Consider the following 57,671-nt stretch of genomic DNA (forward strand, 5'->3'; position numbering starts at 1 on the left):
AGGAGGAGTATATAACGACGTAAGAACATAGTAATTATGGATTGTTAATTATTAATTGTTTTGACTTCTATTTTCTCAGTAGGGGTAGGTGAATTGTCTTTTAAAATGACTTTAAAAAGGTAGAGATAAGTGTTATCAGGTTGTATATCGGAATCTTCAACCGAGGTAACAGGCGTAGTAAGGCTGCGCCACAACATAGGTTTATCTCCATTGATAGCCTTGTAAATTATCATTTCATTAAAGCCATCTTTTATAGGTAACCACTGCAAAGTAACTTTTCCTTTTTTAACACGACTTTGAAGTCCTCGTAATACCCTATCATCGGTTTTAGGTTTGTGATTGATTTGTATTACAGGCGAGTAGTCCGAAAAATTATTGCTATGGTCTTTTGCACGTACGGTATACTCATAAACCCCTGATACATTAGGAGGAACCGTATAAGTATAGGATTCTTTTTTGCTATTATTTTCAGAGTGAATAAGTTTCCAATCGGTAGTACCCTTTTCTCTTTGGTAGAGCAAATATTGGGTTACATCGTCACTAAAGCTCTTACGCCAAGTAAGTTTCCAGCCATTTTTGTCATCGACATACTGAGTAAAAATAGGGGTGGTAGGAGGGACTTTATCGGGTTTGGTGAGTTCTAACAATACGGAGGGAGTGGACTCATTCTTACGAAAATCGATGGCAGTTACCCAATAATATACTTTAGCGTTCAAACTTTTGAGAACTACGGTATCTTTAAGGGAGGTATCGGTGATATGAGAGCCTGTGATACGCATCATCTCTTCACCTTTTTGGTTACCTCTAAAAACATAATAGCCCATTAGGTCGGCATCGGTATTGGCTTTCCATTGCAAAGTTACGACCCCTAAAGTATCTATAGTCCCTGTGAGTTGTTGTACCCTTTCAGGAGGAGTTTCGTCATCGGGCTGTACTAACATTGCAAATGAATCGAAAGTAGTACCATTTTTGGCATACGTGCGCACTTTATAGTAATTAGAGGGCATTGTAGGGGTTATAAGTATTTGTCTATCACTTACAGCAATAGGAGTTTTTATCTCTTTATAAGCCTTGTCGTCAGGCGAATGCAAGAGAGAAAAGTGTGTAATCTCATTCTCGTTTTCCTTAGAGAAATCCCAACGCAAACGGTATTGCTTTTCGTCTATAGGAACTACCTCAGTAAGTTGTGCTATTTGCGTAATAGCCTTAATACCTTTGCCTTTTATCTCTTGAGAATACGGACTATAAGTTCCAAAGATTGTTTTTCCTTTTAGGCGATAGCGGTACTCCTTATCATTTTGAGCTAATGAATCTACATAAATCATCGCTGTGGAACGACTATTTTGATTCATATTTACCACGGGATGTTCGGTTATTGGAGCAAAAGGAGCATCTCCTTCAGCCTTTTCAATAAAATAATAACTATAGAGTTGGCTAAGGGTTTGATAGTCCCACGTGAGAGTTACTTTTCTATCTTCAAAATGTCCTCTAAAATCAAAAGGAGCTGGTAATTCTTGGAAATCTCTAAGCCCAGCCACTACAACTCCTTCTTTTATATTGAGCTTATCATTAGGCAAAAGTTTTACTTTATAAAGATAATTTTCATTGGGTAATACCTCGTTGTCTACATATCCCCATCCTGCAAAGCAAGCTACAGAGAAGTCTAAATCGGCTGCCATTAGAGCAAAAGAAAAACGGTCGTCTATTTCGCGTGCTTTATTGGCAATTCCTTCTATAGGGTTTTGGTTATTAGAAATCTCAGTTTCAAAAGTTTCACCATAGATAGCTTGTGCGACAATAGCGGCATTGTCGTTCTTTTCAACCCATTCTTTCCACTTTTCTAAAGGAGGGGTTTTGAAGATGCCTAACAATTTGGTTTCGCGGGTAGTGAGCAGTTTCCCATTGCGAAGGTATGTAGTCCGTTCTAACAGAAATCCTATGTTATTGGCTTTCTGCCACGCTACGGGGGCATCTACTGCCCATCGCAAAGCAATACTGTTTTTTCGTACCTCTTTACTTATTTGCACAGAAGGGTTTTCTTGTGAAAAGGCAAGAAAAGTAAAAGTATATATAACTATAAATAAAGCTTGTTTCATTTTCTCTTAAAACTTATATTTGTAAGGTGTTTCGGAAGTGATTTTTCCGTTAGGTAATTGGTATTTTAACACAGCTTTGTAGTTTTTAGAAGGAAGCACAGGGAAATAGAGTTCCATAAACTCTATGTACAAAGGATTTTGCATTAGTTCACTCAAGTGATTAGCAAAGTAAGTGTGCTGATCATCCCAGTCTTTTTGATAATACATAAATACATCATATCGATAAGGGAATACCCGTTTTACATCGTAACTACTCCATTTAAGTTCCTCAGGATAAAATGGGAAAACAGTGACAGCCTCTTTAGGAGGATAGCCTACAGTGTTAGTATCTCTGCTAAACCAAGGCTGTCCTTGAGGGTTGTTGTATAAATATTTAGTAAATAAAGCGTCAAACTTATCATCTAATACAGCTTCAGCTTTTATGAGAGGAATTCCTGAATAAGTGGTTCCTATGAGTTCAGCTTCTTCAAAAGGTTCATCAGTATTCATATCGTTCTGTAGCAAGGCAACTGCCGAGTTATATTTTATCCACAAATGTTTCGTATTGAACTTCTTCATCTTGTCACTCAGACGCTCGTATTTACTAGTGTTAAATTGGTATGACAAACGTTCAAAGCCTCCTCTATCTACATTAGCTTGTGCTTTTTTGTCCTCAAAGGTGTAAGAAGTTTCGTCTTCTCCTTTGTCAAATTTTCCCTCAGAAATTTTGGGGTCATTTTTCTTTCGTTGTGACTTTTCAGCACTTACTTTTGCACCTTGCTTGCTATAGCTCACAATAGAAAGCCCATATTTAGTAGCTTTGGAGAGTTTAGGCATAGTGAAGGAAATTTTGTTCTCTGCTTTTAAGTAAGTAGGAGTAAGCTCAAGGGCTTTACCACCTCCTTCGGGCTCTATAAATAATCGAGTATTCCAATGTGCATCTTCAAACAAATAAGGCTGACCTTGTTCTAATTGTACAAAGCCTTCATCACTTTCACCTATGAAATAGTTCTTTTGGTCTAATACAGGATAGGCGTATTTTATATTCCTATTAGGGATATAATCAGGAGCTTCACCTGTGGTAAATGTACGCTCTTCGGTTTCTACAGCTTTTTTACCATCTACCATCACAGTATAGTAACTTCCTCCTTTAAGTTCTTTAAAGCTTACACTTACTACTGCTTTTAGTTTTTGATGAGGAGGAAGCACCTCTCTTGGAGTAAAGTTAAGTTCATCCTGACTCTTGCCATAAGTTAGTTTTCCTTCTATGGTATTTCCTTGAGCATCGAGTACTTCAAATTTTTCTAAGTTCACGATATAAGTATGGTCATGGTCATCTTCTGGGATAACAATAGGTTTTTCTAATTCTAAGTTGAAAGTAGCTTGAGGAGAGAGGAATACATCTACATTTTCACTACGGTCAGAAGGGGATACGTCCGAGATAATTTTCATACCTCCTAACACTTGATCGCTTGCCAATTCACATTGTTCTCCAAATTCCATTTTTAAACGGAAGCGACCTTTTACCAATCCGCCGAGTACATTGTAGTAGCCACCTAAATAACCTCGTGCCCAGAAAGGATTAGGTCCTGACCCTTGTAGTAAAGCTGCTACCCCTGCACTAAGTATTGGGATGCGTTTGCGAATAAAGAACAGTTTTATTTTAATACCTAATTCGCCTTGCAGATATACATACGTTTGTCCGTTAGCATACCATCCGTTGATCCCTAGTTCTCCACTTCTGCCTTTGCAATGGGCATTGCCATAATTTTTTAACATCAAATCTGAACCAAAGCCAGCGGCAAAACTCGCGTAGAGAAAACCTACATCAAATTTAGTATCAAAGTTTAAATGTGCACCAAAAGCAAATCCTTTTCCTTCTTTTATCTGGTTAAGGCTTTTCATATAACCGATCTCGTCAGGATTGAGTTTTAGTATTTCGGCTACTTTTGCAGGAGGTTGTGGAGCTTCCCCTATTTTAGTACCTATCATAAGGTAGGTTTGAGCTTTGAGATTTAGAAAATCGCCAAATCCTACTTGCAATCCCATCATCTCACGAGTTGTACCTAGATGATAATACCAATCTTGAGGGTCTACGTGTAATACCGCACGTCCTGCCAAGTTACCATTACCAGTACCTCTTATCACTCCTCCAGCTACATTCACATATACTTCCATATTAGAGTGATAAGCTTTTGAAGCAAAATCATAACTCACATTTAATTGAGCGAAAATAGGTGCTTTTTGGGTTTCATTGCTTTTATCTATAACAAAATCATCGGGGATGTCAGCTTTTCCTGAATTGTCCAAGTATTTATACTTTTCATTTTTAGCTAACTCTTCCATTTTTACAACATTTTGTACATTGTCAGCAAAACTTTTTTGTACGGTAGCAAAAGGATTGGATAGTTTATCTTGGAAGGCATACATTACAGCAGCATTACCATAAAATCCGATTTTTGAGAGTCCTCCTCCTTTATAAGTTTGTATATCTAACAAGGCTAAAAAGGATAGTACTTTTTTGTCTTGAAAAGCTCCTAATACCCCAGCTTTGAGTCCTAATCCTATTTTTTCATCAGGCACAAGAGAGAGTTCTTCTAATTCCTTTTTTTCTTTAGGGTTGCCTAGAGGGCGCATTTGATAATACGCCCCTCCTACAAAACCTGTTATTTTCACGTATTGGGTGTTGATATTTAGTCCGTCTACCATAGCTTCAAAGCCCCAATAGCGGAAATCTTTACTACCAAATACAGCATTAGCCTTAACATCTACATCAATTTTAGTGATTTTAGCGGCAAGTTTGGCTTTGAAACCATTGCCGTACACAGGGTCGTTTTTCATTAGATTCAACTCTCCACTCACTTTAGCTACTGCTATATCTACTTCTTTTAATTTGAGTTTAGTAATTTCGAATCGGTCGTAATCCCAATGTTCATCAGTGTTTTTAGCGTAGATATTGAAATCACCTTCGGCAGAAAACTTATCTTTTTGTAAGCCTACCCGTATACCAAAATGTAATTGAGCACGTTCTTCTCTAAAAGCTACACTTACATCTTTGATACTCACAGGGAAGCCTGCTATTTTCTGTTCTCCTTCACAGCCAAAATACTCAGCTGATATGTAAGGAGCTTGTGTTTGTAAGGTGAATTTTTGAAATTTAACTCCTTCTAATCGATAAAGATTTTCATTATCTTTAGGGGCGTCTAAAATCATTGACCCATCCAATACTACTTTTGGGAGAAATTCTTTGTTTTTTACTTGCAATTCAACATAAGAAGAAGGCAGGATAACAGCTTTTGCTTTCCACATATCAAAGGAAATAGACTCTAATGAGGAAACACGGAGCATATAGTTATCCTCGGAAAAACTACCCTCAAAATGAATTCCACGAGAATCTTCTTTTTCTATAGGAATACGGAAAGCACCAGAAAGGGCACCTCCGGTGAGTTTAGAAGCTACAAAATCAGCTTGTATGTGGTCTATGGCGTATTGCCATCCTTTCTTTTTATCCTCAGAAGTACGTCCTTCTTTAAAGCTAATGAGATTCTCTGCTGACAAACTTCCTGAAAAACCATAAGCATCCAAAAGGAAGTTAGTTGCTTTTAAACTTACTCTCCCTCCTGTTTTTTTGAACTCCTCAGGTAAGGTAACCGTGAGTTCTTGTATATAAAAGCCTCGCCAACTTTCTTGCCCAGCTACTAAATACTCGTCATATCCTTGAGGGAAAACCATTGCTGGGGCATTATTGGTATCACTCATATCCAAGACCATTCGCTCAGGGTGAAATATAAAAGCTCCTTTATCTTTATTTTGTATCTGCCTTGTAAGAGCAAAAGCAGGTAGTTTAAGTTCTACTAGCAAGTTGTTAAAATCTTCAGCTTCTATAGCTACCTCACTTTCTACATAGCCATTGGCTATAGGTTGTAACTTATTGTCAACTGGTACTATAAGTTCATTAGAGATGCGTATCATCCCTTTTAAAGCAATTTTTTTCAATCCGTTACAATCTACTTCAATATATGTTTGGTCGTCTACAGTTTTTCCTTTTACATTTTTACCTCCTTTGAGCAAAAACGACCAGTTTTTAGTATTACTAATAGTCACATCACCTAATAATGACAAATGTACATCGCCTACTAACTGACCTTCATACGAAAAAGGAATTTCAGTAGCTCCAAAGTAGAGTTCGCGTTTACCTGAAGGATTTTGTGTGTCGGGGAAGGTAATGCGGGCATAGATATTTACAGTAGTTTCGTTAGGAGAAAAAGTAGCATTGGTAATCATCATAGCATACTCTACGCCATTCTTATTCTCTCTAATTCCTACAGGGAGTTCAGTAATATCTTGAATTTGGTTTACCCAATGGGTTTTCTTTTCTAATGAAGTAAAATTTTCTTGCTCTTGCGCTTTCAAACTACTATAGCACAACAGCAAAAGTAGCAAATAGATGCTTTTTATTCTCATAGCGGAAGTGTATTTTTTTAACGCTACAAAAGTAAAAAAATATTTTGAAATAACAATTATATTCGCATTAAAACTAAAAATGTATTTACATTTTTTATTCGATACGTTGTTAATCAGTGAGATGTATTATATGTTTTTAGTTATTTCTCTCTAAGAATTCCTATAAGTATGCTTTTCTAGAGCTTTTTTGATGATATTTTTTTATTTATATATTTGTAGAATTTATAAATATCTGTATTTTTGTACATAAATTGAATCTTTGTAACACAGATATTTCCGTGTATTAATTAACACTAAAATAGAGTATATAACCGAGTATTTTTATTAGGTTTTTGGGTGTTTTTTGAACCTAAAAAGCATTGATAATCAACATATTTTTAAATCAATGTAAAATTGTGGTTCCGAAGGTCGTGGGTTCGAGCCCCATATTCCACCCCAAAGGGGAAACCTAATTAAAATACGCCTTAGAGCGTATTTTTTTATGTCTACACTTTATGAACTTATACAAAGCGAGTATAAAACCGAGTATATTTCCGAGTATACAAAATTGAAAGAACTTATAGAGAAGAAGAAATATTGAAATTCAAGTATAAATCATAAATAACGTCAGTTCGATATAAAAGATTATTGATTTACAGCTTTGTAACATAATATATTCACAAAATAATTCACCGTCAGGTGAAAATTCGTGAGATAATATAAAATAAGGAGTTTTATGCATTCTCAATTTCGTGAAAATTCGTGTAATTCGTGGGAGATTAAAAATATTTTACTGATTGTTAAATAATTACTTACGCCGAACTCACGTTAATTATATAGAATAGGATTACTCATTTACACTTTATCCGTATTATTAATTTTCATCTTATTAAAAAGAGTGTTATATTTTGTAGTGTCTAAATGTACAAGGAACAAGTAGTAGCAAATGTAAAAAAGGATAGCTCTCCACAGAAAGCTATCCTTTTTTGTTATGAGTTGTTACTCCTTTTAAAACATTGCTGAAAACAACTTAGGATTGATGTTCAAACTGCACCAGAACCAATCTTGGTAACCGCGTTGGTTAGCAGTACCTTTGAGAGCTTTGGTACCATCGTTAGCAAAGTAAGTAGAGTAACCTACTTGTAACCCTATAAAAGGTTGTACTTTTAAGTTGTACACTAAGTCGATTTCACTACCGAGACTACTGTGTTTCTTATCAGTTTCGAACTTAGTTGCGGGTGCAAAGAAGTGATAAGTAGCGCTGAGGTTGCTCTTTTCACCAGTGCGCACATTGGCAGTGAGATAAGGATTGAGCAAACCTACAGAAGGAGTGAAACCTACATAGTAATAATCCATAAAGCCGTAGAACTTGTGGTTGGTACCGCTGAATGGATTAAATACCTTATCTTTACCCGAAGTGTCATCAGAGGCGTTGCCACTGAGGTAATCTACTCCAGCAGTTAGGCCAAAGATAGGAGAGAACTTGTAGCCTGCGTTCACTGCAAACATATAAGCGCTTTTTTCTGTGCCGCCTGCATTTTTACCAGTTTGCAAATAAGCCGAAGCGCCATAGCTCAACTGGTTACTTTTGCCAGTGTAGTGCGCACCGAAAGTTTGCATATTTTGGTCAGCACTATCATCAGTACGGTAACCTAAGTTAGCAAACAAGAGCGACAATTGGTGCGCTTCACTGATGCTATAGTGCGCGTGAAGAGCTTGCAAGTGTTGATAATCCTGACCCAATCCTGGAGTAAAATTCTGTCCGCTCGGAGTATTTACATTTAGAGTAGGGGTCGTGGTACTTCCCGATTGGTTATAAGCAAAGAAACCGCGAAGTGTCAACTTTTCAGAAGGTGTCCAATTGAGGTTCACTGCATCGTGGCTACGTCCGGCAGGATGCCAATCAAGCGACCCAAAAATGCGATCATCATCTAAAACAATCATCTGTCTACCTACTTTTGCACTGAGAGTATTTACAAGCGGAAATTCAGCATAAGCCTCAAAAACCGACATACCGCCTGTTCTATCAACAGCTTGTATTTGTTGCGCTTGCCCCCATACATTCACATTTTGTAGTGATATATATAGGTGTAAACGGTCGGTGTGCTTGTAGTCAAAGTTCAAACGCGTACGGTTGTTTGTGAGAATTGCAGGTGATTCCCCTTCCACTAAAGGACGATATGCTCCATTGCGATACTCAAAACGTGGGCGCAATTGTGCCGATAACGTAAACTCGTTTGGAGGTGGGGGAGGAGCCATTTCATCCATCGGTGGAGGTGTTGGCAACTCTTCTTGTGCACTTGCTAAAGTAGGGCACAAAACGAAAGCAGTGCCCAACGCAAAAATTGATAATAAATGTTTTTTCATCGGTATAATTTTTTTTGAATTATTTACACTTAAAAAATGTTAATGTATTGAAAATGAAACAAAAACAAATTTACCTTATTTAGACTTACAATAAAGTATGCAGTTTTTTTCGTTTTCATTTGCAAATGTATAGAAACTATTTTACATTTGCAACGAAAAACAACGAAAAAACATTTTTTTATATAATGGCGACAACAAATAACAACACCCAATCTACTAAAAAAGGACGATGGTTTCGCTTCTTGATTCCATCATTAGTAGGGATATTGATAGGGCTCGGTGGATATATTTTCTATATATCCAAAGCATATACCTATCTGTCTGACGACCCTAAGGCGTGTGTGAACTGCCATATTATGGAGCCTGAGTACGCTACGTGGATGCACTCCTCTCACGGCCGCAATACCGTGTGTAACGATTGCCACGTGCCTCACGACAACGTTTTTCGCAAATACTATTTCAAAGCGAACGACGGTCTGCGCCACGCCACGATGTTCACTTTCCGATTGGAACCTCAAGTGATTAAAATGCACTCTCCAGGGCAAAGAGTAGTACAAGAAAATTGTATTCGTTGCCACAGCACCCTTGTAAGCGAAGTGCAAGCAGGCAAGGTAACTGCTGAAATGGCACACGCCGATAATGGCAAATTGTGCTGGGATTGCCACCGCGAAGTACCTCACAGTCGTGTGAGAGGGCTTAATGCTGCTCCTCATTCGCCTGTGCCTATTGTGGACAATATGCCGAGCAACACTCCCGATTGGCTTGACAAAATGGTGAAAAACAGAGAAAAATCAAATAATTAAAAAAAAACGAAATATAATTTATACAGCGATGAAAAAGAAACATTGGTTAATTGCAGGTTTATTAGCAGTGGTTACCTTTTTATTAGGTCTATTGGCTAATTCGATAATGAACAGATCAACAGAAGCTCAGTTAATAGCTAAAGGTGGTAATAACCTTAAAGAAGGTGAATGCCGCAACGAGCTTTACGAACCGTTCTATCCTCGTGAATACGCTTCGTGGGCAGCTACTGCCGACACTACTTTCCGCTCTAAGTATATGAGTAGTCAAGATGATGATTTGCTCGCTTTGCGCCCCGAAATGGTAATCCTTTGGGCAGGGTATTCATTCTCTAAGGGATACAACGCTCCACGCGGACATATGCACGCTATTGAAGACGTTACTAAAATCCTCCGTACTGGCGCCCCTACTGATTCAACTCACTCTCCTCAACCAGGTACTTGCTGGACTTGTAAAAGCCCTGATGTGCCTCGCTTAATTAAAGAAGTAGGTGCTGAAACTTATTACAGCGCTCCTTGGGATCAATGGGGTAGCCAAATCGTAAATCCTATCGGTTGCGCTACTTGCCACGATACTAAAACTATGAAATTGCAAGTAAGTCAATTGGCTTTACAAGAAGCCTTCAAACGTCAAGGTCGCGATATCAATAAAGCTACTCATCAAGAGATGCGTTCTCTTGTGTGTGCGCAATGCCACGTAGAGTACTACTTCAAAGGTGATAAAAAATATCTTACTTTCCCTTGGGATAAAGGTATGACTGTTGAAAAGATGGAAGAGTACTACGATGCAGAAGGTTGGACTGACTATGTACACCCACTTAGCCGTACTCCTATCCTCAAAGCACAACACCCCGACTATGAACTTTCTCAACTCGGTATTCACGGACAACGCGGCGTTTCTTGTGCCGATTGCCATATGCCTTACAAAACTGATGGTGCTGTGAAATTCACCGATCACCAAATCAGTAGCCCTTTGCGTAACGTATCTGCAAGCTGTCAAACTTGTCACCGCCAAAGTGAAGAAGAATTGGTGAAAAACGTATACGATCGCCAAGATGCTGTATATGGTATGCGTATGAAACTCGAAAAACAATTAGCAAAAGTACACTTCAAAGCTAAATTCTTGTGGGATAACGGTGCTACTGAAGAACAAATGAAACCTACTTTGGCACTTATCCGCAAATCACAATGGCGTTGGGATATGGTACACTCTTCACACGGTGCCGCTTTCCACGCTCCTATCGAATCTGAACGCCTCCTTAGCGATGGTCTTATCTATGCTTATCAAGCTGAAAATAATTTAGATGTGCTTAAAGAAAAACTAAACATCAAAACAGCTTTCGTAATGCCTGATATCAGCACTAAAGCTAAAGCCCAAAAAGAAATCGGTCTAGATATTCCTAAAGAAGAAGCTGCTAAGAAAAGATTCTTGGAAACTATCGTCCCTAAATGGATTAAAGAAGCTAAAGAAAAAGGACGCTTAGTAACCCAAAAGTAATTTAACGAATTACGAATGACAAATGACGAGTAGGGGCGAATTACATTCGCCCCTATTTCTTACCTCTTATCTCTTACCTAACTATGAAACAATATCCCTTCGCTATTCTCGTAGCGTGCTTATCCCTTATCATAGGGCTGATACTACAACTTACCTTAGGAAGTATCAGCAAAAGCTGGTTTAGCTTTCCTTACAATGTAATAGGAGGCTTTGCCTTTGTGGTACTCACTACAGCTGTATATTTTATTTTTAGAAAAACGAATTTTATCGTGCGCTTTTCATCAGCGCCTTTTGCTATTGTTACGGTCGTAACCCTTGGGGTACTCACCATTGGTTTGGGGAGCATCAACGTAAATCCTCAAGAGGTAGCTCATAGCTTTGTGGGCAAATTGGGCTTAGACGACCTTACCAAAACTTGGTACTTTGGCATTATCTTCGTATTGGCACTGATGAACCTCTGGTTTTCTATCCTAAAACGCTCGATGGTCTACCAACGCAAAAATATACCTTTCCTTCTCAACCACTTTGGCTTATGGCTTACAATGTTCGCTGGTGTATTAGGTCAGGGAGATATTATACGTCTGAAAATGAACCTCTATAAGGATAAGCTCGAATGGCGCGCTACTACTGAAGATAATCAAATGGTAGAACTCCCCATTGCAATGGAACTCAAAGAGTTCAGTATTGATATTTATCCTAACAAACTATTTGTGATTGATAGTACAGGTTCAGCACTACCTCACGAAAAACCTCAAGGCTTTATGCTGGAGAAAGAAGGTGACTATGCAACCCTGCTGAACTGGAAAATCACCCTTCACCAATATCTCGAAAAAGCTATTCCTGATACCGATAGTACCTACATCAATCATACGATGTGGGGTGCGACCAATGCTGCTAAGGTAACCGTAGAAGACCTTCGTACTCATAAAAAGAAAACCGATTGGATTTCTGCCGGAAACTTCCAATTCTCACCCCGTGCCATTCATTTAGACGATGAGCATACCTTGGTAATGGCTCCTGCCGAAGCACGTAAATTCCAATCTGAGGTATTAGTATACCAAAAAGGGAAACAAGAAGTTTTAGAAGAAAAAATAGAGGTGAATCACCCTATCAGTGTAGGCGGTTGGCGTATTTACCAATTGAGTTATGACGAGCGTATGGGACGTTGGTCAGAGCTTAGTGTGGTAGAACTCATTTCCGACCCTTGGTTACCTGTCGTTTATGTAGGAATTTTCTTACTACTTGCTGGCGGTATTGCTCTACTCTTTGAAGTAAAAACTAAAACAGCTAACAAGTAACGGCTAACGCTGTTGTTAATTATTAATTGTCAATTGTTAATTAAAAATGTGGCATTATTTTAATCTTATAACATATATCACAGTAGCTTTGTGGCTACTTTCAGGTACGCTTATCTACAGCAAGAGCAAAGCGCTTAGAGGAGTGAGTATTGTAGCTCACTTAGTAGCTACCTTAACCATAGGAGGTTTTATTGTTGCCTTATGGCAAAACTTAGACCGTCCGCCATTGCGCACACTTGCCGAAACGCGTATTTGGTATGCATTCTTTATGGGGCTCATAGGCTGTGCTATCTATTGGCTCTATCGTCAAAAGTGGATGCTCAGCTATTCGGCTGTAATGGGGATTGTGTTTGTAGTACTTACTTACACTCACCCCGATACAATGAACAAAGCCCTAATGCCTGCCTTGCAGAGTGTGTGGTTCATTCCACACGTAATCGTGTATATATTTGCTTATGCAATGTTAGGAATGGCATCACTCACCGCTTTCTATGGCATTTATCGCTATAAAAAAGGACAAGAAGTACAATCAATTTTCATTGTTATCGATCAACTTGTAAAAATAGGTTATGTATTCCTCACCTTTGGATTGCTTTTTGGAGCCCTTTGGGCAAAAGAAGCGTGGGGACACTATTGGACGTGGGACCCTAAAGAAACTTGGGCATTTATCACTTGGCTCGGCTATTTGGTATATCTCCACCACCACAAGTACAATCACAAAGAAAAGAAACCATACCAGAGTTTCCTTATTGTAGGAATTGCCTTTATACTGCTCCTTGTTTGCTGGTTTGGTGTAAACTACTTACCAACAGCACAAATGAGTGTACATACCTATTCTGGATAAATAATAAAAAAAGTCGCTAAGTACCTCACTAAGCGACTTTTTTTGTTTAATAGGAAAATTATTTATACTTTTGCCTACTGATTATTAAAATGATATTAAGATGATTGAACAACCAGAAGTAAAGATAAAGCAAGCACGCGAAGTAAAAAGAGTTTCTCAAGACTTTGTCGCGGCTCAGTTAGGAATTTCTACACGCGCTTATTCAAAGATTGAATCAGGAGAGACGCAACTTACCATTACGCGCCTCAACGAAATATGTGCTATCCTGCAAGTAGACCCGATGAAAGTTTTAGGTTTCGACGATAAAAAAGTGTTCAACATCAATAATAATTCTTCTGGCACTTGTAATGGAGAATATCATTTGAATCAAATTCCCGAAAAATTAATAGCTCAATACGAAGAAACTATAGCTTCCCTGAAAGAGCAAATAGTAATGCTCAAAGAGATGCTTAATAAATAATAAAAAAAGCTGCCCTAAGGCAGCTTTTTATCGTTTTAGTTGAGTACCAACTTTTCAGTTTTATTATCTCCTTTTTTCAAAGTAATAGAAACTCTTTTAGTTTTACTACTATTGTTAAGTGTATAGTGTGCTGAAAAAGTAAAAGTATTGGTCTCATTATTAACACTTGTGAATTGCGTTCCTTTATCAAGATTGCTAAAGGTAGCGTTACCTGCATCATCAGAAACTACTTGGAAGGTAGCGTGAAATGTTTCGTCGCCCATCATATTCCAAGTATCTTGATCGTAAGCGTATACTCTCACTCCTTTTACAGGTTTACCTAAAAGGTCTACTAATTGAATAGTAGCAGAAGTCGCTTTGTCTTCATCCTTGTCTTTACTACACGCAAATGTGGTGATTGCTGTAAGTAACAATACTGTTGTGTACATTAAAAATTTCTTCATTGCTTTGTGGATTATTGGTTATTACTGTGATTGTGTATTTCAATAGTTGTGTTACCTGCATTCTGAGGTTGAGCTTGTTGAGGAGCATTCTCACGTTTTGCTTTGATTTTGATAGTTTCAGTGGTTACAATACCAGCTGTAATTCCACTAATCAAGAAATCAGCAAGGTTAGTACGAGTAACTACTTGACAGTTACCTGAAGAGGGTGTATTTACTTTAGTCCGTCCTACAGGAAGTAGTCCCCAAAAAAGCCATACTTGTTTACCTTTGGCATACACATAATCTTCGGTAGGGGTTTCGCGAAACTGCCCTACATCTGTTTTAGTGATACGACAAGCACTTAACATTAGCAGTGCTGTACCAAGAATTAAAAATTTCTTCATTGGTTTATGAAAATTAATTAGTTACGAAATTGATTAGGGGAAAGAAACTGTAATTTCTCTGTTGTTTCTACTAAATTCAGCATCGTAAGAGCCTTCAGTAGGATAAAAAGCATAACCTTTGTTTTGTTTCCAACTTACGGTATAAGTTTCTAATGCTACCTCAAAAGTTCTTGTCGTTTTTCCTTCCATTACAAAAGTACTATTTCCTACTTTTACAGTATATGGATTTTTAGAAGTGTTTTTAATGATAAGTGTTCCTTTTGCTTGATTATTACAGTTTTCAGTAGTGTTGAGGGTTACTTGAACCATATTGCTATAAGCATTAGTAGTAAAACTACCTGTTTTAGTATGACCACAAGGGGTAGTAGCAGTATAGCTAAAACTTTTGTTTTGTTCAAGTTCAAAAACTACATAACCTTTAACACTACCTATTGTGTTAGTGCTTTTTGTTTGCCCTTCAATAGTTATTTTTACATTGTTTAGGTATTCATTACTATCTCTTACCAAGAATTCAACGTTTACTTTTCTTGTTTGTGCTTGGCTTCCTGCAAGAGTAATAGTACTTTCTTTAGCAGTACCATCAATAGCGAGTTCTACTTCTTTGTAGTAAGGTGAAGAAGAAGTAACTACAAAAAATGTATATTTTTGATTGTTGTATGTAGGACGGAAGTTGCTGAAAGTAGCTATACCTTGTGCATTGGTAGTAGCATTTTTAGTAGAAGTTAAAAGATTTTCATTGCCATTACTCGTTTTAAGTCCATAACTGAGAGCTTGAAAAGTATAAGAATCAGCAGCATACACCTTTTTACCACTTACAGCAGTACCATTGCTTACTACTTTTATCTTTACAGTATAATTCTTTGCAGTAGCTGTAAGAGCGATGGTATTATCGCCTTCAGCAATTGTTTTTTCTACTTCAGTAGAAAGATATTCATTGTCTTTTTCTACAATGAAATACAGCTTTCTACCTATATATTCTGATACATCAATAGTAGCACTACCATTGCTTACAGTAGCCTCTTTTACAGCTACGTGGCTTGATTTAAAAGTACTATTAGCTACGATTACTTTTACGCCATTAGTAACCCCTGATACAGTGATTTTTGCAGTAGCTTTTTTCGCAGCTGGTGCTGTACTATTAGAAGAGGTTTTAGTAAGGGTGCGTTTAGTAGTTTTACCATCTTCATCTTTTACTGAAACTACGATGTTATCCCCTGCTTTAGTAATATCTAAAAGTTCTTTCTTCCCTTGAACTACAAGATAAACCTTGCCATTTTCTACTGTATAATTAAAAGTGCCTCGATTTTCAGTACAAGTATTGTCATCATCGTCATACTGATTGGTGATAAGAGTAACTTGATTTTTGGTAAAAACAAAAGACCCTTTTTTAACACAATTCCATTCTGTTTGGTGGTTAGCATTGTTAGAGAACTTCACTCCGTCATACTCAAATTCTACGTGTGACCACGTTCCGTTGAGAAAGTCGGGTGTAATAGCTGTTACAGCCTGACCAGTATTGCTGTTGCCATTACCGTTCCCAGTGCCATTACCACTGTTATTGCCGTTGTTGTCGCTCCCTCCATCGTCTTTGGAACAACCGATAATCGTAAGTGCTATAAGTGAAAGCACCGTGAAAATTGTTGATAATCTTTTCATTATTTGAAATTTTATGAATTAAACGGGGCAAAAATACCACGGATAAAAAAGATATACAACACTAATTATTTCTTATTTTGAACTTATATTTCTTATTTTGAACTAAAGAGTGATGATTAAATAAATAGATTATCAGTATAATCAAATTTAGAAAAGTCTTAAGACTTGCCAAAATGTAGCGGCATAAATACAATTTTGAGACTTTTTGAACAGATGAAAGGTTTTGTGACCAATATCATCAAAAAGATAGGTCAAGGTGACTTTGTAGACATCAACAAAGAACAGTATGAAACACATTTTTGATGTGTTTTAGGAATTAATTTTGATAATAAAAAGCTGTTGAGCATCTTGCTTAGTAGCTTTTTTTGTTTAATAGGAAAATTATCTGATACATTAAATGTCTAATGTCTAAAGACTGAATTATAACGTTTTTTAACGTGAAAAATAAAAAATAACAAAAATATAATATATACATAAAAATATTTTTATATTTTTGCAACAGAAATCTGCAAAAACTCCCAATTGAAAAGATTAAAAAGTATACAATCCATTATAAAAAAATATGATACACAGGGTAGTAGCCCCGTTTTGATAATGGCAAATGACCTGAACCAATGGGTGTGTAAGTATAGAGATGTAAACCAACTCTTTAATGAATTATTAGCTTATCAATTTGCTAAAATATGGCAAATAAATATACCAGAGGGGGCTTTTATAGAAATAGACTATGAGAAACATATAAAACCTCTTGAAAACAAACGAGGATTAGAACGAAGATTTTTTGAAAGGGAATGTTTTGGGTCGCTTTTTCTACAGAATGCAATTGAAGTTAATAAAACAATACTTACAGACAAAGATATTATTAGAAGGATTAAAAATAAAAATGATTTGCTCAAAATAGCCCTTTTTGATATTTGGCTATCCAATGAAGATAGAACCTTTAACAACTATAACTTGTTATTACAAGCAATAAAAGGAGGGTTCTCAATTTTGTACATTATTGATAATACAGAGATTTTCAATTCATCAATGGCATATGATCAATCAATGGAACTAATAACACAAGGAGACAGTGTGCTCAATTCTGATTTAGCTACATTTATATTTAAGAATGACACAGAAACAGTGCGAGAAATGAATGATTTATTGAAAGAGTTCCCTATATTTACAAAGAATTGTCAAGACAATTTACAATCTATATTAAATCAAGTTCCTCAAAAATGGCATATAGACTTACAAAGTCACAAAACTAAAATAGACATAATTTTCACAGAAGATTGGCTTAAAATTTGTGAACATACATTTAGAAAATATATACAAACATCAATAATTCATAAACCATAATGGAAACCTTATACTGTCCTATCTACTTATCAACAAATGCTCTATCATCAGATAGATTCAGCGTTGGGCTCATTATGGCAAATAATGACACTTTGTTTTTCAACTATTCCGATGAGAAACTAACAAAAGTTAAACACTTATTCACTAATGAAGCATTTCTTATCGTAAAACAATATCTAAAATCACTATATAAAAGTTTTAATACCGATGAGTCAGACACTTTATTTGCCAGAAAGGAAATGTTAAATAATTGGGTAAATAAACAATACCTATCCTATTTAGGAAAATACTCAAATAATCTCATACAATTTGGAGAGACAACAATTGTCGATATAGAACTTAATGAAGACATCTTTAAAAAATTCTTTGAAATGTATGTATTTCGTTATCCTGTATTGATAGATAAAGAAAAGGATATAGATATATTGAAAAAACCACAAACTATATCTTTTTATGAGGAAGTATCAGAAAGGGTCAATATAGATAGAGAAATTACCAATAAAGATTTAAATACCCTTCTAATTCCTACAAAAGTTGGGTTTATAGGTAAAAATGAAGTCCCCACAGCGGGAGATATACTTAACCTAAAAAGAAACATTCAAACTATAAGTAACAATATAAATAGTTTTATATCTCTAACGAAAGCATTAAACGATAATCAAAATAAGAAAGGGAAATACTATCTTATAGGCGAAGAACCTGACAAAAAACTAAAAGAAAATCATCATCTTTGGAATAACCTGCGTAATACCAAAATAATAGATTATGTAGAACTTCAAGATATAGGAGAAATAACTAGTTATTTTACACAACACCAGGTAACGCCTTTTTTTGCCGACTGATAATCTATCAAAATAGATTTTCCGTCAAAAATATCCTATTTTTTATCCTTTAAAACTGAGATAATTATTCTTTGAAGAGCTTTTTGTGGCTGTTGGCAATAAGTAGCTGATGGAACAAACAATTTGTTTAATAGGAAAATTATTTATACTTTTGCGCTTGTAAATAACACTTAAATTTTTCAACAATGGGAAAAAAGATTACTCCAGAAAACAATCGTGCCAATATGCAAAATCCAAACAAAGGAAGTGATGGCACAAATAAACAATTTGACAAAGCCCAAGGGAATAGAGGCAAACAAATGAATCCTAATAGAGAAAAACAATCTTAATTTTGTTCCCTAAGGTTAGAAACGATTAAAAAATCCCGATTCTAATTTACTAATGCTAATTTTCTAAAAACCAATACAAGGTTAATTCTTAAAAGCAAAAGTAAATATACAAAAAAAAGCTGTCTTTTTAGATAGCTTTTTTTGTATATTAAAATAGCGATAACTGTCCGTTGAAGAGTTCTTTGTGCTTGTTATGGCTATTGGCGATGAGCAAATGGCGGAGTTTTGTGGGCTCCATAGTGCCTGCTAATGGGGTTGCCCCGCTGCAAGTGATGAAGTATTTGGCTCGGCTGAGGGTTACTCCTATCTGTTTGAGACTGTAATAGGTGAGTTTTTGGAAGGTGCGCGCTGTGAGTATCTTCTGCACTGAGCGTACGCCTACCCCTGGGATGCGCAAAAGCATCTCACGAGGTGCGGTGTTTACATCTACCGGAAAGAGGTGTGGGTGGCGCAAAGCCCAAGCGAGTTTGGGGTCTATTTCTAAATCGAGAAAGGGCTGACGTGTATCTAAAATCTCATCGGGAGCAAAGCCGTAGTAACGCATTAACCAATCAGCTTGATAGAGACGATTTTCACGCACTATAGGCACCTGAGAGTGAATAGACGGCAATCGGCTGTCTTGCAATACCGGTACATATCCCGAATAGTACACCCGCTTCATCTCTAACTTCTCATACATATAACTGGCGACTTTTATTATCTTCTGGTCAGTTTCATTGGTAGCGCCTATAATCATTTGTGTAGTTTGTCCGGCGGGAGCAAATTTTGGTGTATGCTTGAATTTCTTCTTTTCAATAGAGTGAATAGCCAGTTCATTTCTCAGCTGCTGCATTGGGGTGATCATCTGCTGGTGATCTTTTTCGGGGGCAAGCAACTTGAGTCCTTCTTTGGTGGGGATTTCGAGATTGATAGAAAGGCGGTCGGCATAGAGTCCTGCCTCGTGAACGAGAGCTTCACTCGCCCCTGGAATCGTTTTTAGGTGGATATAGCCATTGAAACGCTCTTCTAAACGCAACTTTTTAGCCACGCGCACCAATCGTTCCATTGTAGTATCGGGGTCTTTGAAGACTCCTGAACTGAGGAACAAGCCCTCTATATAATTTCGGCGGTAAAAGTTGATAGTAAGGTCTACCACCTCTTGCACGCTAAAAGCAGCGCGCTGTATGTCGTTGCTGCGTCGCGATACGCAGTACACACAATCGTAGATACAATGGTTGGTAAGCAGTATTTTGAGCAGAGAAATACACCTGCCGTCCTCGGTAAACGAGTGGCAGATGCCAAAATTGGCTGCGTTGCCCAATTCACCTTTCACTGCCTTGCGCGAGCTTCCGCTACTGGAGCAAGAAACATCGTATTTGGCAGCATCGGCGAGGATCGCTAATTTTTCTTTAATGCGCTCAAAGTCCATTGTTAGGGGATAGGGGTTAGGAAATAGGGGATAGGGGGTTCCACTGTTCAGGGTATTTTGGATTGATATCCTTGTAAAAATCGTAAATTTCCTGCATAATACTCTCTTGAGAGCGCGTTTGCAGGTCGGTGAGGGAGATGGTTTTGCCTATGTATATTTTCTTTTTCTTAAAATCGCCAGCCCCCAAAACCACAGGCACTTGGGCAGAAAGCGCGATATGGTAGAAGCCCATACGCCATTTGTTCACGCGAGAGCGCGTACCTTCGGGGGTTACCACCAAGCTAAAATCTTCTTCTTTAAAGCGTTGGGTGATAAACTCGATGAGGTGGTTGTGCTGAGAGCGGTTGATGCCTATGCCGCCCAATTTGCGTACCACCCAGCCATACCACGCTTTGGTGTGGGCATCTTTGATAATGAGTTTGATAGGTTTTTCAAACTTCCAATACGCCAAAATACCGAGAACGAATTCCCAATTGGTAGTATGAGGCGCTACTACCAACACACAGCGATTGAGGTTTTTTAGATCGCCTTGTAGTTCTATTTTCCAGCCCATCACCCATAAGGCGAAAGAGCCAATCCATTTTTTAATCATAATCTGTCAATTTGTCGATTTGTTGTACTACAGTCTTTTGTTGTACTACAGTCTATTGTATAATTTCTAACTCCAAAAACCTAACACCTAATCCCTGAAACCTTATTTCACACGTACGCGTGATGAGGCTACTAACGAAGCTAAAACACCTAATATTACTATTGTTGCAAAAACAATTACTATATTTAGCGCTGTAATAGCAACGGGGTAGGGGAGGGTAGGACTTATCTTCACAAACTCAAAATGTTGTTGTAATAGCACAATTGTCGCTCCTAATACAATCCCTAATACGGCACCTAATACCGATGCCATTGTGCCTTGCCAGAAGAATATCTGTCGCATTTGTTTTTCGTTCATTCCGAGGGCATAGAGTGTTTGTAAATCTTCCTTTTTATCCAAAATCATCATAATAATTGCCCCTACAAGATTGAAAAGTGCAATGATAAGCACCAAAATAAAGATGAGATATACCGCTATGTTTTCGGTGTTGAGCATACGGTAAAGCGCATCGTTTAGTTGTACGCGGGTTTTTACAATTATGGGCTCGTGAAAGAGCTGTGGGAGCTGCGCAATTACTTCTTTTTCATTGGCATTAGGGGCTAATTTCACTTCTATAGCCGATACTTGATTTTTGTTTGCTCCCAACAAAAACTGCGCCTCATCTAAGGACGAAAATACGTATTTTTTATCTAAATCTTCCGTAAGTTGGTAGATGCCTTGCACAACCGAAAAGGCTTGTCGGTAAGGCATAGGGTCGTTTAGGATACTTCCTTTTCCTGCTTTTGGGACGACTATTTGCAAGGGAGAAGAGCCATCGGCGAGGTTCAAGCCTAAGTTATTGAAGATGGTGCCTCCTACAATTACACTGGGGGGAGTGAGATCCCAGTTGCCTAATACGAGGATACTATCCACTGCATTTACCAATGGATACTCAGTATCTACCCCTTTGATATAGGCGATATGGTTCTTTTGGTTATGAGTGAGGAAAACCTGTTCTTCTAATACTTTAGTGAAGTGAGCAACCGAGGAGAGTTGGCGTAAGTTTAGAGTGTCTTGTTTGGTAATTGATAGGTATTTGCCCGTTTTGGGGAATATTTTCAGGTCGGGGTCGAAGGTAGAGGTGAAAGAGAGGGTAAATTCTTTGAGACCGGCAAATCCTGCGAGCACGATAAATAGGGCAGCACCTCCCAGCACCACTACAAAGGCAGTAACCCTATTGATGATGTTGATAACGTTCTGTGAACTTTTGGCGAACATATAACGCCTTGCTATGTAGAGAATGGGAGACATTTTTTAGGTAACAGGTAACAAGTAATAGGTAAAGCCAGCGAGGGTTCACAGCTGGGGTGTGAGTAATAATTGGGGCAAAGGTAGAAATAATTTGCTAATTGGCAAATAGCTAAATCAACTCATTTTTTGTGTTTTAATAATTTAGTTGTGTTCTTTTCTAATGCTTTTAAACTCTCTAAGTATGATTCTTCAATAGGAGAAAGAGTTCTGGCTTCATAAGCGCGGTATTCTTGAGTTGCTTTTTTCTCGGCTTCGTCGTGACTAATAGTGCCTGCTCCTTGTAATACACCTTTGCCATAATTGGCTGAAAATTTATCTAGTTCTTCAATCCAATCCTGCATATACATAGGGCTTTGTGTTTGAGCTTTGAGTTCTGCTAAGTCAAAAAAAGCTGAAACAAGACGGTTTAGGCGGAATAATTCTTCTTCGGTGAGATAGTTTTTAGCAATTTTAGCTTCATTTAAGGTGGGTAAAGCGCCTTTGAAAGTAGTGAGTCCCATAAAGTCTTTGGTGCTATCAGCTCTGTGATAAATAAGTTCAGCTGATGTTTGCTGACTGCTAGCGTAATGTAGTTTATTTTGTACTATTTTGAAGAAAGTGAGGGTTGTTTCACTTTTAGGGTCGTAATCTCTACTGGTAGCATACAAATCGAGTACTTGGCGGTATAGAGCTTTTTCACTTGAACGAATATCGCGAATTCTGTTGAGCAGTTCTTTCCAATAATCACCTCCTCCGTTGCCTTTGAGGCGCTCATCGTCCATTGTAAAGCCTTTTACGATATATTCTTTTAGTCGTTGTGTTGCCCATTGGCGAAAGCGCGTTCCTTGTACTGACCGAACACGATAGCCAACTGAAATAATAACATCTAAATTGTAATGTTTTACTTCTCTTTCTTGAGTTTTTCCTTCTATAGCACCGTGTTGAGTGGTTTGTCGGAATTTCCGACATACCTCTTTTTCATCTAATTCTCCTTCCTCAAAAATATGAGAAATATGTTCAGTGATTGTAGTACGTCCTTTGCCAAATAATAGCGACATCTGTTCTTGCGTGAGCCATACTGTATCCCCTTCAACCCTTACATTGAGTTGGGCTGAACCATCTTCACGCTGATAAAGTATGATTTCTCCTTTTTGTATTTCCATTTTTAGTTTAGGTAATTAATTAAACTCTGAAATATTCCATTACTGCCTTGTATTCATCTTGTGCTGTGAGACAAGTGTCGAGTAAATAACCTTCTATTTGTTGCCAATTTTGCAAACCGCGATAGTAGAACAAACGCAGATTTTCAGTAATGATAAAAGGGGTTATATTGTTGGCTAAGCATTCTTTGAAGAGGAGTAATCGCCCTACACGTCCGTTGCCGTCTTGAAAGGGGTGAATATTTTCAAATTGCCAATGAAAATCTATCAAATCACGAAAAGTTTTCGTTGGTTTTTGGTGATAATTGCTTAGTAGGAGCGTCATTTCTTTTTCTACATTTTCAGGTAGTGTGGTAGCATTGCCCCCTACTTCGTTAGGTAGTTTTTTATAATCACCTACTGCAAACCAATCTTTTCTACTATTGGAAGTACCTGCTTTAAGAATGCTGTGAAATGATTTAATCATTGTTTGAGAGAGAGGTTCAGAAGCTGAGTGTAACATTATATCAAAAGCTCTAAAATGGTTGATAGCCTCTACGATGTCGTCTACTTTTACAGCTTGCTGGGTAATGCCAATAGTATTAGTTTCAAAGATATAACGCGTTTGTTCGCGAGTGAGTTGGCTACCTTCTATATGATTAGAATTATAGCAAAAATCTATTTGAGTGCGGTGGTAGATACCGCCCTTCAATTGAGATGTTTGTTCTTGTAATAAGCGTTCTAAAAGCATATTATTCATAATATGTCAATACACGAGTCTCTATTCTAAAAGGTTTTTTTATTCCTTCATAGTCAGTTAAATATATAATGCGCTTTGTCCAATTCTTATGTGTGTCAAAAGAAATGTATTGGTATTGTGTGGTCTCTATCAAATCACCATCTTCATAGAGTATTTCTTTTTCTAAATGTCCCTCTTTGTTATAAGTGTATTTAGTAATCCGCTGTCCTCCTGATAAATTAGCGACAATCAATCTTCTTGAAGAATCGTATTTCAGACTAACGCTATAATCGATATCTTGCTTGCATTCCCCCACTCCTATAGATTTTTTCTCGATAGGGTCTCCTTGTGCGTTGTATTTGTAAGTATCAATACAACAGAGGTCTCCCAAATATATTTTTTCAATATATTTCCCTTGTGTATAACTATACTCGGAAGCGAGCGTTAACATTCCACCATTATTAGACTCTTGTTTTTTTAATTTCCTACCTTTTTCGTCGTAGAGGTATTTTTCTAAAGAAATAATATTAGCTATTTCTTTAAAAGTCAGTAGGTTACCATCTTTGTTGTAGAAAGCCTCCTCTTTTGAGGAATTGTTTTTAGAATTGTTATCAAGCACTACTTTTCCATTTTTATAAATAACCTTATAGTAGGTAGTAACTGTTGTTTTTACCTTTCCTTTTAAATTTTCTTCTTGAAGATCAGTTCTCATTTTCTGTCCGAAAACAGTAAAAGGCACTAAAAATAAGCAAAATAGAAGTGTTCTCATAGTAATCTCTTGATTTTGATAGCTGTTTCTAACTGATATATGTAAAAAGGCTTCTTTTCCTTTCCTAAGCCCAAAAACTTTATAAACCAAAGGTATGGAACCTTTGATTCACTATAAAAATAATCATCAAAAGGGAAGTCGCTGATGTCTACTTCAAAAGCCTCACTGAACGCGACTAATAAATCCTCAGCATCATCACCCTCAATATGCAGCTCTTTATTAAGGGCAGTTTGTGAAGAAAAAGCTTCTTTCCCTATAAACCTTTCAATGAGTTGTTGCAATTCCTCTCTCATAGCTACCCCCTAAGAATTATGTCATTTTTCTCTTGTAGAGCAAAGCTCTGTTCTCAATAGGGTTTTCTTCTTCTTTGAGCGATTGTTCAATGCCCTCGATGTATTGCAATGAATCGTCTATATAGAAGAATAATTCCGGCATACGGCGGAACTGGTGTTTGGTGATTTGCGAGAGTTCGTGTTTGATGAGGGGGGCGTTAGAAGTTACCCCTTTGAGCACCTCGGCAGCTTTTGCCTCAGGGAATACGCTGAGGTATACTTTAGCCACCGATAAATCTACGGTTACATTTACTTTAGTTACCGAAACGAGTAAGTTTTGTTGCCCTGCATCGCGTATGGATTGCTGCAACACTTTGGCTAATTCTTCTTGAATAATGCCTGCTATTTTCTTTTGTCTGTTATTTTCCATTGTATAATTGATAAATAAGTAGTGCAAAGATAGTAATAATTTGTAAATTAGCTGATTTGTGAATTATAAAATTACAATTCACCTCCTACGCCTTTGTACTTTTCTACAAAAGCAGCTATTTTGCGAAAGACAATTTGTTTTTTGGTTCGATATTGTGGGTTTAACGGACTCATTTTAGGCAAAATGCTATTAAGGTCAGTGCCATTTTCGCTAGCATATTCGCGTTTTAGAGAAAGCTGTATATATCGTTTAGCCGCCTCTTCATTTAGGTTTTCTTCCGCGATTAGCTCGGCAGCTTCAGCTTTTTGTCGCTCTTGGGCATAAGTGAAGAACGCTGCTATGATAGTCGGTTTGTCGTCAATAGTATCTAAATTAGTTTCATTGATAAAATCTACTATAAGACTTTCCTTGGCACGGTTACCTATGCTGGCACGGATAATGCGACGCACTTCCTCTACTAAAGCCTCTTTGTTTTTGTTCTTTTTGTGGTGTTCTAAGATGAGTTCGAGGATATAATCGAGGTCTATTTCTTGAGATTTGAGCAAATCTACTTCAAAAACCACCTCTTCCCAATCAATTAACTGTTTTTCTTGCTCTTTGTTCTCGCGTTCCTTGCTCACCCAATCACGTATATCGTTATAAGTAGATTTATAATCTTGCACTAATCGGTCTTTTAGTACCTCTAATTGCACCATAGAAGCGACTTGTTCTTCGGTTAGGAAATGCTCCTCGGCAAAGGTTTTTAACTCTTCAGGGTTATTTTTATCAATCGTTTGTAGCGCTTTGAGATGGGTAAACTCATCGTAGTTTTGCAAGATGTTTTCCACCTGCAAATATTCGCCAAAAAGCTTTACAAAGGCTTTCTTATCGGCAGTAGTGTGAATTTCATCGGGGTCGGGGAATTGTTCTTTTAGTTCTTTTACAATTTCGTTATAGCCTCGGCAAGCTTTACCGGTAATAATATCAGTAAAGCCCTCAAGATACTCTTGGTAGCTTTTTTCGAGGATTACATTCTTGGTGCTCTTATCGCCGAAAAGGGTAATAGCATCGATGGTAGCTTTTTCTAAATCGCGAAAAGTAACGATATTACCAAAGCTCTTAGTGCTGTTGTAGATGCGATTAGTGCGAGAATAAGCCTGCAAAAGTCCGTGATAGCGTAAGTTTTTGTCTACAAACAACGTATTGAGCATAGGGGCATCAAAACCAGTGAGGAACATACCTACTACTATCATCAGGTCGACTTCTTGATTTTTCACACGGTTACTCAAATCGCGATAGTAGTTTTCAAACGATTTGCTTTCTAATGAAAAGCTTGTTTTAAACATCACATTATAGTCGACAATGACTTTTTCTAAAAACTCTTTGGCACTGACATCCATAGCGGAAGGTTCGAAAGTTTCGTCGGTAATGTCGCCTATAGCATTTTGTTCTTCATTGGCAGCATAAGAAAAGATAGTCGCTATCTTGAGCGGTCGGTCGCTATTTTTTTGCAAGGCGTTGAGCTCTTGGTAGTAGCATTTGGCAGCCTCTACACTACTAACGGCAAACATCGCATTGAAGCCCTTATTACTGCCCTCATTCCTGTGGGTTTTGAGGCGGAAATTGCGCAAGATGTACGTAGCTATTTCCCTAATACGTTCGGGGTGTAGCAAGAGGCGTTTGTTTTCGGCAGCACTGAGTTTGGCTTCATCTTGCTCGGTTTCTATCTCCTTAAATTGCGGACGCACATCGTTGTAATCTACTTTGAATTTCAGTACTTTTTCATCGCGAATGGCATCGGTAATTACGTAAGCGTGCAGTTCGCGACCAAACACGCTGGCAGTAGTTTCGCTGCCCAAAGCATTGTCGGGGAAAATAGGGGTGCCTGTAAAACCAAATTGGTAGTACTTTTTGAACTTCTTTTTAAGGTTCTTTTGCGCTTCACCAAATTGGGAACGGTGTGCCTCATCGAAGATGAAGACAACTTGCTGGTCGTATACCGGCAAATGCTCTTCACTCCTCATCAGGTTGTTGAGTTTCTGGATAGTAGTAACAATAATTTTATGGTCGTTCTTGGTTAAATTCTGTTTGAGTCCGGCGGTACTACCCGAACCGTTTACGCTATCGGGCGAAAAGCGTTGGTACTCCTTCATCGTTTGATAATCCAGATCTTTGCGGTCTACCACAAAGAATACTTTATCAATAAAATCGAGCTGGGTAGCCAATTGGGCAGCTTTAAAACTGGTGAGTGTTTTGCCCGATCCTGTAGTATGCCAGATGTAACCTCCCCCCTCGAGAGAACTCCAGTGCTTAGCCTGATAGGCACTTTTAATCTTCCAGAGCAGTCGCTCGGTAGCGGCTATTTGGTAGGGGCGCATCACTAATAGAGTATCGCTTACATCAAGCACCGAATAGGTGAGTAGCACTTGTAACAAGGTATTTTTCTGAAAGAAAGTAGCGGTAAAATCCTTAAGGTCTTTAATGAGGGTATTATCGGCTCTTGCCCAATTCATCGTAAAGTCGAAGCTGTTTTTATTACGCTTTACGGTATTAGCAAAATAGCGGGTGTCGGTACCGTTCGAAATGACAAATAGTTGCAAGTATTTGTACAGTGAACTCTCGCTATTAAAGCTCTCTTTGCTATAGCGGTGCACTTGGTTAAATGCCTCGCGGATAGCCACGCCTCTTTTTTTGAGTTCTATTTGCACTAAGGGCAAGCCATTTACCAAAATTGTTACATCATAACGATTGGCGTGAGAGCCTTTCTGTTCGAACTGGTTGATTACTTGTACCTTATTGCGAATGATATTTTTCTTATCTACCAAATAGATATTTTGTATATGCCCATCGTCGAATACAAAGTCGTAGATATAATCGCGGTGCAGTTTGCGCGATTTTTCTACCAAGTTATCGCTGGGGGCATCTAAATATTCCTCTACAAAACGCTGCCACTCGGCATCGGAGAAGGTTACGCTGTTGAGGTTCTGCAGCTGCGTGCGCACATTTGCCAAGAGTGCTGCGGGGGTAGTAAGCTGCGGCAGGTATTCATAGCCTTGTTCTACCAAATCCTCTATAAATTCGCGCTCTAACGCATTTTCGCTTTGGTAAGTAGCGGGTGCTTCGCTCACTTTAGAGAGCTTTGTATAATTGTCTAAAACGATGTAGTTTTGTGTTTCGGCGATAGTGTTGTAGGTCATAATATGATTATAATTTATTTTATCTTATCTGTAAGGGCAAAGTCAGCGAGCTGGCGCAGCTGAGTATGTGAGGCAATTCGCCTATATTGTTTGAGGGTCAATTACCATTGACCCCTACGGTGTTATGTTTATCATAATGGAAAAACGATTGTAAATTATTCATTAAACATATCTTCTTCCCAGCGTGAGGGATTGGCATTTATATAATTGGCAATACGTTCGTGGTCGTTGTAATCTCTTATAATATGTTCATAATAATTTCGTTGCCATATATGTGGTAAATGATTGATAATCCATTCTTGTAGGGGATAATTGCCATTGGGCGAATTGCCATTGGGTGAATTGCCATTGGGTGAATTGCCATTGGGCGAATTGCCATTTGCCCCTACAGGGGTTATGAAATTCTTTATTCTCTTGGTGGTGGCGATTTTAAAACCTCTTACAATAGCTCCTATTGATTTTGTTGGTGAAACAAATTCACCTATCAGGCATTCATCGTTTTTATTATATGTTATTTCTACAATACCGTGTATATGATTAGGCATCACGATAAAATCGTGGATTATCACATTATCACGAATATTCATAGTATTTACCCATTCATCAGTTACGATTTGTCCTATTTCATTAAGGAACATCCTATTTTCAAAGATAGTACCAAAAATACATTCTCTTTCCTGTACGCATAAGGTTATAAAATACATTCCTTTTTGTGCATAATCATATCCTTGTAGGCGTATAGATCTACGGTGATGTATATCAGGGTTATAATAATAATTATTCATTTTTATTGGTTTATTGAATATTTGGGAATAATTCGCCCCTGAAAGGCGATTCGTTCTCAAATGTTGGGGGCAATTATTTGAGGGTCAATTGCCATTGACCCCTACGGTGCGATGTATATCATAACGGAAAAACAATCCGTAATTTATTACATTATTTACCTCATTACAATATATTGACAATGTTTGTGTCCCATTGTAGGGGCGAATTGTAATTCGCCTTCGAACAACAATCCTTCCTCAATGTTTAGGGTCAATTGCCATTGACCCCTACGAGGGGAACGACAATAATTTCTCCCTATAATACTCATATTGTTTTCTGCACAGGGCAATTTCTTTGGGCAGCCCCTCGCTGATAGAATTGACTAAGGTATCGAATTTATCAAGAATGTTGGCGATACGTTGTTGCTCTTCTAATGGGGGGAGAGGAATTTTTAAACTTTTTACTATTTGAGCATTAATATTTGTTTGAGATCCTGCCCCAAGAGATTTGATGTACTCATATTGATTTAATAAATAATAATATATGTATTTGTAATTTGCTATTTCTTCATTAACTTCAATATTAGCACAAGCTTGATTTGTTGTTAAAGGGATCTTGTTAATTCCCACTCTTCCAACGGTAGCCCCATACATTGCAATAATAACGCAATCCTTAGGAATCCACTTTGCACTTGAATTCTTTATGGCTTCTTCCGTTATTTTTATAGAAGTATCCCAAATCTCTCCATATCCAACTTCTTGTGTTCTTAACCAAGGAATCTCACCATTATAATACTCAGAAACTGTTGTTTTAGGCGTTCCGCCTGATGAAATTTTCTTTGATACTTCTCCCAGCGTTTTCCAAACTATCTTAGTACCCCCTCCTATCTCATTGAAAGTCAATAACTTATTGCGATAGTATTCATACTGCCGCTTGCGGCAGTCCAGCTCCGCCTCCAGCTCCGCCTCCAGCTGGGTGAACTTGTCCAAAATACGAACAATCTCTTGTTGGACAGAAAGAGGGGGAAGGGGGATTTGGAACTTCTCTGTGTCGGGAAGTGCAATTTGTGGCATCTGCATTTTAGATCCTAATTTTTGAAAGTAAGGTTCTTGTTGTTTTAGAAAATAATAGACATACTTAATATTAATATTTTCATTTTCTGAATAGTAAGACCACATTTCATTTTTGTGAGAAAAAGGTTTATCATAATACTCAAATTCGATAATACCACGAGACTTCACAATAATAGAAGGTTTTTGGTTAATATCTTTCTCAGGGATATCTTCAAAATCTACAAAAGCAAATGTTTTTCCTCCTGCAAAAATTTTCACAGGAGCTTTATCCTTATGTATAGCTTTCATCTGCCCTGCCGTTATTTTAGTACCTTTAGTTCGTTTCAGTACCTCTCCTAGCGGTTTCCATACTACTTCAGCGCCTTGCAGGAGGCGTTCTATATAAGGGAATATTTTAGGTTCTTGTGTCATTTGTTGTTATTATTGGTGTTTGAATAAAATAGGTTTTAGATTAAGCAAATTATGCCTAAAAATGATATATATTAACCAACTAAAGGGGTGAACTGTTTCCATTTTGGAAATAGTTACATCATTCTGAGTTTGCCTTATCAGTTGCAGTTGCCGAGATTTTCTCGGTAACTGAATTTTGTCAAGTTTTCCTTCTGCAACTGAAACCGCTTCTTGCGGTGTATTATAAATCAGATATTTTATTTCACTATTCATATCCTACCCCTCTATTTCTCTAATAATTCCCTCAATATCAGCCCTCAGTTCATTAATTCGCACTACGGTTCGCGCTACTTCGACGTTGAGTTGCTGAATATCTATCACCTCACGGGTATCTTTTGCCTCTACGTATGAACTCACAGATAGGTTGTAGTCATTTTCGGCTATCTGCTGGTTGTCTACTTGCACAGCGGTGTGAGGTACCGCCTCTTTGTCGGCAAAAATGCTAACGATACGCGTTATATGGTCATCAGTAAGTACGTTGTTATTGGTTTCTTTCTTAAAAAAGTCCTCACCACTGGCATCGATAAATTGGGTTCGAGTATCGGATTTGTGTTTGGAAAGTACCAATATATTCACGGCAATGCTGGTGCCGTAGAAGAGGTTGGGCGGTAGGGCGATAACGGTTTCTACATAGTTGTTATCAATGAGGTATTTGCGTATTTTCTGCTCGGCGCCTCCACGATAAAAAATACCGGGGAAACACACTATAGCGGCACGCCCTTTAGCCGAAAGGTAGCTGAGGGAATGCAAAACAAAGGCAAAGTCAGCTTTAGATTTTGGTGCTAATACACCTGCTGGCGCAAAACGGTCGTCATTGATAAGGGTAGGGTCGTCGCTACCTATCCAGTTCACCGAATAAGGAGGATTGGAAACGATGGCATCAAAAGGTTTTTCATCACCAAAGCAGGGGTTGATAAGCGTATCGCCTAAGGCAATATTGAATTTATCGTAGTTGATATTGTGCAGGAACATATTCATACGCGCCAAGTTGTAGGTAGTATGATTAATTTCCTGCCCAAAGAAGCCTTCTTCTATCTGGTAGTCTTCAAAGTGTTTTTTAGCTTGTAGTAGCAGAGAGCCCGACCCACAAGCAGGGTCGTAAATCTTGTTTACTGATGATTGCCCCAACAATGCCAACTGCGCAATGAGTTTAGAGACATTCTGAGGGGTAAAGAACTCCCCTCCCGATTTGCCTGCGTTAGCAGCATAGTTAGAGATAAGGAACTCATAAGCATCGCCAAAGAGGTCGATTTGATGGTTTTCAAAATCGCCAAAACTAAGCCCTGCCACTCCATTAATTACCGCGGCGAGGCGTTTGTTTTTTTCCTCAACGGTATTACCAAGGCGGTTGGAGGTAGTGTCGAAGTCGGCAAACAGTCCTTTGATATCTGCTTCAGAGGGGTAGCCATTGGCAGAGCTTTCGATAGCCGAGAAGATAGCGGCTAAATCGGTATTGAGATTGGAATTGGTATTCGCATTTTTAGCTACATTCACAAACAGCTGAGAAGGGTAGATAAAATAACCCTTAGTTTTTGTAGCATCGTCTTTTATTTCATGGTTAATAGCCTCATCGGGCAGCTGAGCGTACTGCACACTCTCATCACCACCTTCGATGAAATTAGTAAAATTCTCGCTGATAAAACGATAGAAAAGGGTGCCTAAAACAAATTGTTTAAAATCCCAACCATCTACAGCGCCGCGTACATCATTGGCTATTTTCCAAATAGCGGCTTGTAATTCTTCTCGTTGTTTAGTGCTACTCATATTTAATTTGTTGATTTATTAATTTGTCAATTAGCTGATTTGTGGAGCTTTCACACCTTCGCCGAAACTCACTTTGCTTTTGTAGATACGCATTTCGTCGTATAAACCTGCATTGATAAATTGTTGCAGGGTGTATGCGCCTCCTTCTACTATAAGGCTTTGGATATTGTGCTGGTAGAGCAGGTCACAGATTTGTTGAGGTACATTGTGGGTGAAGTCGATGCCTATTATTTCTGTTTGTAGCCCATAACTTTTATCACTTACTTTTTCCTTGTTAGCTATGAAAAGCGTTGGCTGTTGGTCGTTCCACACTTTAAACTCTTTAGGAGAGCGCAGGTGAGGGTCGATAATTACCCGTAGCGGATTTTTGCCATACCAATCGCGAGTGTCGAGCGAAGGATTGTCGGCTAATACAGTGCCTACGCCTACTAATATAGCTTGTTCTTCACTGCGCATTTTGTGTACTTCTTGGCGCGTATAAACATCGGTAATCCACACAGGGGCAAGCGTATCTTTGTGAGCAGGAGCGATAAAACCATCGGCAGTTTCTGCCCATTTGAGGAAGATATAAGGGCGTTTTTTCTCGTGAAAGGTAAAAAAGCGTTTGTTGAGTTCCCTACATTCTTTTTCCATTACCCCCACTGTTACTTCACAGCCCGCAGTCCGCAGTTTTTCAATACCACGACCAGCGACTTTAGCAAAGGGGTCGATCGTGCCAATCACCACGCGGGGAATGCAGTGTGCGATAATCAAATCGGCACAAGGGGGCGTTTTGCCATAATGACTGCAAGGCTCTAAACTCACATAGAGCGTACTTTCTGCTAGTAGCGACTTGTCTTTCACCGAGGCTATAGCACGTACTTCGGCGTGAGGTTCACCTGCTTTTTGGTGCCAGCCCTCACCGATGATTTTCCCTTCGTGCACTATCACACAACCTACCAGAGGATTAGGATATGTAGTGCCAAGTCCATTATAAGCTAATTGTATACAGCGTTTTATCATAGATATTAGGGGATAGGATTTAGGGAATAGGGTTTAGAGTTTAAGGATTAGATGTTTTTGCAAAGAGTTAATCATTTTTCCAATTTCTTGAATAAGAGAAATAGATTTTTCAATATCTGAATTATTGAGATAATGAATCTTAGTGCATAGTAATAATTGTGTTTCTAATTCAGCTTTTGACCCTTTGGCTATTGATAAGAAATGAATATATTCTTTTGTTGAGTTTCTTTCATATCCTTCAGCAATATTACTAGGAATAGATATAACAGCACGTCTTATTTGGTCACTTAAAGCAAAAAGTTCCTCTTTAGGAAGTTTTTTTACTAATCGGTATACCTCCTCTGCTAACTCCATAGATCTTTGCCAAACAATCAAATCTTTGTAATCTTCTATTTTTTGGTTGCTTCTATTGTCCATAACTTCTTATTTAACGTGAGTTCGACGCAAGTAATTATTAAACAATCTGCAAAATGTTTTAAATCTCTCACGAATTTCACGAATTTTCACGAATTTAGAATTGTATAAAACTCTTTGTTTTGTATTATCTCACGAATTTTCACCTGACGGTGAATTATTTTGTGAATATATTATGATATAAAGCTGTAAATCAATATTCTTTTATATCGAACTGACGTTATTTAGATACTTTGTTCTATCCCCTATCCTCTATCCCCTATCCTCTATCCCCTATCCCCTAATACCTGAATCCTTAAAACAAATCGTTCTCGGTGATGCTCTTGTCGTGTTTGGTATAGGCGGTAGGACGTTTGGCAAAGAAATCGTCGAGTTCGTTGCTAAATACCTCTTCTTCAAACCACATCATAGGTTTGGCTTCATCACCACTGATGTTGAAAGGCTTGTCTAAACCGAGTTGGGTAAGCGAGTCGTCAAGGCGGTAACGCATATAGTTAGCGAGGTCTTTTTTGCTGAAGAATTCTAACTCGCCTTGTTCAAAAATCCAGTCGAGCATCTTGTCTTCCAAAAGAATGTAGTTGCGGATAAAATTAGTAGCTTCGTGCTCGGCAATGGTTTTCATTTCGGGGCGTTCTTCAAATATTTTTTTGAGGATATAAATACCAGCATTGGCGTGCAATTGCTCATCAATAGAAGTCCAAGCAATGATGTTGGCTACATTTTTCAAATAACCTTTGAAACGTGTGAATGATAAAATAGTAGCAAACTGACTGAACAAAGAGGCGTTCTCTATAATAAGGGTGAAGAAAAGGATGCGCTCCATAGCATTCTCGCGGTTTTTAGCGAGGTATTCTTTTAGTATGTTGTTGCGCTCTTTGAAAATAGGCACTTCAAGGAGGTTTTCAAACTCGTTGTTGTAACCCAATACCTCCAATAAGCGCGCGTAGGCTTCGCTGTGGCGGAATTCACACTCGGCAAAAGTAGCGCCAAGACCGTTAAATTCGGGTTTAGGAAAGAGGTCGTAGAGATCGCCCCAAAAGGTTTTTACCGATACTTCTACTTGTGCAATACCTAATAAGGCACGCTTTACGGCTTCTTGCTCTACAGTCGATAAATTAGATTTAAAATCCTGAATATCGGCAGTAAATTCTACTTCAGAGTGCACCCAAAACGATTTGTGCATAGCGTTTACGAACTCCATAACCTCAGGATATTCAAAAGGTTTGTAGTTCTCGCGTTTATCAAAAATTCCCATTTTTATTGTGTTTTTATTAATAATTCAGGGGGCAAAGATAGGGATAATTTGACAATTAGCCAATTAGTAAATTAGTAAAATCACTCCTGTTCATAACTATGTTGATAACGTGTTAATTTTAATTGATAACTATTTCATTGTTGTTTTGCATTTTCTTCGTATCTTTGCCCTCGCAAAACAGAATAAAATTCATTTTAATAAAAAAGTTAAAAGCTATGGAAGAATTTGTAAAGTTAATCGAACAAATCTTGTATATGGAAAATTTCAACACTGAAGTTACTCCTGATTTGAAAGAAAAATTTGTAGCCTTGTACAACAAATTTGGCAACAGTGTACCTGATAAATACAAAGGTGATGCTAACAGAATGTACAATAAGTACGCTGCAACCGTAGGTAGCAATGCGTTTAGCTACGCTTACTAATAATGAATGTATTAGTAACCGGAGCCAGCGGTCAGTTAGGTTCCGAAATACAAAACAACACACACCGTATAAGCAATTATTATTTTAGCGATGCCGACAGCTTGGACATTACAGATGCCCAAGCTATTCGTGCTTTCGTTCAACAGCACGCTATTGACCTCATCGTGAATTGTGCAGCTTATACCAATGTAGATAAAGCTGAAGATGATTCTGCTACAGCCGAAGCTATCAATCACACAGCTGTAGTTCATTTGGCAAATGTGTGCAGCGAATTTCACTTGCCTCTTATCCATATTTCTACCGATTATGTGTTTGGAGGTACTAAAAACACGCCCTATCGTGAAACCGATGCTACTCAACCCCTCGGCGTGTATGGTCGTACCAAATTGGCAGCTGAGCAAGCTGTTCAAAACAGTGGAATTGAGTATCTTATCATCCGTACTTCTTGGCTTTATTCTCTCCGCTTTGGCAATAATTTTGTAAAAACGATTCAGCGACTTAGCAACGAGCGTGACCAGCTAAAAGTAGTAATCGATCAAGTAGGAACGCCTACTAATGCTGCCGATTTAGCCGATTTTATAGTGCAAGCTATAGAAAATGCTTGGTATCGCGGTAAGCGTGAAGTATATCATTTTTCTAATGAGGGAGTATGCTCGTGGTACGATTTTGCTGTGGCTATAGTAACCAAAGCGGGCAATGCTTGTGAGGTATTACCTTGTACTTCAGCCGAGTTTCCTAGTAAAGTTACACGTCCTGCTTATTCAGTATTAGATAAAACCAAACTCAAAACCGATTTTGGTTATCGCATTCCATATTGGAGAAATAGTTTTTTGAAAAAAGAGACTAACCTATAGATAAAATTTAGAAATATCTGAGAAAAACTTTATCTTTGCACTATTATTTACAAAATAATAACAACAAACTATCATTTGAAATATTATGAACCTGCCAAAATATAAAGTAATCCCTAATGAAATAGGAGATACTTATACTTTTGTAAGTGAAGGAAAAAAAGGAATGATTCATAAGATTATCTCCTTTCAAGAAATAGAAAAAGGTCTTTATAATTTAGGATTTGGAGATATGAATCCTATTACTAAAGAGTTAGATGACAAAGTTGTATCTAATAATGGGGATACTGAAAAAGTTCTAAGTTCAGTAGTTTCAGCAATTTATGCTTTTACAGAAAAATTTCCTGAGGCTTGGATTTATGCTGAAGGGAGTACTCCTTCAAGAACGAGATTATATCAGATAAATATAGTGAAATATTTTGATTTAGTAGAAAGAGATTTTGAACTACAGTGTCTTTTGAATCAAGAATGGGAAGATTTTCGTCCCAATATTAATTATGAAGCATTTGTAATCAAACGTAAAAGAGTAAACTATGACAACGAAACGAAATAAACCGGTGCGAAAACCTTTAAAGGTACAGAAAGAAACGCCTTATTATATATTGATGGAACCAGATTCTTCTCTTGATATATATAATAATCATCCTTATTTTGCTGAAAAATTAGCACGTGCTAAGGAAACAATCAAAAGAGTGGGCTTGCCTAAGAGTTTTACTCGTTAATATTTCTCTATGAAGAAATTTCCTCTTATCATACTTGGTATTTTAGCTCTTTTGGCTTTTACGCTACGCCATAAAGACGATATCTTCACCGACCCCGAATATATCGCTCAACTGCGAACGATGTATAGTTCTGGCGACCCTACAAAATGGGAAGCTCCTACCTTAGACAGCACTCTTGTAGCTGGTTTTCAAGATATAGGCTCATTACCTCCAATGCCTTTTCCCACTGATAATCCTTTCTCCGAAGATAAAAAAACGCTGGGCAAACTGCTCTTTTTCGACCCCCGTTTATCGCGTTCAACACAAATATCCTGCGCTTCTTGTCACGATTCTCAATTGGGCTGGGGTGACGGTCGCAGTGTGTCGTTTGGACATAACCGCCGTACGGGGGTACGCAACGCAATGACTATTCTCAACACGGGCTATTATACTTCTTTCTTTTGGGACGGCAGGGCTGCTACTTTAGAAGCTCAAGCCTTAGGTCCTATGACCGACCCCGTGGAAATGCACTCTACCCAAGATTTATCGGTAAAACGCATTCGCAAAATTAAAGGCTACAAACCTTACTTTGTAAAGGCTTTTGGTGACGATAAGATAACTATCGAACGTATTACCCAAGCTATTGCTACTTATGAACGCACTATTGTGAGTGGCAAAAGCAAATTCGACCGCTTTATCAGTGGGGATAAAAAACGCTTCACCGATGAGGAAGTTGTAGGCTTACACCTTTTCCGCACCAAAGCGCGCTGCATCAATTGTCACAATACCCCTCTGTTCTCCGATAACCAGTTTCACAATGTGGGACTTTCCTATTACGGACGTATGTACGAGGATTTAGGCAAGTACAAACACTCTAAAAAGAAAGAAGATGTGGGGAGCTTTAGAACACCATCGCTTAGAGAGGTGGCACGCACTGCCCCTTATATGCACAATGGCTTTATGCCCGACCTTGAGGGGGTTGTGGAGATGTACAACATAGGAATGCCACGCCCTGAACCTCGCGAAAACCAAAAAAAAGATACGCTTTTCCCTACTACCGACCGCCTATTGCAGCCTCTGAACCTCAGTAGAAAGGAAAAAGAAGCCTTGGTAGCTTTCCTCAAAACACTTTCTTCACCGGCTTATCACGAACGAATGCCCGAACTCCCCCAATAATGACTACTATCGACCTACAGAAATACCAGCACTTTTCATTTGATATGTGGCTCACAATCATCCGTTCTCATCCTGTTTTCAAAGAACAACGAGACCGATGGTTGCGCTACTATTTTAGCATTACTGCACCTTTAGAAGAGGTGCACAAAGCGATACGTACGGTAGATTTGCAAGCTAATGCCGAAAGTGAACGCACGGGGCTACACATCCCTCAGCAAGTGCTTTTTGAGAGAGTACTCACGCTGTTGAATGTTCCCATAGATGAAAAGATTGATTGGGAAGCGTGTTTTGCAGAACAGGAAACTCTCTTTTTGCATTATATGCCTCAGCTATTAGACCCTGAGATTGATGAGCTTTTCGCCGAAATTCAATCGCAAGGGAAGACCATAAGTCTGTTGAGCAATACGGCTTTCATTAAGGGGAAGACCTTGCATAAGGTATTGGTGTACTACGGATTAGCATCCTATTTTTCATTTGAACTCTATTCCGATGAGGAAGGAATTGCCAAACCTAACCCCGCGATTTTCCAGAAGGCTTATGAGCTTACTAACGCCTTGCGCCCCGTTGAAAAAACTCAGTGGCTGCACATAGGCGATAATCCTATTGCCGATATACAAGGTGCTACCAATGCAGGTTTGTGCGCCTTTCTTATCTCTTAACTTTTATCTAAATTAAATGAATAAACGTTTTAGTCTGCACTCTATAGAGAGCGCCGAGGCTTGTACTTTTAGCGAAGCCGCCTACAGTAGATTTAAATTTGGCGACACAGCTGTTGCCGAACAATTTGGCAAAGAACTCTTTGCTGGGTTTATCGCCCAGCACAGTGATTTCATTTTAGCACAAGATGAAATTGTGCTTTTGCCAAGTCCGTATTACGCAATTCCTACTGCATCCGACTATCTGTGTCATTATTTTAAGAAAGAACTGAACTACTTTCTTTTTCAACACGACCGCAAATCTTGCGTAACTGCCAAAATACACCGCAATCAAACCTACGTGCAGGATTATGGCAATATGAGCTATGAACAACGCGTAAACCTCATTGCTAATGATACTTATTACATCGATCGCACTTTTATAGAAGGGAAATGCTGCTTGCTTATTGACGATATCAAAATCACTGGTAGCCACGAACACACCGTGAACCGCATTCTCAAACAATACAACGTACAAGGCGATTTCTTTTTCTTGTACTACGCCGAACTTACCAATAAGGATATAGACCCTAAAATTGAAAATCACTTCAATTATTTTGCTATCAAAACTCCTACTGATCTTATTGGACTGATGAAAAGTGAGCGTTTTGCTTTCAATACGCGCATCATTAAGTATATTTTATTACTTCCTGAAGCTGAATTTGACAAAATATATAAAGCTATAACCGAAACCCAACGAAAAGAGATTTTTGAATGGGCAATTAGTAATAATTATCACCAAATAGCTGAATACAGAACTAATTTACTAAAAATAGCACCTTAATTTTGAAGATTTTAGTATACGATAGTACTTTTGAAGGCTTCCTCACAGCGGTTTTTGTAGTTTTTGAATACCGTTATGAGGAAGTTGCTATCGTTGCCCAACACCAATTTGCTCCCTCTCTGTTTGAGGAAGCAATAATTGTATACACCGATGCAGCTAAGGCTGAACGCGTGCTGAACAAAATAGAACAATGTTGGGGAAAAGAAGGGAAAGCAGTGGTATTGAGGGCTTTCCTATCGGAAGAAGAGGGAATGGAAAACTATCTATTAGCCGCCATCCGATTGATGATACAATACCCTGAAGAACAAGTGCTTGAAAACTATGGGAACACGGCTATTGCTGCCATACAAAAGGCTGCCAAAAGTGTAGGCAGAGAAGTACACCGTATGAAAGAGTTTGTGCGTTTTGAGAAGGTAGGCGATTTGTATTTCGCCAAAATAGTTCCTGAGTACGATGTGCTGGCTTTGGTAGTACCTCACTTCAAAAATAGATTTTCCGACCAGCAGTGGGTGCTCTACGACCCGCAACGCACCTATGGTTTTGCTTACAATTTAGAAGAAGTTATCCCCTTTACTCCCGCCGATAAACAATTTGGGAAGCTATCCACCTCCCTGCCCGACGGCTATGAAATGCTTTGGAAAACTTATTTCCAGCACATCAACATAGCCGAACGCAAGAACAGCAAGTACCAGCTCAGGAATATGCCTAAGCGTTATTGGCAGTACTTGCCCGAAGTTTAAAACGAAAGGGAAAGAGGTCTATCGGTAGAGAAAATTTGAATACCTTTTTGCGCCCATTCTTTGTAAAGATGGTCACCTTTAGTTGCCGCACGTTTGTCTAAGTTTCCTAAAGTACCCAAAATAGCAGGGATTTTCAGTTCGTTCAAACGTTGGTAGAGCGCATCGGGAGCTACTTTGATACCTGTAAAGGCTACCAATTTTTCTTTTGGGATACCCGTTTGCAATATACGTTCTAACTCATCGTTGTTGCGCACACTTACCGAGAGCAACATCTCAGGAGCCACTTTGTAGAGCGCTTTGGCTTGCTCGGTATTATAGCTGATGAGCACCACTTGGGCTTCCATACCTTCAGCACGTACTAAATCTACTACTTTTTGGTAAGAAATTCCTTTTTTGAAATCGAGCATTAGGTATCCGTGATTGGCTTTACACCACGCTAATACATCTTTTAAATAAGGAATTTTAAACTGAGTTACATTACCGAACTCATCTTTTAGATTTTCTTTGAGTAAATCGGCGGTAGACATAGCAGAAACTTCACCTTTGCCCGTTGCAGTACGACCTAAACTGTTGTCGTGCATCAAAAGCAAATCACCATCGGCACTTTCAAAAATGTCAATTTCAAAACTGTGCACTCCCTTAGTAGAAAGATACTGAATGCTTTCCAAGCAGTTTTCGGGGTATCCTTTGAGACCTTCGCCGCCACCACCGCGGTGAGCCGATACAATAGGTTTGGCAGCAAAATAAATTTGGTTAGTAATCTCTTGCTGAGCGATAATTTGTCCTGTTGCAGGAGCTGAAGCGTTTTTGCAGGCTATGGCGCAAAAAAGGAGTCCTATAAATGATAAAATTTTCTTCATCAGTGTTATTTATTTCTTCTTATTTTTCTTAGTAGTTTTAGTTTTAGTGTTTTGGGTATTTTTAGTGTTTAATAAAGGAAGATATTGGCTATAACCTTCTTTTTCCATATCTTCTTTAGGGATAAAGCGCAACGAAGCACTGTTGATGCAGTAACGCAAGCCGCCTTTATCTTTAGGTCCGTCGTTGAACACGTGCCCTAAGTGAGCATCGCCTAATTTGCTGCGCACTTCGGTACGGGTCATATTGTGAGAAGTATCCGTTTTTTCAGCGATGAGCTTGTTGTCGATAGGTTTAGAGAAACTTGGCCATCCACATCCTGATTCAAACTTATCGGTAGAGACAAAAAGCGGTTCACCAGTGGTGATATCCACGTAAATACCTTCACGAAATTCATCGTAATAAGCATTAGCAAACGGACGTTCGGTGGTGCTTTCTTGGGTTACAGCGTACTGTTCGGGGGTGAGCTGCTTGCGGAGGTCGGCTTTAGAAGCTTTTTTGAAAGTCTTCTCGGTAGGAGCGGGATTCGCTTGGCGAGCCAACTCAAACAAAGCGGGTGAAATATGGCAATACCCTTGCGGATTTTTGTCTAAATAATCTTGGTGATATTCTTCGGCTTTGTAGAAATTTTTTAGCGGAAGTACCTCTACCACTATAGGTTGGGAGTATTGTTTTGCCACTATGGCAATAGCTTTCTCGATAAGAGGTTTTTCAGCTTCATTTATGTAGTAGATACCCGTGCGGTACTGAGTGCCGTGGTCGTTGCCCTGTTTGTTGAGGGACGTAGGGTCGATGATTTTGAAATAGAGGTCGAGTAGTTGGTTCAGGTTGATGAGTTGAGGATCGTAGGTAACTTTCACCGTTTCGGCAAAACCTGTATCGCCCACACACACTTGGCGGTAGTTAGGCGCTTGCGAGAGGTTGCCATTGGCATAACCTACTTCGGTAGCGATCACTCCGCGTATTTGCTTGAAGAAGTGTTCAGTGCCCCAAAAGCAGCCTCCTGCAAAATAAATATCGGTAGTATTGGAGTAATTTTGTTCTTTCATCTCGTTGTTGAGGTTCTTGTTGTTAGTTGAAACTTGTTGGTTAGTAGCGGTTCCATTAGCGCATCCTAAAGTGAAGACACTTGCCAAAAGGCTAAAAAAAAAGGTTTTCATTTGCTGTTGTTGATTATTAGTTTTTCAGTTGGCAATTTCTTCAAAAACAGTGCCAATACTAATTTTCAAAAACAAACTTTTTTCCGTCTTCAGCTAAAAAAACATTCTTAAAAACCTCTTGGGCTTCTTGTTTAAACATATTTACATCGGGGTAGCGAGAGGAGTAGTGCCCTAAAATAAGCGCTTCAGCCTGAGCATTTTTGGCGACAAGCCCTGCTTGGTAGGCGGTAGCGTGCATTGTTTTAGCAGCAAGTTCTTCATTGATTTTCAAGAAAGTAGATTCGTGATAAATCACTCTTGTTCCTCGTATTTCGGTTGCCAAATCTTCTAAATAAACCGTGTCGCTGCAATAGGCGTAACTTTGCGGACGATGAGGTTCAAAAGTGAGTTCAGTATTAGCAATAGTTTTACCATTTTCTAAAATGATGTCTTTTCCGTTTTTGATATTCTGATAATCACATACTTCAATCTCGGGGTATTGGGCGATAGCATCCATATTCAGGCGGCGTTCACCTTCTTTTTCTTGAAATAGGAAACCATTGGTATAGACGCGGTGTTGCAACGGAATAGTGCGCACTAGCACTTTGTCATCTTCGTATAAGAGTTCAGAATTTTTAGAAGATAGTTCGTGAAAATACAAAGGGAAAGGCGTGTAAGCCCCGCCGAGTTTGAGTACGAGTAGCACCGCTTCTTTGATGCCTTTAGGTCCGTAGATATGCATTTCGGCTTCACGACCAAGGAGTTGGAAAGTAGAAATAAGTCCGAAAAGTCCATAGAAATGATCGCCGTGGAGGTGAGATATGAAGATGTGCTTGATGCGGGAGAATTTAGCATTGGCATTGCGGAGAGCGATTTGGGTAGCCTCTCCACAATCGATGAGGAACAGATGACCGCGCATTTCGAGCAGTTGAGCCGAGGGGCGGGCATTAGAGCGAGGGGTCGCACTGTGGCAACCTAAGATAGTTACTTCCATAAGTCGCGTTCTATTTCGTCGAGTTCAATAAGGTCGTAGGCTTCTTGTAGGGTAGGGGCGATGTGCAGGCTGAGTTCAAAATCTTCGAGAGCCAAAGCGCGTTGCACCACCACCACCGATTTTGCTTGTTGCTGGCTGTACTGTTTTGCAAACGAAGCAAGTGGTTTGAGGTCTTTTTTGAGCCAGTGTTCCTCTTCGGGTAGTGTAATGATAATATGCTGAGGTTTTTGGGTAGCGCTGAATGTTGCCAGCCAAGAGGGGAGTTGTGATTTATTGAGGGTAATTTCGGTAGTTTCTTTCATTAGTACAAATTTCTCGCAAAATTATAAATAATATTTTAAAGGACAAAGGAATCTATTAAAAAGAAGAGAATAGTGTGAAATAATCAATTATTTTCTTTCCTTTTTAGTATCGAAATACAATTTTGAGAAAAGAATAACGAATAAAACTCCTGATAAAAAAGGAGCGATTTTCCCTTGATTGTGAAGGTATTCTATAACAGCATAAATGGTGTAGCCCAAAGCGAGCAACAGCATTGTGATAATAAGAATTGGTTTTTTGGGATTCATAAAGGTTAAAAAAGGTTTTATAATGGATTAGTTTTTAATTGAAAATGGAGAGTATTACCAGTCTGTTTATCCAAAAACTTACCTTCTATATCAGTAAAAAAAGCTACAAGAGTATTGCCTACAAAGAGTTTGCCCATCGCTCCTCCTAAGGCTTCAGCATCTTCAGGTGATAGATATTGCGTTGTATAATGCACAATATCTTCCCTTATACCCTCTATAACCGATTTTATTTGAGTAATATACCCCTTTTCGTTTAGGGTGACCATAAAATAACATTTATCGTTTTTACTTAACTGCATCATCTCTCTTGTCGCCTTGTCGGCACAAGTGAGTTTCCAAGTATTATCGGACACATAAGAAGTTTTAAACTTTCCCTTATTATGTGCATCATATTGATAAAGAGAGCTATACATAGCGTTTGAGGTACGCACAGCAAATTTCAGTAATTCTTTAATCTGGTTTATATCTTTTATATTAGTAGGTTCTTGTTCGCTAAGTGTGCAATTTTCTATTTCGTACGTGTTAGAGGAAATTTTAAAATTCCCTTTACAACTTTTTTCGGTATTACCCGTTATTTGCATAGCAAAACTAATTTCTTTTCCATAAAAAACTAAATCTTTAAAATCTAATTTTTCAAAAAAATCTATTTTTTGTGCAAAAGAGGTATTCACTAAACATATTAGCGTAAATAAAAGATGTTTCATTTGAGAAGATAGAGTTACTTATGTACAAATGTTATTCTTGTTGTCTTTCTTTTTGTAAAGCAAAACCTATAGAAATAGCTGAAAGCAAACATACCAATGCTGTAAGGCTATTGCTTAATACCTCTTTACCATTTAAATTTGCAAAACATAGAAAGGCTATTTCTACAAAAAATCCGATGGTTGCTAACACAAATAAGACGCTTTTTACATCTTTTCTTAAAAAAGGTTTCATAATAAATAAGGTATTAAGATTAAAAATTGAGATTGAAGTGAGTTAACGCTTTTCTCTCTTACTGACAAAATAGCCAATAACAAAAATATTACTGAATAGCACTATGTATGACAATGCTACTAACCATTTATTGAGTTGGTATTCAGCAAAACCATTCATATAAATAGGAATAAATGATATAATGGCTATAGTGAGCAATATATAACGTATGGATTTTTTCATATTATGAAGGTTTTAAAATTTCGCTACAAAGTTAGTAATTAGTTTTTTACAAAGCAAGAAAAAAAGGATATTTAACATTTTATCCGCGGTGGGACAGGCTTCTTTTTATTTGTTTTTTACAATATAATCTTGAAACATTGGGTAAAAATTTTCTTCAAAATATTTTCTTTCTTCTACGGTTAAGGATGTTGAAATTTCTTCGTTAATACAATTGTAAATATTGTAATAAACAGCAGTTTTCTCTTTCCATCCTGTTTTAAGCGAAGGGGCATAAAAAACTTCTATAACACTCTGTTTCTTGATTTTATTCTTTAATGCTGCTAATGAAAAAAGGTCGACTTGTTGTTCACTTATCAAAAGCTGGTTGTCATTCTCTTTTAGGATTTCACCCATATCGTTTTTGATAGTTTTCTCGTCTGTGAGCAAAGCGTTTGGCAAAGAATGATTGATGTAATTAATTATTGAAGAATCACCATATTTATAGGCGTTTTTAATGAAAAAATGAGGTTTATATAAGAAAAGTTGGTATAAATATACATTATAATCTTCTAAATAATATCCTAATGAATCATCTTTAAAAATATGATTCAAAATATCATATAAAATAGCTTCATCTTTCTGTTCGATGCGAACTAACAATAGTTTTATGAAAAAAACTTGAGCATATTCCTCTTTTTCAAAATCTTGTTCTTTTAAAAAATTGAAAAACTCTAAGCGAAAATCCTTTTTTTGAAAATCATCTAATTTTAAATCTTCAATATAGGAGCTTTTGTATTTGTATTGTTTTAATTCAATGTTCTTTATGAATGATGCTGAAGTATTTACCCCTTCAATAAGAGTTGAATTACTTATACTATTCTTTGGGATATTATCGCCTTTCCCGATTGCACATTTTAAAGCAAGAGATAAAATGATGAAAATAGATATTTTGTAATAAATCATACATTCTGTTTTTTATGAAGAAGCTGTTTAAAAAAATAAAAGTTCCTGAAAATTAGTAAAATTGTGTTTGAGAAAAAAGAACACCAAAATTCAGTAACTTTGTGCAAAGATACAATAAATCATCTATACCACCATTTTGCAGAGGGCGATATGGTATGCCTCGTCGCTGATAAATACGTAATCATCCCAAATATCCATAATCCTGAATTTAGAATATCCCCTTGGGAATGTAATATCCAGAAGCTCCAAGTCAGACAATCTCAACAGTTTTTGGTTTCCTTTCCATTCATCTGTCTTGAAAATCGGAGATAGGATTAGATATTCTTTTTGGGCGCTGAATTTTCCCCTCAAACCTTGTTTTTGTGCAAGCTTTTCCAATTTTTCCTTTCCCCATATTTTCCTCTTGTAGATACCGTCTTGGGTGAGTTCGAGGTACCAATAATACTTGAATCGTGATAAGCTGCAAGGATTTATTGTATCTGCTTCCACGAAGGCATAAATCGAATTATCTTTTATCATAAGGCTACCTATCTGGGGATAGGAGTAACTAAAATCCATTTTGTGATAGATACCCTCTGCCCGTCCTAAGGATAGCATAAAATTGCTTCGGACTTTTTCATTTGTAAATACAGGGGTGAGTTGCTTGTCCCAATGCAGCGTATGTGTCTCATTGTCATAGTGTAGAGAGGTAAAACTATTTGCGGCAAAAACCTCTCCGTCGACACGGCAAATAATCGGATAAACCCCGTTTTCGCCAAGTGTGGAAATCTCCGTGATATTCTCTGCAGCACACAAGTTTTCACTTACAACTTCGCACGGTTTCTGCTCGGGAGACGACACCCACCAGACTTTTTTATCTTCTCCGCTAATAATTAAAATATCGGAATCTGTATCCAACAAAACGGGCTTATTCCAGCTTTTCTTTTGTGCGGGAGACGGAATGAATGACCATTGCCCCGCCTTTATCCAAACGATACCGTAGCAATTGCCGTCATCGCCGCTACTCCAGATAACAAATTCGTCTTTTCCTCGTGCAAAATGATTTTTTGCATTTATGGGAGCATATTGATAGGCACCATTGCTTAGCTTGAATCCCGTAGTCGTCCACTCTGAAATTTTATCTAATTTTACCTGCATAATTTTCTCTCCTAATCTCCACAGATATTACAAGTACGCGAAAAATCTTTTCGGATTTCATATTTTTTATAGCCACCACATTTGCGACAGTAATATCCGCCTTCCCATTTTAAAGAAGCTAAATATTCTTCGCAATCTAAGTCAGTTTTAAAGCGTTCAGTAAACTCTAAGAGGCTTTGTCCTTTGAATAAATTCGTAATATATTAGTTTTCAGAGTGCAAATATGTGAATTTATTTTGACACCTCAAAACTTTTTAAATAAAGTAAAAGTTCCCGAAAATTAGTAATTTTGTGTTTAAGCACTTCTAACATATTTAATTCATTATCAACATACCACAAATGAAAAATCCAATTCTATTTCCTGCATTTCTTTTATCAAATACATAATATATGAAGGAAGCGTAAAACCTCCATTGTCATAAGATGATATGATAGAACAATATATATTTCCTTTTTTTATATTGAATTTTTTACAAAGCTGAATAATTGTATTGACATCTTCTTTGCGATTTATATCTATAATAATGTTTCTATGCTCCTCATTCACCTCAAAGTCTAAATCTAAACTCACCATTGAGTGTTGTATCTGAATAAATTGGTCAAGACTCATATTCAGCATTCTGAAAGCACAATTCACTTCATCAATTCCATTTTCTCTTTGTATATTCATCATAAAATTAATTTTCGCTGTATTTTTTGCACCTATTTGGAACATTACCCATCTGGGATATTGCCTAGACCCTTGCTATATTCATTGGGTTGTCATCATTTTTCTTCTTTCTTTTATCCTTTATATAAAAAAGTGTAAGAACTATTAATACAATATAAATAGGGATATATTCTTTTGCTATCATTTATTTTATTTTGAATTGTTTTGTCACTTTCTTTTTGAGTTCTTTTATTCTCAGTACAAGTTCCCAACGCACATTGGCAGGGTGAAATTAGTTATCAATGGTTATTTTTTTGGCAAAAATATATTTTAAATTAGATAACAAAAGTTCAAATGTAAAAGATAAAAGAGGAATAAGCATCAGTTGCCTTTTGTAAAAAAGGTTTTATAATGGATTGGATTAGTTTTTTACGAAGCAAAAAATTATCTTTTCTTCAATTTCAACAATCCATAAGTGAGCAACCCTAACAACAATGAGGCGCTAATTGCCAAAATAAAACTTCCTACTAAATATTGTAACAAATTGTTTTGGATATATTCCATTGCTGTGAGGTCGCCTTGCGGCAGAATGGTGCCTCCCACAAAAAAAGTACCTATTTTAAGAGAAGAGAAGATAAGCACTGGTATCATTGGGGGAATACTCACGTTGGAGCAGATAAAAGCTAAAGTTTTGTTCAAATTGAAGAATACTGCCAAAGTGATAGTAAGTATGGTTTGAAAACCCCAAAAAGGTGCAATGCCAAAGAATACGCCTAATGCTACTGAACCTGCTTTCACGCTGTCGCTGCTGTTGCTTTCTAATATATCTTCTTTGATGAAGCGTTTAAGGCTCTTTTTTTTGGCATCTCTAAAGAAATTACGCGGCTTGATATAGAAAAGCGCGATAAGTACCAACACGCTGTTGAGCAAGCTGATACGCATAAAATCGCGGAAAGGGCGAAAATGAGAAACGCGTTCTTCGGGGTCGTACAACACTTGTATAGGTACATTTTTTAGTTGTACTCCATTCCAACTGCTGCGCACTAATATTTCTATTTCAAACTCAAACTTTTCGGTATAATATTTCTTAGGGATGTGATGCAAAGGATACAACCTATATCCCGATTGTGTATCGGGGAGATTGACACCCGTTTCGAGGTGAAACCAGAAGTTAGAAAATTTATGTCCGAAGCTACTTTTCTTAGGCACGCCATCTTGGGTCATATTGCGGCTGCCTACCAGCAGAGTAGGTTCATTTTCAGCTTCTATAGCGGCTATAAATACGGGGATATCATCGGGGTAATGTTGTCCGTCGGAGTCGATGGTAAGGGCGTAGTCGTAGCCTAAATCACGAGCTTTGTTAAAGCCTATGCGCAGGGCATTGCCTTTGCCTTTGTTTTTGGGAAGATGAATAATAGTGAGTTGGGGGTAACGCGCGAGTATATCGGGAGTAGCATCGGTTGCGCCATCATTCACTATGATAATGTGAGAGGTATAGCGCAACACCCCATCAATCACGCGAGCGAGGGTTTTAGCATTGTTATAAGTAGGAATTAAAACGCAATAGTTCATAGTCCCATTTTCTTTTTCTCTTCATCGTTAAACACTTTCGACTTCTTTACAAATCCTGCTATATGTTTTTGTAATTCAGGAGATTGCTGAGCGTAGTGTGCGAGTATAAAATCCTTATCAGCAGTGATGTTGTTGCGATAGGGTACTACTTTGGGCAAGTGTTCTTGTACACTGAGGCGTATGAGATGGAGTTCAGCATTTTGAGGTTGCTGTTTGAGGGCGTTTTCTAATAACGGTTTGCCCTCTTTGAGCAAGGCAACTCTACCCCCTCCAAATTTTGCTAATATCATTTTGCTCGCCCCTTTATAGGCGCTTAGCACTACATCGGTAGTAGGAGCATTGGCTATCAGCTCTACAAAAGCTGTAGCGTTCTCTTTGCTATCGGAAGCTGTAATATAGGCAGCGCGCACCTTTTCAAGGCTCTGCGCTTGCAGAGCCCCAAAACTCAAGAATAATATGATGAAGTAAATGTGTTTCATTTAGTCAATATCTTTTATCCACATACCCAGCTGTGAGCCCTCGCTGGCTTTATCTATTAAAAATTGCTCTATACAAGTCGCTACCATTGGCATATAGCAAGATAGCAATGAGGATTACAAATCCTACCATTTGAGCGTATTCTAATACTTTTTGATTAGGAGCTCTACCTGTTACCATTTCATAGAGGAGGAATACCACGTGTCCGCCGTCTAAAGCAGGTATAGGCAAGATATTCATAAAGGCTAAAGCGATAGAAAGGAAGGCAGTGATTTGCCAGAAAGAAAGCCAGTTCCAATTATCTTGGAAAAGTTTGCCTATAGAGCCAAAACCACCTACTTCACTTGCACCTTTTTTGGTGAATACAAATTTAAATTGCGAAACATAGTCGCGCAACACGTTGTAGCCATAAGCAGTTCCGTGACTTAAGGCAGCTCCTAAAGAGTAGTTTTTATGTGAAAGCTGTATTTCGCCTTCTCGTTGTCCTGCCGAAATTCCCATTTTTTTCTCTTCGCCGAGAACTATTTTTAGTTCTTTAGCTACTCCGTCGCGTTCTATCATCACACTCACGGGAGTACCCTCAGGAGCCATTGTAAGGGCAGGAGGTACGTCCGAAAAATAGTAGATAGGTTCTCCGCCAATGCTTACTAATTTGTCGCCTTTTTGCAAGCCTGCTTTAGCTGCTGGTGATTCTGGAAAAACGGTATCGATAATAGCTTTTGTTTTGATGCTAAAAGGAGCAGTTTCACCGCGTAAGTATAGGGTTTTACCTATGTTTTCGGGGAGAGAAAGGGTGCGTGTATTGCCGTCGATGCCTTGTACGGTAAGCTGTTTGGGGTCGCGCAACAAAATGTGTTTGCTGGCTTCCAACACATTCTCCAAAGGCTTGCCATCGATAGCGGTTACAATGTCGCCATTTTTAAAACCATAAGCACGCATAGTGCGAGTAACGGCAAAACCATCTTTCACACCTTCGGGTTTGAGGTAATCTTGCCCCCAAGCGAAGAGAATCATTGAGTAAATAAAGAACCCTAAGAGCAAATTCACGGTTACCCCACCTATCATAATGATAAGGCGTTGCCACGCAGGTTTAGAGCGAAACTCCCACGGTTGTGCAGGTTGCGCCATTTGCTCTTTATCCATACTCTCATCAATCATACCGGCAATTTTCACGTAGCCGCCCAGTGGTAGCCACCCGATGCCATATACAGTTTCACCTATCTTCTTTTTGAAGAGGGAAAACTTCACATCAAAGAAAAGAAAAAACTTTTCTACTCTTGTTTTGAAGAGTTTAGCAGGGATAAAATGTCCTAATTCGTGTAGGACTACTAAAATTGAAAGACTCAGAATTAATTGAGCCGCTTTTATTAAAAATACTTCCATTCTTTTTTAGGCTATAGGCCTTAGGCCACAGGGGGGTAGGATAATGTAACTATTGTGTATTACTTATTGTCAAACTTTTTTGTAAAGAAGTAAGCATTTTTCCTACTTCTTTTATTAAACCCAAAGCTTTTTCAATATCAGAATTGTTTAGATAATTAATCATAACACAAAGCAATAATTGTGTTTCTAATTCGGCATTAGAACTTTTGGGCACTTAAAGCAAATTGTTCTTCTTTAGGTAGTTTCTTAACTAAGTTGTAAACTTCAACTACAAGATCCATTGCTTTTTGCCAAACAATCAAATCTTTAAAGTCTTTTATTTTATTCATTTTGTTGGTTTTTTTAATTATTTTTTATACTATTGTTAGGGCTCTATACCTATCCCCTGACACCTGACACCTAAGCCTTCTTATTCGCTAATTGTCCGCAGGCAGCATCGATGTCTTTACCGCGTGAGTGGCGAACGGTAACGGTAATGCCTGCTGCTTCAAGCATTGTTTGGTAAAGTTCAAGTGCTTTAGGGTCGGCTTGTTGAAAATCACCGTCGTCTATGGGGTTGTACTCAATGAGATTTACCTTAGAAGGGGCAAACTTGCAGAATTTTATCAGCGCCTCTACATCCTTTTTCTGGTCGTTGATACCCTTCCACACTACATATTCGTAAGTGATGCGGTTTTTAGTTTTTTGGTACCAATATGCCAAAGCTTCTCGCAGTTCTTCTAACGGGAATTGCTCATTGAAAGGCATAATGCCTGTGCGCACACTGCCAATGGCTGAATGCAAAGATACTGCCAATTTGAATTTTACCTCGTCATCAGCCATTTTTTTTATCAATTTGGGGATACCCGAAGTGGATAGCGTGATGCGTTTGGGCGACATTCCTAAGCCTTCAGGCGAAGTAATCTTGTCGATAGCCTTCAGAACATTGTTGTAGTTCATCAGCGGTTCGCCCATTCCCATAAACACTATGTTAGAAAGCGGACGACCAAAGAAAGAGCGACTCTGCTCGTCGATTACTTTCACTTGGTCGAATATTTCATCGGGCAGGAGATTGCGCATACGTTTGAGGCGCGCTGTCGCACAAAACGAACAGTTGAGACTACACCCCACTTGGCTGGATACGCAAGCAGTGGTGCGGGTATCAGTAGGAATCAACACCGACTCTACCAACAAGCCATCGTGCAGGCGCACTGCGTTTTTAATCGTACCATCGTTACTGCGTTGCATCACATCCACTTTGATGTGGTTGATACTGAAGTGTTCAGCAAGCATCTCGCGTGTAGCTTTGGGCAGGGAGGTCATCTCGTCGAAAGTATGTACCCCTTTCTGCCACAACCATTCGTATACTTGGTTGCCGCGGAAAGCCTTGTCGCCATTACTTTCAAAAAAAGTGCGGAGTTCTTCTTTAGTAAGAGCGCGTATATCGCGTTTTTGGGTCATAATTTAAAATCCTTTACTACCTCTTCTAAAGGCAAACGTGATTTAGGTCGCAAGTGCAACTGATTGCTGTCCTTAGGGTCGCGATAGCCTATCGCCACGGCAAAGAGCGTAGTGTATTCAGGTTCGTTTAAAAGTCTGTCGTATTCGGTATTGACAATGCCCTCCATAGGGGTGCTATCAATGCCCATTGCCGCACACGCACTGAGGAAAAATCCTAATGCGATATACACTTGGTTGTTCATCCACGCATAGAGCCCTACATCACCTTTGGGTTTTTGCACCTTGTGATAAAAGCCAAGTCCTGTTTCGGTAGCAGCTTTAGCGAGCTTTTTCTCAAATGAAGGCAAGGCACTATTTGCCATAAACACCACTAAATGGCTGGCTTGTTTTACGCGTTCCTCATTGATGAACGATACTTTGGCGAAAGCTTCCTTAGTAGCCTCATCACTTATGAAAACAAATTGCCAAGGTTGGGAGTTGATAGATGAAGGAGCGAGGCGTAATATCTCTTTGAGTTTAGCAATATCTTCATCGCTCACACGCTGAGAGCTGTAATGTTTAGTAGTATAACGATTTTGTGCTAATTGCAGAAAGTCCATAGTGTTTTGTTTTTAAGTTTCAGGCGGCAAAGGTACGGCGTAATTAGCAAATTACCAAATTAGTAGATAGCTATTATCCCTCTTTTTACTGTTGTTATTGTGTTACAACCTTGTTACCAATGCTTACAACTTTTTGCAAAAACGGAAAAAGCAATAAAATCCTATTGTCATTTATTTGTGATCTTGCGAATTGTTATTATCTTTGCACCCTAATTTTTTAAACAGAAAAATGAAGCTAAAGTTATTTTACACGTGGATTTTCTTCTTAACAGCTACTTTTGCAATGTTTGCACAAAACATAGAAGTTTCAGGAACTGTAAAAGATGAAAAAGGCGAGCCTTTATTAGGCGTATTGATATTGGTGAAAGGTACCCAGCGAGGTGCTGCCACCGATATGGATGGAAAGTACACCATTCAAACCAAAGTAGGCGATGTGCTGCAATATTCCTTTTTGGGGATGAAAACTATCGAAAAGAAAATCACAGCAAGCTCTAAACATTTAGACATTGTGATGAAGGACGATGTACAAGAGCTTGAAGAAATGGTGGTTACCGGCTATGGAGCTCCTAAGCTCGCTAGCCGCACCGTCGCACAAGTCGCACAAGTACAAGGCAAGGATGTGAGTGCCGCTCCGGTAGCCAGCGTATCCGATGCCTTACAAGGACGATTAGCAGGGGTTGTGGTTACTACCTCATCAGGAAGACCCGGTAGCAATAGTGATATCCTTATCCACGGTTATAATAACTTCCAAGGAGCATTGGCAAAAACAGGTACTCAAGAACCTTTGTATATAATGGATGGAATAGCGGTGAGTAGTAGTGTGATGAGCGACTTTAACCCTAATGATATAGAAACGATTACGGTGCTTAAAGACGCTGCTTCTACCTCTATCTATGGGGCACGTGCTGCCAATGGGGTGATTTTGATTACTACCAAAAAAGGACGCCGTAATGAGCGTACCAATATCACAATTAGCCATCAGCTTGGTTTTTCAGCACTTACCAATGCCAGTCGCAAATTCTTCGACGATATGATGACGCCACGTGAATATATGGACTTTTGGCTTGAAAGAAGTCCATCTTCTATTATCTCGGCAGCGGGGATGACCAGTATGGGCTCCACTCGCGAAGTAGCTGAAGCTGCTGCTAACAAAATATTGGCAGAAAACCCTTATAATACTCGTTGGGATAAAGTTTTCTTTCGAGATTTTGTTCCTCTTACACGAACAGATGTCTCTCTTTCAGGAGGGACAGAGAGTACATCGTACTATCTTTCTTTAGGATATTTTAAACAAGAGGGAACCTTGAACCCTTCTTCCGATTACAAACGTTACACTCTCAATGGTAGTGTTAATACTCAAGTTACAAAATGGTTGAAAGCAGGTGTTTCGTTTGTAGCAGGGCATAATGAACGCGATGGTAGTGGCTCAGACTCTACCATACGTATGAATACTCTTCCTTTCTACACTCCTACTTACGCTGATGGAAAAAGAAAAGACTATATCACTAGTATCATAAGTCCTTCGTTAGGTTTCTATCATCCAGAGTACTACGCTGAAAAGCACCCGAGATCGACTATTAGTGATGACTTTATGCCTTCAGGATTCATCAGTGTTGAACCTGTAAAAAATTTGATATTCAAAACACAAGGAGGGGTACAGTACGGTTATGGCGATGTAGAAAATAAAGAGCTTTCCTCTTTTATTATATACAGACAGCGAACCCCAGCTCCTACTACTAATTCTTATACACTTTTTAGTAGCAGTAGATCACTTAGAAAAACACTTACTAACACATTAGAATATCGTTTTCTATTAGGAAGAGAAAAACAGCATAGTTTCAATGTATTATTAGGACAAGAATCTATAGAAAACAGTTCAAAATCATTGACAATAGTAACTTATGGGCAACCTTCCGATGGACTTTCAACACTTTCACACGGGAACAAAAATAAAACGGTAGAAGATGATAAAACAACAACTACTTTTAATTCTTACTTTGGAAGGTTAGAATACTCTTATGGTAGTCGTTATTTCTTAGATCTTTCAGCACGTAGAGATGGTTCATCAGCTTTTGGTAGAAATAATCATTACGGTAATTTCTGGGCAGTAGGAGTGATGTGGAAACTCAAACAAGAGAACTTCTTGAAAGAGGTAAAATGGCTTACCGACCTAAATTTGCGCTTTAGTACAGGTTTATCGGGTAATGCAGGAGGGGGTAGTTACAATCATCTCACCACTATTGAAGGTGATAGTTATTATCAACAAAATATGGGATATACTATTTATCGCTTAGGAAACCCTAATTTGCATTGGGAAGAACAACGCAAAACTACTGTAGGTCTTAACGTTGTGTTCGACCGAGGCACTTCGTTTAATATAGAGTACTACGATCGCGAAACTTACGATATGCTTTCAAGCCGAGAACTCAACACTACCTCTGGGCAAAATCAGTTTTACGACAATGCAGGGGGTATGCGCAACCGAGGTATTGATTTTACTTTTTCATCAGTAGTGTACAGAAGTAAGAATAACGACCTCACTATCCGTCCTTATTTCAACGTGAATTACAACAAACAAGAGGTAACTTCTCTTTTTGGTAACAAAATATCGGATGTAAGTACAGGCTCAGGAGTGGGGTATAAATTAGGTAGACCCTTAGAATGGGCTGCTGTGATTCGCAAAGGGGTGAACCCAACTACGGGTGAAACCGAGTATTATGTGCCAGGTACCGACCGTATGGAACAAGTAACCGATGACAACAATGTAACTACAACTTATGATGACAGCAAACTGATACAAACTACCGGTAAGAAAATGCAAGCTCCTACCAATGGAGGGTTTGGTTGGAATATCACTTATAAATCTTTTTCATTAGATATGGCTTTTTCATTCTCATTGGGTAGATATGTAGTAAATAATGATATGAGATATGTAGAGAATCCTGGTAGGTTCGGGGTGTACAATATGAGCAGAAAAGTATTTGACTATTGGAAACAAGCTGGTGATAACACACGTCATCCTAAAGTAAATTCAGATGTATTTATATATAGCTTAGATTCACGCCTCATACAAGATGCTTCGTATATGCGTATGAAAAGCATCAGCCTTAGCTATCGTTTACCTAAAGAAGTGATCGATCAAATAAAATTCTTTGAAGGTATACGTATTTATACTACCGCTCGTAATATCTTTACTCTTACCAAGTATGAAGGACCAGATCCTGAGTCGGCAAGTGCTATCTCTTTAGGAGGTTATCCTCCTTCTCGCCAGTTCACCTTAGGTATAGATCTTAACTTTTAAAAATATAAATCGATGAAAAATATTTATAAAATACTCATTTTTATAGCTATTCCGTTTTTACTTAACGCTTGTTTTAGTCTTGATCAAGAGCCTTATAAAGAGCTTAGCGAAAAAAACTCTTTTAAAAGTATACAAGACGCGCAATTTTGGGTAAACGGAATGTATGCTACCTTGCGTACGAATGTGTACGGAAGATCGATGTATGCTACTGATGCCCAAGCCGATTTCGCAAACTTAGCAAGGCGTTCCTCTAACTCTGATATCCTAACAGAAATTCACAATTGGACGTTGCTAACTTCATCAAATGGTGTAATAGCTACAATTTGGCAAAATTATTTCAATGCCATTCAAAATATAAACATAGGCTTAGAAGGTATTCCTACTATCCCTATATCGGCACAAGGGTCAGCAACCTCCACAGCGCAAATCAAACAAAATATGGGGGAACTCTATTTGGCACGTGCTTACTATTATACTTATTTAGTAACACACTATTGCCCTGCTTATGACGAAAGTTCAGTATATGGATTACCCTTGCTTGATAAACCTACTATTAATGATTTTCCTAACAGAAGTACTGTAAAAGAAACCTACGAGTTTATCTTAAACGATATAGCACGAGCTGAACAACTCTTATCTAATATAACTGGTAGCGCAGGAAAAGCTACTTTTTCTAAAGATGCCGTGGCAGCTCTTAAAGCCCGTGTACTACTTTATAAAGAAGATTGGGCAGGAGCTTATCAAGCGGCAAATGGGCTTATTTCAGCAGGAACTTACCCCTTAAC

At 38.3% G+C, this 57,671-nt stretch carries 56 protein-coding genes and 2 pseudogenes (1 of these 58 running past the window's edge); 18 read left to right on the forward strand and 40 right to left on the reverse strand.

All coding sequences use genetic code 11. The features are described 5' to 3' along the window. Window positions 1-44: 44 nt before the first annotated feature. The 3 genes from JMN12_RS09005 to JMN12_RS09015 all read right to left on the reverse strand — a co-directional run bounded on the left by JMN12_RS09005 (window position 45) and on the right by JMN12_RS09015 (window position 8,885). On the reverse strand, window positions 45-2,096 hold the full coding sequence (locus tag JMN12_RS09005) for a fibronectin type III domain-containing protein (protein ID WP_203138725.1): 2,052 nt from the start codon (window positions 2,094-2,096) through the stop codon (window positions 45-47). Window positions 2,097-2,102: 6 nt separating this feature from the next. Further along, complete coding sequence (locus JMN12_RS09010) at window positions 2,103-6,539, reverse strand: hypothetical protein (protein ID WP_203138726.1); 4,437 nt, start codon at window positions 6,537-6,539, stop codon at window positions 2,103-2,105. Window positions 6,540-7,526: 987 nt separating this feature from the next. After that, window positions 7,527-8,885, reverse strand: coding sequence for an alginate export family protein (locus JMN12_RS09015; RefSeq protein ID WP_203138727.1), 1,359 nt, complete (start codon window positions 8,883-8,885; stop codon window positions 7,527-7,529). 185 nt (window positions 8,886-9,070) lie between these two features. On the opposite strand from JMN12_RS09015, the gene nrfH reads away from it, so the two are divergent. From nrfH to JMN12_RS09040, 5 genes are all read left to right on the forward strand, one after another. Further along, window positions 9,071-9,688 carry a cytochrome c nitrite reductase small subunit gene (nrfH, locus tag JMN12_RS09020; protein WP_203138728.1) on the forward strand — a complete coding sequence of 206 codons (618 nt, stop codon included), beginning with the start codon at window positions 9,071-9,073 and terminating at the stop codon, window positions 9,686-9,688. A 28-nt stretch (window positions 9,689-9,716) separates the two neighbouring features. Then, on the forward strand, window positions 9,717-11,183 hold the full coding sequence (gene nrfA, locus JMN12_RS09025) for an ammonia-forming cytochrome c nitrite reductase (RefSeq protein ID WP_203138729.1): 1,467 nt from the start codon (window positions 9,717-9,719) through the stop codon (window positions 11,181-11,183). 83 nt (window positions 11,184-11,266) lie between these two features. After that, window positions 11,267-12,481: a cytochrome c biogenesis protein ResB gene (locus JMN12_RS09030; RefSeq protein WP_015782298.1), complete on the forward strand. Its 1,215-nt coding sequence runs from the start codon at window positions 11,267-11,269 to the stop codon at window positions 12,479-12,481. 46 nt (window positions 12,482-12,527) lie between these two features. After that, a complete protein-coding gene (gene ccsA, locus JMN12_RS09035; protein ID WP_203138732.1) occupies window positions 12,528-13,325 on the forward strand; it encodes a cytochrome c biogenesis protein CcsA in 798 nt (265 codons plus the stop codon). 100 nt (window positions 13,326-13,425) lie between these two features. Next, complete coding sequence (locus tag JMN12_RS09040; RefSeq protein ID WP_009412534.1) at window positions 13,426-13,785, forward strand: helix-turn-helix domain-containing protein; 360 nt, start codon at window positions 13,426-13,428, stop codon at window positions 13,783-13,785. A 35-nt stretch (window positions 13,786-13,820) separates the two neighbouring features. Here JMN12_RS09040 and JMN12_RS09045 read toward each other — a convergent pair whose 3' ends face one another. The 3 genes from JMN12_RS09045 to JMN12_RS09055 are packed head-to-tail and all read right to left on the reverse strand — an operon-like array spanning window position 13,821 to window position 16,267. After that, window positions 13,821-14,228: a hypothetical protein gene (locus JMN12_RS09045; protein ID WP_203138733.1), complete on the reverse strand. Its 408-nt coding sequence runs from the start codon at window positions 14,226-14,228 to the stop codon at window positions 13,821-13,823. An 11-nt stretch (window positions 14,229-14,239) separates the two neighbouring features. Continuing rightward, complete coding sequence (locus JMN12_RS09050) at window positions 14,240-14,611, reverse strand: hypothetical protein (protein WP_203138734.1); 372 nt, start codon at window positions 14,609-14,611, stop codon at window positions 14,240-14,242. A 33-nt stretch (window positions 14,612-14,644) separates the two neighbouring features. After that, window positions 14,645-16,267 (reverse strand): lipocalin family protein, encoded by a 1,623-nt coding sequence (locus JMN12_RS09055; protein WP_203138735.1) that lies wholly within the window; start codon window positions 16,265-16,267, stop codon window positions 14,645-14,647. A 522-nt stretch (window positions 16,268-16,789) separates the two neighbouring features. Here JMN12_RS09055 and JMN12_RS09060 point away from each other — a divergent pair. The 3 genes from JMN12_RS09060 to JMN12_RS09070 all read left to right on the forward strand — a co-directional run bounded on the left by JMN12_RS09060 (window position 16,790) and on the right by JMN12_RS09070 (window position 18,782). Then, a complete protein-coding gene (locus JMN12_RS09060) occupies window positions 16,790-17,611 on the forward strand; it encodes a HipA family kinase (RefSeq protein WP_238423863.1) in 822 nt (273 codons plus the stop codon). Further along, the gene (locus JMN12_RS09065; protein WP_009412539.1) at window positions 17,611-18,453 is read left to right on the forward strand and encodes a hypothetical protein; all 843 of its coding nucleotides are present in this window, start codon (window positions 17,611-17,613) and stop codon (window positions 18,451-18,453) included. The genes JMN12_RS09060 and JMN12_RS09065 overlap by 1 nt, the downstream gene beginning before the upstream one ends. 185 nt (window positions 18,454-18,638) lie before the next feature. Further along, window positions 18,639-18,782: a hypothetical protein gene (locus JMN12_RS09070; RefSeq protein ID WP_203084568.1), complete on the forward strand. Its 144-nt coding sequence runs from the start codon at window positions 18,639-18,641 to the stop codon at window positions 18,780-18,782. A 148-nt stretch (window positions 18,783-18,930) separates the two neighbouring features. On the opposite strand, the gene JMN12_RS09075 is transcribed toward JMN12_RS09070, so the two are convergent. The 15 genes from JMN12_RS09075 to JMN12_RS09145 all read right to left on the reverse strand — a co-directional run bounded on the left by JMN12_RS09075 (window position 18,931) and on the right by JMN12_RS09145 (window position 35,299). Then, on the reverse strand, window positions 18,931-20,190 hold the full coding sequence (locus JMN12_RS09075) for a putative DNA modification/repair radical SAM protein (protein WP_203138737.1): 1,260 nt from the start codon (window positions 20,188-20,190) through the stop codon (window positions 18,931-18,933). A 16-nt stretch (window positions 20,191-20,206) separates the two neighbouring features. Then, window positions 20,207-20,779, reverse strand: coding sequence for a 1-acyl-sn-glycerol-3-phosphate acyltransferase (locus JMN12_RS09080; RefSeq protein WP_203084589.1), 573 nt, complete (start codon window positions 20,777-20,779; stop codon window positions 20,207-20,209). Window positions 20,780-20,884: 105 nt separating this feature from the next. Next, the gene (locus tag JMN12_RS09085) at window positions 20,885-22,039 is read right to left on the reverse strand and encodes an ABC transporter permease (protein ID WP_203138825.1); all 1,155 of its coding nucleotides are present in this window, start codon (window positions 22,037-22,039) and stop codon (window positions 20,885-20,887) included. A 152-nt stretch (window positions 22,040-22,191) separates the two neighbouring features. Beyond that, the gene (locus JMN12_RS09090) at window positions 22,192-23,214 is read right to left on the reverse strand and encodes a virulence RhuM family protein (RefSeq protein ID WP_203138739.1); all 1,023 of its coding nucleotides are present in this window, start codon (window positions 23,212-23,214) and stop codon (window positions 22,192-22,194) included. A gap of 19 nt (window positions 23,215-23,233) precedes the next feature. Further along, complete coding sequence (locus tag JMN12_RS09095; protein ID WP_238423865.1) at window positions 23,234-23,950, reverse strand: Fic family protein; 717 nt, start codon at window positions 23,948-23,950, stop codon at window positions 23,234-23,236. Continuing rightward, the gene (locus JMN12_RS09100; protein WP_203138742.1) at window positions 23,943-24,698 is read right to left on the reverse strand and encodes a hypothetical protein; all 756 of its coding nucleotides are present in this window, start codon (window positions 24,696-24,698) and stop codon (window positions 23,943-23,945) included. Before JMN12_RS09100 ends, JMN12_RS09095 begins: the two co-directional genes overlap by 8 nt. Beyond that, complete coding sequence (locus JMN12_RS09105) at window positions 24,695-24,991, reverse strand: DUF1493 family protein (protein WP_203094106.1); 297 nt, start codon at window positions 24,989-24,991, stop codon at window positions 24,695-24,697. Before JMN12_RS09105 ends, JMN12_RS09100 begins: the two co-directional genes overlap by 4 nt. A 16-nt stretch (window positions 24,992-25,007) precedes the next feature. Then, a complete protein-coding gene (gene rbfA, locus JMN12_RS09110; RefSeq protein ID WP_095901212.1) occupies window positions 25,008-25,400 on the reverse strand; it encodes a 30S ribosome-binding factor RbfA in 393 nt (130 codons plus the stop codon). 71 nt (window positions 25,401-25,471) lie between these two features. Further along, a complete protein-coding gene (locus JMN12_RS09115) occupies window positions 25,472-28,576 on the reverse strand; it encodes a type I restriction endonuclease subunit R (RefSeq protein ID WP_203138744.1) in 3,105 nt (1,034 codons plus the stop codon). Between the two features lie 155 nt (window positions 28,577-28,731). Beyond that, window positions 28,732-29,361 carry a transposase gene (locus JMN12_RS09120; protein ID WP_203138745.1) on the reverse strand — a complete coding sequence of 210 codons (630 nt, stop codon included), beginning with the start codon at window positions 29,359-29,361 and terminating at the stop codon, window positions 28,732-28,734. A gap of 267 nt (window positions 29,362-29,628) precedes the next feature. Continuing rightward, window positions 29,629-30,825: a restriction endonuclease subunit S gene (locus JMN12_RS09125; protein WP_203138747.1), complete on the reverse strand. Its 1,197-nt coding sequence runs from the start codon at window positions 30,823-30,825 to the stop codon at window positions 29,629-29,631. Between the two features lie 255 nt (window positions 30,826-31,080). Next, window positions 31,081-32,628, reverse strand: coding sequence for a type I restriction-modification system subunit M (locus JMN12_RS09130; RefSeq protein ID WP_203138748.1), 1,548 nt, complete (start codon window positions 32,626-32,628; stop codon window positions 31,081-31,083). A gap of 30 nt (window positions 32,629-32,658) precedes the next feature. Then, window positions 32,659-33,630 (reverse strand): bifunctional diaminohydroxyphosphoribosylaminopyrimidine deaminase/5-amino-6-(5-phosphoribosylamino)uracil reductase RibD, encoded by a 972-nt coding sequence (ribD, locus tag JMN12_RS09135; protein ID WP_203138750.1) that lies wholly within the window; start codon window positions 33,628-33,630, stop codon window positions 32,659-32,661. 33 nt (window positions 33,631-33,663) lie between these two features. Then, window positions 33,664-34,047, reverse strand: coding sequence for a four helix bundle protein (locus JMN12_RS09140; RefSeq protein ID WP_009412551.1), 384 nt, complete (start codon window positions 34,045-34,047; stop codon window positions 33,664-33,666). A gap of 292 nt (window positions 34,048-34,339) precedes the next feature. Beyond that, a complete protein-coding gene (locus tag JMN12_RS09145) occupies window positions 34,340-35,299 on the reverse strand; it encodes a ribonucleotide-diphosphate reductase subunit beta (protein WP_002678478.1) in 960 nt (319 codons plus the stop codon). Between the two features lie 215 nt (window positions 35,300-35,514). On the opposite strand from JMN12_RS09145, the gene JMN12_RS09150 reads away from it, so the two are divergent. The 8 genes from JMN12_RS09150 (at window position 35,515) to JMN12_RS09185 (ending at window position 40,668) form a co-directional block, all read left to right on the forward strand. Continuing rightward, window positions 35,515-35,721 carry a hypothetical protein gene (locus JMN12_RS09150; RefSeq protein ID WP_034555269.1) on the forward strand — a complete coding sequence of 69 codons (207 nt, stop codon included), beginning with the start codon at window positions 35,515-35,517 and terminating at the stop codon, window positions 35,719-35,721. 2 nt (window positions 35,722-35,723) lie between these two features. Further along, window positions 35,724-36,575, forward strand: coding sequence for a dTDP-4-dehydrorhamnose reductase (rfbD, locus tag JMN12_RS09155; RefSeq protein ID WP_203138752.1), 852 nt, complete (start codon window positions 35,724-35,726; stop codon window positions 36,573-36,575). Between the two features lie 85 nt (window positions 36,576-36,660). Continuing rightward, window positions 36,661-37,125, forward strand: coding sequence for a DUF6934 family protein (locus tag JMN12_RS09160; RefSeq protein ID WP_203138754.1), 465 nt, complete (start codon window positions 36,661-36,663; stop codon window positions 37,123-37,125). Beyond that, on the forward strand, window positions 37,106-37,294 hold the full coding sequence (locus tag JMN12_RS09165; protein WP_203138755.1) for a hypothetical protein: 189 nt from the start codon (window positions 37,106-37,108) through the stop codon (window positions 37,292-37,294). The genes JMN12_RS09160 and JMN12_RS09165 overlap by 20 nt, the downstream gene beginning before the upstream one ends. Window positions 37,295-37,303: 9 nt before the next feature. Beyond that, complete coding sequence (locus JMN12_RS09170; protein ID WP_203138756.1) at window positions 37,304-38,449, forward strand: cytochrome-c peroxidase; 1,146 nt, start codon at window positions 37,304-37,306, stop codon at window positions 38,447-38,449. Next, window positions 38,449-39,108, forward strand: a complete 660-nt coding sequence (locus JMN12_RS09175; protein ID WP_203138757.1) for an HAD family hydrolase — start codon at window positions 38,449-38,451, stop codon at window positions 39,106-39,108. The genes JMN12_RS09170 and JMN12_RS09175 overlap by 1 nt, the downstream gene beginning before the upstream one ends. A 16-nt stretch (window positions 39,109-39,124) precedes the next feature. Continuing rightward, window positions 39,125-39,928 carry a phosphoribosyltransferase family protein gene (locus JMN12_RS09180; protein WP_203138758.1) on the forward strand — a complete coding sequence of 268 codons (804 nt, stop codon included), beginning with the start codon at window positions 39,125-39,127 and terminating at the stop codon, window positions 39,926-39,928. Between the two features lie 2 nt (window positions 39,929-39,930). Next, a complete protein-coding gene (locus tag JMN12_RS09185; protein WP_203138759.1) occupies window positions 39,931-40,668 on the forward strand; it encodes a TIGR03915 family putative DNA repair protein in 738 nt (245 codons plus the stop codon). Here JMN12_RS09185 and JMN12_RS09190 read toward each other — a convergent pair. The 19 genes and pseudogenes from JMN12_RS09190 to JMN12_RS09275 all read right to left on the reverse strand — a co-directional run bounded on the left by JMN12_RS09190 (window position 40,665) and on the right by JMN12_RS09275 (window position 53,585). Further along, window positions 40,665-41,537: a glycerophosphodiester phosphodiesterase family protein gene (locus tag JMN12_RS09190; protein WP_203138829.1), complete on the reverse strand. Its 873-nt coding sequence runs from the start codon at window positions 41,535-41,537 to the stop codon at window positions 40,665-40,667. The genes JMN12_RS09185 and JMN12_RS09190 overlap by 4 nt on opposite strands. Further along, entirely contained in the window at window positions 41,538-42,686 is a 1,149-nt protein-coding gene (gene msrB / locus JMN12_RS09195; RefSeq protein WP_203138765.1) for a peptide-methionine (R)-S-oxide reductase MsrB, read from the reverse strand. A gap of 58 nt (window positions 42,687-42,744) precedes the next feature. Continuing rightward, entirely contained in the window at window positions 42,745-43,659 is a 915-nt protein-coding gene (locus JMN12_RS09200) for a ribonuclease Z (RefSeq protein WP_096088623.1), read from the reverse strand. Next, entirely contained in the window at window positions 43,650-43,961 is a 312-nt protein-coding gene (locus tag JMN12_RS09205) for a hypothetical protein (RefSeq protein WP_002678453.1), read from the reverse strand. Before JMN12_RS09205 ends, JMN12_RS09200 begins: the two co-directional genes overlap by 10 nt. A gap of 87 nt (window positions 43,962-44,048) precedes the next feature. Continuing rightward, window positions 44,049-44,228: a hypothetical protein gene (locus JMN12_RS09210; RefSeq protein WP_203138766.1), complete on the reverse strand. Its 180-nt coding sequence runs from the start codon at window positions 44,226-44,228 to the stop codon at window positions 44,049-44,051. 17 nt (window positions 44,229-44,245) lie between these two features. After that, complete coding sequence (locus JMN12_RS09215) at window positions 44,246-44,932, reverse strand: hypothetical protein (RefSeq protein WP_203138768.1); 687 nt, start codon at window positions 44,930-44,932, stop codon at window positions 44,246-44,248. 31 nt (window positions 44,933-44,963) lie between these two features. Continuing rightward, entirely contained in the window at window positions 44,964-45,164 is a 201-nt protein-coding gene (locus JMN12_RS09220; RefSeq protein ID WP_203138769.1) for a hypothetical protein, read from the reverse strand. 42 nt (window positions 45,165-45,206) lie between these two features. Continuing rightward, the gene (locus tag JMN12_RS09225) at window positions 45,207-45,386 is read right to left on the reverse strand and encodes a hypothetical protein (protein ID WP_198467588.1); all 180 of its coding nucleotides are present in this window, start codon (window positions 45,384-45,386) and stop codon (window positions 45,207-45,209) included. Window positions 45,387-45,491: 105 nt separating this feature from the next. Then, complete coding sequence (locus tag JMN12_RS09230; RefSeq protein ID WP_203138770.1) at window positions 45,492-46,328, reverse strand: hypothetical protein; 837 nt, start codon at window positions 46,326-46,328, stop codon at window positions 45,492-45,494. A 123-nt stretch (window positions 46,329-46,451) separates the two neighbouring features. Beyond that, window positions 46,452-47,465, reverse strand: a complete 1,014-nt coding sequence (locus JMN12_RS09235) for a hypothetical protein (protein ID WP_203138771.1) — start codon at window positions 47,463-47,465, stop codon at window positions 46,452-46,454. A 14-nt stretch (window positions 47,466-47,479) separates the two neighbouring features. After that, window positions 47,480-47,665, reverse strand: a pseudogene (locus JMN12_RS09240) (transposase); the annotation flags it as partial. Between the two features lie 125 nt (window positions 47,666-47,790). Next, entirely contained in the window at window positions 47,791-48,138 is a 348-nt protein-coding gene (locus tag JMN12_RS09245; protein WP_238423866.1) for a hypothetical protein, read from the reverse strand. Window positions 48,139-48,558: 420 nt separating this feature from the next. Continuing rightward, window positions 48,559-49,686, reverse strand: a complete 1,128-nt coding sequence (locus JMN12_RS09250; RefSeq protein WP_203138774.1) for a DUF2062 domain-containing protein — start codon at window positions 49,684-49,686, stop codon at window positions 48,559-48,561. After that, a complete protein-coding gene (locus JMN12_RS09255) occupies window positions 49,683-50,165 on the reverse strand; it encodes a hypothetical protein (protein ID WP_203081585.1) in 483 nt (160 codons plus the stop codon). The genes JMN12_RS09250 and JMN12_RS09255 overlap by 4 nt, the downstream gene beginning before the upstream one ends. Before the next feature lie 49 nt (window positions 50,166-50,214). Then, the gene (gene rseP / locus JMN12_RS09260; protein WP_203081586.1) at window positions 50,215-51,546 is read right to left on the reverse strand and encodes an RIP metalloprotease RseP; all 1,332 of its coding nucleotides are present in this window, start codon (window positions 51,544-51,546) and stop codon (window positions 50,215-50,217) included. 49 nt (window positions 51,547-51,595) lie between these two features. Beyond that, window positions 51,596-51,709, reverse strand: coding sequence for a hypothetical protein (locus tag JMN12_RS15480; protein WP_262896521.1), 114 nt, complete (start codon window positions 51,707-51,709; stop codon window positions 51,596-51,598). Continuing rightward, a pseudogene (locus JMN12_RS15485) lies at window positions 51,692-51,875 on the reverse strand (four helix bundle protein); the annotation flags it as partial. The pseudogene JMN12_RS15485 and the gene JMN12_RS15480, both read right to left, overlap by 18 nt. A gap of 70 nt (window positions 51,876-51,945) precedes the next feature. Beyond that, window positions 51,946-52,986, reverse strand: coding sequence for a 23S rRNA (adenine(2503)-C(2))-methyltransferase RlmN (gene rlmN / locus JMN12_RS09270; RefSeq protein WP_203081587.1), 1,041 nt, complete (start codon window positions 52,984-52,986; stop codon window positions 51,946-51,948). Further along, complete coding sequence (locus JMN12_RS09275; RefSeq protein WP_203081588.1) at window positions 52,983-53,585, reverse strand: nitroreductase family protein; 603 nt, start codon at window positions 53,583-53,585, stop codon at window positions 52,983-52,985. The genes rlmN and JMN12_RS09275 overlap by 4 nt, the downstream gene beginning before the upstream one ends. Before the next feature lie 229 nt (window positions 53,586-53,814). On the opposite strand from JMN12_RS09275, the gene JMN12_RS09280 reads away from it, so the two are divergent. Together JMN12_RS09280 and JMN12_RS09285 are read left to right on the forward strand one after the other, a co-directional pair. Continuing rightward, window positions 53,815-56,886: a SusC/RagA family TonB-linked outer membrane protein gene (locus tag JMN12_RS09280; protein WP_203081589.1), complete on the forward strand. Its 3,072-nt coding sequence runs from the start codon at window positions 53,815-53,817 to the stop codon at window positions 56,884-56,886. 12 nt (window positions 56,887-56,898) lie between these two features. Next, window positions 56,899-57,671, forward strand: partial view of a RagB/SusD family nutrient uptake outer membrane protein gene (locus tag JMN12_RS09285; protein WP_198475022.1) — the 5' portion only. It continues 760 nt past the right edge of the window; 773 of the gene's 1,533 nt are visible here — the first part of the coding sequence; the start codon lies at window positions 56,899-56,901; the stop codon falls past the right edge of the window.

Origin of the sequence: Capnocytophaga genosp. AHN8471 (assembly GCF_016806945.1) — a bacterium.
GTDB lineage: Bacteria > Bacteroidota > Bacteroidia > Flavobacteriales > Flavobacteriaceae > Capnocytophaga > Capnocytophaga periodontitidis.

Bases quoted from the DNA above. Each gene is read 5' to 3' on its own strand.
- JMN12_RS09005 (WP_203138725.1), bottom strand. From the start codon at position 2,096: ATGAAACAAGCTTTATTTATAGTTATATATACTTTTACTTTTCTTGCC.
- JMN12_RS09010 (WP_203138726.1), bottom strand. From the start codon at position 6,539: ATGAGAATAAAAAGCATCTATTTGCTACTTTTGCTGTTGTGCTATAGT.
- JMN12_RS09015 (WP_203138727.1), bottom strand. From the start codon at position 8,885: ATGAAAAAACATTTATTATCAATTTTTGCGTTGGGCACTGCTTTCGTT.
- nrfH (WP_203138728.1), top strand. From the start codon at position 9,071: ATGGCGACAACAAATAACAACACCCAATCTACTAAAAAAGGACGATGG.
- nrfA (WP_203138729.1), top strand. From the start codon at position 9,717: ATGAAAAAGAAACATTGGTTAATTGCAGGTTTATTAGCAGTGGTTACC.
- JMN12_RS09030 (WP_015782298.1), top strand. From the start codon at position 11,267: ATGAAACAATATCCCTTCGCTATTCTCGTAGCGTGCTTATCCCTTATC.
- ccsA (WP_203138732.1), top strand. From the start codon at position 12,528: ATGTGGCATTATTTTAATCTTATAACATATATCACAGTAGCTTTGTGG.
- JMN12_RS09040 (WP_009412534.1), top strand. From the start codon at position 13,426: ATGATTGAACAACCAGAAGTAAAGATAAAGCAAGCACGCGAAGTAAAA.
- JMN12_RS09045 (WP_203138733.1), bottom strand. From the start codon at position 14,228: ATGAAGAAATTTTTAATGTACACAACAGTATTGTTACTTACAGCAATC.
- JMN12_RS09050 (WP_203138734.1), bottom strand. From the start codon at position 14,611: ATGAAGAAATTTTTAATTCTTGGTACAGCACTGCTAATGTTAAGTGCT.
- JMN12_RS09055 (WP_203138735.1), bottom strand. From the start codon at position 16,267: ATGAAAAGATTATCAACAATTTTCACGGTGCTTTCACTTATAGCACTT.
- JMN12_RS09065 (WP_009412539.1), top strand. From the start codon at position 17,611: ATGGAAACCTTATACTGTCCTATCTACTTATCAACAAATGCTCTATCA.
- JMN12_RS09070 (WP_203084568.1), top strand. From the start codon at position 18,639: ATGGGAAAAAAGATTACTCCAGAAAACAATCGTGCCAATATGCAAAAT.
- JMN12_RS09075 (WP_203138737.1), bottom strand. From the start codon at position 20,190: ATGGACTTTGAGCGCATTAAAGAAAAATTAGCGATCCTCGCCGATGCT.
- JMN12_RS09085 (WP_203138825.1), bottom strand. From the start codon at position 22,039: ATGTTCGCCAAAAGTTCACAGAACGTTATCAACATCATCAATAGGGTT.
- JMN12_RS09090 (WP_203138739.1), bottom strand. From the start codon at position 23,214: ATGGAAATACAAAAAGGAGAAATCATACTTTATCAGCGTGAAGATGGT.
- JMN12_RS09095 (WP_238423865.1), bottom strand. From the start codon at position 23,950: ATGAATAATATGCTTTTAGAACGCTTATTACAAGAACAAACATCTCAA.
- JMN12_RS09100 (WP_203138742.1), bottom strand. From the start codon at position 24,698: ATGAGAACACTTCTATTTTGCTTATTTTTAGTGCCTTTTACTGTTTTC.
- JMN12_RS09105 (WP_203094106.1), bottom strand. From the start codon at position 24,991: ATGAGAGAGGAATTGCAACAACTCATTGAAAGGTTTATAGGGAAAGAA.
- rbfA (WP_095901212.1), bottom strand. From the start codon at position 25,400: ATGGAAAATAACAGACAAAAGAAAATAGCAGGCATTATTCAAGAAGAA.
- JMN12_RS09115 (WP_203138744.1), bottom strand. From the start codon at position 28,576: ATGACCTACAACACTATCGCCGAAACACAAAACTACATCGTTTTAGAC.
- JMN12_RS09120 (WP_203138745.1), bottom strand. From the start codon at position 29,361: ATGAATAATTATTATTATAACCCTGATATACATCACCGTAGATCTATA.
- JMN12_RS09125 (WP_203138747.1), bottom strand. From the start codon at position 30,825: ATGACACAAGAACCTAAAATATTCCCTTATATAGAACGCCTCCTGCAA.
- JMN12_RS09130 (WP_203138748.1), bottom strand. From the start codon at position 32,628: ATGAGTAGCACTAAACAACGAGAAGAATTACAAGCCGCTATTTGGAAA.
- ribD (WP_203138750.1), bottom strand. From the start codon at position 33,630: ATGATAAAACGCTGTATACAATTAGCTTATAATGGACTTGGCACTACA.
- JMN12_RS09140 (WP_009412551.1), bottom strand. From the start codon at position 34,047: ATGGACAATAGAAGCAACCAAAAAATAGAAGATTACAAAGATTTGATT.
- JMN12_RS09145 (WP_002678478.1), bottom strand. From the start codon at position 35,299: ATGGGAATTTTTGATAAACGCGAGAACTACAAACCTTTTGAATATCCT.
- JMN12_RS09150 (WP_034555269.1), top strand. From the start codon at position 35,515: ATGGAAGAATTTGTAAAGTTAATCGAACAAATCTTGTATATGGAAAAT.
- rfbD (WP_203138752.1), top strand. From the start codon at position 35,724: ATGAATGTATTAGTAACCGGAGCCAGCGGTCAGTTAGGTTCCGAAATA.
- JMN12_RS09160 (WP_203138754.1), top strand. From the start codon at position 36,661: ATGAACCTGCCAAAATATAAAGTAATCCCTAATGAAATAGGAGATACT.
- JMN12_RS09165 (WP_203138755.1), top strand. From the start codon at position 37,106: ATGACAACGAAACGAAATAAACCGGTGCGAAAACCTTTAAAGGTACAG.
- JMN12_RS09170 (WP_203138756.1), top strand. From the start codon at position 37,304: ATGAAGAAATTTCCTCTTATCATACTTGGTATTTTAGCTCTTTTGGCT.
- JMN12_RS09175 (WP_203138757.1), top strand. From the start codon at position 38,449: ATGACTACTATCGACCTACAGAAATACCAGCACTTTTCATTTGATATG.
- JMN12_RS09180 (WP_203138758.1), top strand. From the start codon at position 39,125: ATGAATAAACGTTTTAGTCTGCACTCTATAGAGAGCGCCGAGGCTTGT.
- msrB (WP_203138765.1), bottom strand. From the start codon at position 42,686: ATGAAAACCTTTTTTTTTAGCCTTTTGGCAAGTGTCTTCACTTTAGGA.
- JMN12_RS09200 (WP_096088623.1), bottom strand. From the start codon at position 43,659: ATGGAAGTAACTATCTTAGGTTGCCACAGTGCGACCCCTCGCTCTAAT.
- JMN12_RS09205 (WP_002678453.1), bottom strand. From the start codon at position 43,961: ATGAAAGAAACTACCGAAATTACCCTCAATAAATCACAACTCCCCTCT.
- JMN12_RS09210 (WP_203138766.1), bottom strand. From the start codon at position 44,228: ATGAATCCCAAAAAACCAATTCTTATTATCACAATGCTGTTGCTCGCT.
- JMN12_RS09215 (WP_203138768.1), bottom strand. From the start codon at position 44,932: ATGAAACATCTTTTATTTACGCTAATATGTTTAGTGAATACCTCTTTT.
- JMN12_RS09220 (WP_203138769.1), bottom strand. From the start codon at position 45,164: ATGAAACCTTTTTTAAGAAAAGATGTAAAAAGCGTCTTATTTGTGTTA.
- JMN12_RS09225 (WP_198467588.1), bottom strand. From the start codon at position 45,386: ATGAAAAAATCCATACGTTATATATTGCTCACTATAGCCATTATATCA.
- JMN12_RS09230 (WP_203138770.1), bottom strand. From the start codon at position 46,328: ATGATTTATTACAAAATATCTATTTTCATCATTTTATCTCTTGCTTTA.
- JMN12_RS09235 (WP_203138771.1), bottom strand. From the start codon at position 47,465: ATGCAGGTAAAATTAGATAAAATTTCAGAGTGGACGACTACGGGATTC.
- JMN12_RS09245 (WP_238423866.1), bottom strand. From the start codon at position 48,138: ATGATGAATATACAAAGAGAAAATGGAATTGATGAAGTGAATTGTGCT.
- JMN12_RS09250 (WP_203138774.1), bottom strand. From the start codon at position 49,686: ATGAACTATTGCGTTTTAATTCCTACTTATAACAATGCTAAAACCCTC.
- JMN12_RS09255 (WP_203081585.1), bottom strand. From the start codon at position 50,165: ATGAAACACATTTACTTCATCATATTATTCTTGAGTTTTGGGGCTCTG.
- rseP (WP_203081586.1), bottom strand. From the start codon at position 51,546: ATGGAAGTATTTTTAATAAAAGCGGCTCAATTAATTCTGAGTCTTTCA.
- JMN12_RS15480 (WP_262896521.1), bottom strand. From the start codon at position 51,709: ATGATTAATTATCTAAACAATTCTGATATTGAAAAAGCTTTGGGTTTA.
- rlmN (WP_203081587.1), bottom strand. From the start codon at position 52,986: ATGACCCAAAAACGCGATATACGCGCTCTTACTAAAGAAGAACTCCGC.
- JMN12_RS09275 (WP_203081588.1), bottom strand. From the start codon at position 53,585: ATGGACTTTCTGCAATTAGCACAAAATCGTTATACTACTAAACATTAC.
- JMN12_RS09280 (WP_203081589.1), top strand. From the start codon at position 53,815: ATGAAGCTAAAGTTATTTTACACGTGGATTTTCTTCTTAACAGCTACT.